The 55,139-nt window shown below is 69.3% G+C and carries 58 protein-coding genes and 2 tRNA genes; 38 read left to right on the top strand and 22 right to left on the bottom strand.

Annotated elements, in window-relative coordinates; all coding sequences use genetic code 11:
- Positions 1–235 precede the first annotated feature (235 nt).
- Complete coding sequence (locus tag E1J50_RS27135) at positions 236–394, bottom strand: hypothetical protein (RefSeq protein ID WP_165937782.1); 159 nt, start codon at positions 392–394, stop codon at positions 236–238.
- A 97-nt stretch (positions 395–491) separates the two neighbouring features.
- Between E1J50_RS27135 and E1J50_RS05180 the strand changes: the two genes are divergently transcribed.
- The 16 genes from E1J50_RS05180 to E1J50_RS05105 all read left to right on the top strand — a co-directional run bounded on the left by E1J50_RS05180 (position 492) and on the right by E1J50_RS05105 (position 15,696).
- On the top strand, positions 492–1,622 hold the full coding sequence (locus E1J50_RS05180; protein ID WP_165937781.1) for an HNH endonuclease: 1,131 nt from the start codon (positions 492–494) through the stop codon (positions 1,620–1,622).
- Between the two features lies 1 nt (position 1,623).
- Complete coding sequence (locus E1J50_RS05175; protein ID WP_132251099.1) at positions 1,624–2,112, top strand: hypothetical protein; 489 nt, start codon at positions 1,624–1,626, stop codon at positions 2,110–2,112.
- The gene (locus tag E1J50_RS05170; protein ID WP_132251097.1) at positions 2,109–2,540 is read left to right on the top strand and encodes a hypothetical protein; all 432 of its coding nucleotides are present in this window, start codon (positions 2,109–2,111) and stop codon (positions 2,538–2,540) included. Before E1J50_RS05175 ends, E1J50_RS05170 begins: the two co-directional genes overlap by 4 nt.
- Positions 2,540–2,755, top strand: a complete 216-nt coding sequence (locus tag E1J50_RS05165) for a hypothetical protein (protein WP_132251095.1) — start codon at positions 2,540–2,542, stop codon at positions 2,753–2,755. Before E1J50_RS05170 ends, E1J50_RS05165 begins: the two co-directional genes overlap by 1 nt.
- Before the next feature lie 538 nt (positions 2,756–3,293).
- Positions 3,294–4,406, top strand: coding sequence for an NAD-dependent epimerase/dehydratase family protein (locus tag E1J50_RS05160; RefSeq protein WP_132251093.1), 1,113 nt, complete (start codon positions 3,294–3,296; stop codon positions 4,404–4,406).
- Positions 4,403–5,503, top strand: a complete 1,101-nt coding sequence (locus E1J50_RS05155; RefSeq protein WP_132251091.1) for an SDR family NAD(P)-dependent oxidoreductase — start codon at positions 4,403–4,405, stop codon at positions 5,501–5,503. Before E1J50_RS05160 ends, E1J50_RS05155 begins: the two co-directional genes overlap by 4 nt.
- Positions 5,500–6,792, top strand: coding sequence for a TIGR04295 family B12-binding domain-containing radical SAM protein (locus E1J50_RS05150; protein ID WP_132251089.1), 1,293 nt, complete (start codon positions 5,500–5,502; stop codon positions 6,790–6,792). The genes E1J50_RS05155 and E1J50_RS05150 overlap by 4 nt, the downstream gene beginning before the upstream one ends.
- Positions 6,783–7,898 carry a glycosyltransferase family 4 protein gene (locus E1J50_RS05145; RefSeq protein ID WP_132251087.1) on the top strand — a complete coding sequence of 372 codons (1,116 nt, stop codon included), beginning with the start codon at positions 6,783–6,785 and terminating at the stop codon, positions 7,896–7,898. The genes E1J50_RS05150 and E1J50_RS05145 overlap by 10 nt, the downstream gene beginning before the upstream one ends.
- A complete protein-coding gene (locus E1J50_RS05140) occupies positions 7,895–9,007 on the top strand; it encodes a CgeB family protein (RefSeq protein ID WP_132251084.1) in 1,113 nt (370 codons plus the stop codon). The genes E1J50_RS05145 and E1J50_RS05140 overlap by 4 nt, the downstream gene beginning before the upstream one ends.
- The gene (locus E1J50_RS05135; RefSeq protein ID WP_132251082.1) at positions 9,004–10,110 is read left to right on the top strand and encodes a CgeB family protein; all 1,107 of its coding nucleotides are present in this window, start codon (positions 9,004–9,006) and stop codon (positions 10,108–10,110) included. Before E1J50_RS05140 ends, E1J50_RS05135 begins: the two co-directional genes overlap by 4 nt.
- The gene (locus E1J50_RS05130; RefSeq protein ID WP_425374909.1) at positions 10,110–11,222 is read left to right on the top strand and encodes a CgeB family protein; all 1,113 of its coding nucleotides are present in this window, start codon (positions 10,110–10,112) and stop codon (positions 11,220–11,222) included. Before E1J50_RS05135 ends, E1J50_RS05130 begins: the two co-directional genes overlap by 1 nt.
- 11 nt (positions 11,223–11,233) lie before the next feature.
- Positions 11,234–12,286 (top strand): UDP-glucuronic acid decarboxylase family protein, encoded by a 1,053-nt coding sequence (locus tag E1J50_RS05125; protein ID WP_132251079.1) that lies wholly within the window; start codon positions 11,234–11,236, stop codon positions 12,284–12,286.
- A gap of 2 nt (positions 12,287–12,288) precedes the next feature.
- Positions 12,289–13,392 carry an inositol-3-phosphate synthase gene (locus tag E1J50_RS05120; protein ID WP_132251077.1) on the top strand — a complete coding sequence of 368 codons (1,104 nt, stop codon included), beginning with the start codon at positions 12,289–12,291 and terminating at the stop codon, positions 13,390–13,392.
- Positions 13,389–13,982, top strand: a complete 594-nt coding sequence (locus E1J50_RS05115; protein ID WP_132251075.1) for a histidine phosphatase family protein — start codon at positions 13,389–13,391, stop codon at positions 13,980–13,982. The genes E1J50_RS05120 and E1J50_RS05115 overlap by 4 nt, the downstream gene beginning before the upstream one ends.
- Positions 13,979–14,755: a TIGR04290 family methyltransferase gene (locus E1J50_RS05110; RefSeq protein WP_132251073.1), complete on the top strand. Its 777-nt coding sequence runs from the start codon at positions 13,979–13,981 to the stop codon at positions 14,753–14,755. The genes E1J50_RS05115 and E1J50_RS05110 overlap by 4 nt, the downstream gene beginning before the upstream one ends.
- A complete protein-coding gene (locus E1J50_RS05105; RefSeq protein WP_132251071.1) occupies positions 14,752–15,696 on the top strand; it encodes a glycoside hydrolase 5 family protein in 945 nt (314 codons plus the stop codon). The genes E1J50_RS05110 and E1J50_RS05105 overlap by 4 nt, the downstream gene beginning before the upstream one ends.
- A 65-nt stretch (positions 15,697–15,761) precedes the next feature.
- On the opposite strand, the gene E1J50_RS05100 is transcribed toward E1J50_RS05105, so the two are convergent.
- Positions 15,762–16,271, bottom strand: a complete 510-nt coding sequence (locus tag E1J50_RS05100) for a ferritin-like domain-containing protein (protein ID WP_132251069.1) — start codon at positions 16,269–16,271, stop codon at positions 15,762–15,764.
- A gap of 387 nt (positions 16,272–16,658) precedes the next feature.
- Here E1J50_RS05100 and E1J50_RS05095 point away from each other — a divergent pair, with 387 nt between their 5' ends.
- From E1J50_RS05095 to E1J50_RS05080, 4 genes are all read left to right on the top strand, one after another.
- Entirely contained in the window at positions 16,659–17,516 is an 858-nt protein-coding gene (locus tag E1J50_RS05095; protein ID WP_132251067.1) for a manganese catalase family protein, read from the top strand.
- A gap of 95 nt (positions 17,517–17,611) precedes the next feature.
- Positions 17,612–18,616 carry an SDR family oxidoreductase gene (locus E1J50_RS05090; RefSeq protein ID WP_132251065.1) on the top strand — a complete coding sequence of 335 codons (1,005 nt, stop codon included), beginning with the start codon at positions 17,612–17,614 and terminating at the stop codon, positions 18,614–18,616.
- Positions 18,617–18,689: 73 nt separating this feature from the next.
- Positions 18,690–19,259: a PepSY domain-containing protein gene (locus E1J50_RS05085; RefSeq protein ID WP_132251063.1), complete on the top strand. Its 570-nt coding sequence runs from the start codon at positions 18,690–18,692 to the stop codon at positions 19,257–19,259.
- A gap of 177 nt (positions 19,260–19,436) precedes the next feature.
- Positions 19,437–20,177, top strand: a complete 741-nt coding sequence (locus E1J50_RS05080) for a Crp/Fnr family transcriptional regulator (protein WP_165937780.1) — start codon at positions 19,437–19,439, stop codon at positions 20,175–20,177.
- A 39-nt stretch (positions 20,178–20,216) separates the two neighbouring features.
- Here the strand turns inward: E1J50_RS05080 and E1J50_RS05075 are convergent, their stop codons facing one another.
- The gene (locus E1J50_RS05075) at positions 20,217–21,551 is read right to left on the bottom strand and encodes an MFS transporter (protein ID WP_132251059.1); all 1,335 of its coding nucleotides are present in this window, start codon (positions 21,549–21,551) and stop codon (positions 20,217–20,219) included.
- A gap of 305 nt (positions 21,552–21,856) precedes the next feature.
- Between E1J50_RS05075 and cyoA the strand changes: the two genes are divergently transcribed.
- From cyoA to E1J50_RS05050, 5 genes are read left to right on the top strand one after another with little or no spacing between them, the layout of a single operon-like run.
- On the top strand, positions 21,857–23,017 hold the full coding sequence (gene cyoA / locus E1J50_RS05070; protein ID WP_132251057.1) for a ubiquinol oxidase subunit II: 1,161 nt from the start codon (positions 21,857–21,859) through the stop codon (positions 23,015–23,017).
- A gap of 46 nt (positions 23,018–23,063) precedes the next feature.
- The gene (gene cyoB, locus E1J50_RS05065) at positions 23,064–25,067 is read left to right on the top strand and encodes a cytochrome o ubiquinol oxidase subunit I (protein WP_132251055.1); all 2,004 of its coding nucleotides are present in this window, start codon (positions 23,064–23,066) and stop codon (positions 25,065–25,067) included.
- 3 nt (positions 25,068–25,070) lie between these two features.
- Positions 25,071–25,700 (top strand): cytochrome o ubiquinol oxidase subunit III, encoded by a 630-nt coding sequence (cyoC, locus tag E1J50_RS05060; RefSeq protein ID WP_132251053.1) that lies wholly within the window; start codon positions 25,071–25,073, stop codon positions 25,698–25,700.
- Complete coding sequence (gene cyoD / locus E1J50_RS05055) at positions 25,697–26,125, top strand: cytochrome o ubiquinol oxidase subunit IV (protein WP_132251051.1); 429 nt, start codon at positions 25,697–25,699, stop codon at positions 26,123–26,125. The genes cyoC and cyoD overlap by 4 nt, the downstream gene beginning before the upstream one ends.
- A 31-nt stretch (positions 26,126–26,156) precedes the next feature.
- Complete coding sequence (locus E1J50_RS05050; protein ID WP_132251049.1) at positions 26,157–26,906, top strand: SURF1 family protein; 750 nt, start codon at positions 26,157–26,159, stop codon at positions 26,904–26,906.
- 15 nt (positions 26,907–26,921) lie between these two features.
- Here the strand turns inward: E1J50_RS05050 and E1J50_RS05045 are convergent, their stop codons facing one another.
- Positions 26,922–27,431, bottom strand: coding sequence for a hypothetical protein (locus E1J50_RS05045; protein WP_132251047.1), 510 nt, complete (start codon positions 27,429–27,431; stop codon positions 26,922–26,924).
- A gap of 208 nt (positions 27,432–27,639) precedes the next feature.
- A tRNA-Arg gene (locus E1J50_RS05040) sits at positions 27,640–27,716 on the bottom strand.
- A gap of 434 nt (positions 27,717–28,150) precedes the next feature.
- Here E1J50_RS05040 and E1J50_RS05035 point away from each other — a divergent pair.
- The 6 genes from E1J50_RS05035 (at position 28,151) to E1J50_RS05010 (ending at position 31,044) form a co-directional block, all read left to right on the top strand.
- The gene (locus tag E1J50_RS05035; RefSeq protein WP_132251045.1) at positions 28,151–28,618 is read left to right on the top strand and encodes a MarR family winged helix-turn-helix transcriptional regulator; all 468 of its coding nucleotides are present in this window, start codon (positions 28,151–28,153) and stop codon (positions 28,616–28,618) included.
- 310 nt (positions 28,619–28,928) lie between these two features.
- Positions 28,929–29,387, top strand: coding sequence for an NUDIX hydrolase (locus tag E1J50_RS05030; protein WP_132251043.1), 459 nt, complete (start codon positions 28,929–28,931; stop codon positions 29,385–29,387).
- A gap of 129 nt (positions 29,388–29,516) precedes the next feature.
- A tRNA-Thr gene (locus tag E1J50_RS05025) sits at positions 29,517–29,591 on the top strand.
- 231 nt (positions 29,592–29,822) lie between these two features.
- Positions 29,823–30,125, top strand: coding sequence for a hypothetical protein (locus E1J50_RS05020; protein WP_132251041.1), 303 nt, complete (start codon positions 29,823–29,825; stop codon positions 30,123–30,125).
- A gap of 135 nt (positions 30,126–30,260) precedes the next feature.
- Complete coding sequence (locus tag E1J50_RS05015) at positions 30,261–30,491, top strand: hypothetical protein (protein ID WP_132251039.1); 231 nt, start codon at positions 30,261–30,263, stop codon at positions 30,489–30,491.
- Positions 30,492–30,549: 58 nt separating this feature from the next.
- On the top strand, positions 30,550–31,044 hold the full coding sequence (locus tag E1J50_RS05010) for an HD domain-containing protein (protein WP_132251037.1): 495 nt from the start codon (positions 30,550–30,552) through the stop codon (positions 31,042–31,044).
- A gap of 14 nt (positions 31,045–31,058) precedes the next feature.
- Here the strand turns inward: E1J50_RS05010 and panB are convergent, their stop codons facing one another.
- The 6 genes from panB to E1J50_RS04980 all read right to left on the bottom strand — a co-directional run bounded on the left by panB (position 31,059) and on the right by E1J50_RS04980 (position 35,895).
- Positions 31,059–31,883 carry a 3-methyl-2-oxobutanoate hydroxymethyltransferase gene (gene panB / locus E1J50_RS05005; RefSeq protein ID WP_132251035.1) on the bottom strand — a complete coding sequence of 275 codons (825 nt, stop codon included), beginning with the start codon at positions 31,881–31,883 and terminating at the stop codon, positions 31,059–31,061.
- Positions 31,884–32,299: 416 nt separating this feature from the next.
- The gene (locus E1J50_RS05000; protein WP_132251033.1) at positions 32,300–33,019 is read right to left on the bottom strand and encodes a cytochrome c biogenesis CcdA family protein; all 720 of its coding nucleotides are present in this window, start codon (positions 33,017–33,019) and stop codon (positions 32,300–32,302) included.
- Between the two features lie 32 nt (positions 33,020–33,051).
- A complete protein-coding gene (locus E1J50_RS04995) occupies positions 33,052–33,450 on the bottom strand; it encodes a thioredoxin family protein (protein ID WP_132251031.1) in 399 nt (132 codons plus the stop codon).
- 35 nt (positions 33,451–33,485) lie between these two features.
- A complete protein-coding gene (locus tag E1J50_RS04990; RefSeq protein WP_132251029.1) occupies positions 33,486–34,085 on the bottom strand; it encodes a rhodanese-like domain-containing protein in 600 nt (199 codons plus the stop codon).
- 8 nt (positions 34,086–34,093) lie between these two features.
- Complete coding sequence (locus E1J50_RS04985) at positions 34,094–34,924, bottom strand: quinoprotein dehydrogenase-associated SoxYZ-like carrier (protein WP_132251027.1); 831 nt, start codon at positions 34,922–34,924, stop codon at positions 34,094–34,096.
- Between the two features lie 35 nt (positions 34,925–34,959).
- On the bottom strand, positions 34,960–35,895 hold the full coding sequence (locus E1J50_RS04980) for a quinoprotein relay system zinc metallohydrolase 2 (protein WP_132251025.1): 936 nt from the start codon (positions 35,893–35,895) through the stop codon (positions 34,960–34,962).
- Between the two features lie 174 nt (positions 35,896–36,069).
- On the opposite strand from E1J50_RS04980, the gene E1J50_RS04975 reads away from it, so the two are divergent.
- Positions 36,070–36,630, top strand: a complete 561-nt coding sequence (locus tag E1J50_RS04975; protein WP_132251023.1) for a TetR/AcrR family transcriptional regulator — start codon at positions 36,070–36,072, stop codon at positions 36,628–36,630.
- A gap of 3 nt (positions 36,631–36,633) precedes the next feature.
- Here E1J50_RS04975 and queC read toward each other — a convergent pair whose 3' ends face one another.
- The 3 genes from queC to queE are packed head-to-tail and all read right to left on the bottom strand — an operon-like array spanning position 36,634 to position 38,388.
- Positions 36,634–37,353, bottom strand: a complete 720-nt coding sequence (gene queC / locus E1J50_RS04970; RefSeq protein ID WP_132251021.1) for a 7-cyano-7-deazaguanine synthase QueC — start codon at positions 37,351–37,353, stop codon at positions 36,634–36,636.
- Positions 37,354–37,357: 4 nt separating this feature from the next.
- The gene (gene queD, locus E1J50_RS04965; RefSeq protein WP_132251019.1) at positions 37,358–37,714 is read right to left on the bottom strand and encodes a 6-carboxytetrahydropterin synthase QueD; all 357 of its coding nucleotides are present in this window, start codon (positions 37,712–37,714) and stop codon (positions 37,358–37,360) included.
- A 41-nt stretch (positions 37,715–37,755) separates the two neighbouring features.
- Positions 37,756–38,388 (bottom strand): 7-carboxy-7-deazaguanine synthase, encoded by a 633-nt coding sequence (gene queE, locus E1J50_RS04960; protein WP_132251017.1) that lies wholly within the window; start codon positions 38,386–38,388, stop codon positions 37,756–37,758.
- A gap of 322 nt (positions 38,389–38,710) precedes the next feature.
- On the opposite strand from queE, the gene E1J50_RS04955 reads away from it, so the two are divergent.
- The 3 genes from E1J50_RS04955 to E1J50_RS04945 all read left to right on the top strand — a co-directional run bounded on the left by E1J50_RS04955 (position 38,711) and on the right by E1J50_RS04945 (position 42,382).
- Positions 38,711–40,222, top strand: coding sequence for a D-alanyl-D-alanine carboxypeptidase family protein (locus tag E1J50_RS04955; RefSeq protein WP_132251015.1), 1,512 nt, complete (start codon positions 38,711–38,713; stop codon positions 40,220–40,222).
- Between the two features lie 109 nt (positions 40,223–40,331).
- Positions 40,332–41,411 carry a CobW family GTP-binding protein gene (locus E1J50_RS04950; RefSeq protein ID WP_132251013.1) on the top strand — a complete coding sequence of 360 codons (1,080 nt, stop codon included), beginning with the start codon at positions 40,332–40,334 and terminating at the stop codon, positions 41,409–41,411.
- Positions 41,412–41,524: 113 nt separating this feature from the next.
- Positions 41,525–42,382, top strand: coding sequence for a GNAT family N-acetyltransferase (locus E1J50_RS04945; protein WP_132251011.1), 858 nt, complete (start codon positions 41,525–41,527; stop codon positions 42,380–42,382).
- Positions 42,383–42,384: 2 nt separating this feature from the next.
- Here the strand turns inward: E1J50_RS04945 and E1J50_RS04940 are convergent, their stop codons facing one another.
- From E1J50_RS04940 to E1J50_RS04920, 5 genes are all read right to left on the bottom strand, one after another.
- On the bottom strand, positions 42,385–42,708 hold the full coding sequence (locus E1J50_RS04940; RefSeq protein WP_132251009.1) for an HPr family phosphocarrier protein: 324 nt from the start codon (positions 42,706–42,708) through the stop codon (positions 42,385–42,387).
- 122 nt (positions 42,709–42,830) lie between these two features.
- Complete coding sequence (locus E1J50_RS04935; protein WP_109887322.1) at positions 42,831–43,232, bottom strand: PTS sugar transporter subunit IIA; 402 nt, start codon at positions 43,230–43,232, stop codon at positions 42,831–42,833.
- A 125-nt stretch (positions 43,233–43,357) separates the two neighbouring features.
- Positions 43,358–43,873: an HPr kinase/phosphorylase gene (locus E1J50_RS04930; protein ID WP_132251007.1), complete on the bottom strand. Its 516-nt coding sequence runs from the start codon at positions 43,871–43,873 to the stop codon at positions 43,358–43,360.
- Positions 43,870–45,672: a stimulus-sensing domain-containing protein gene (locus E1J50_RS04925; RefSeq protein ID WP_132251005.1), complete on the bottom strand. Its 1,803-nt coding sequence runs from the start codon at positions 45,670–45,672 to the stop codon at positions 43,870–43,872. Before E1J50_RS04925 ends, E1J50_RS04930 begins: the two co-directional genes overlap by 4 nt.
- Before the next feature lie 37 nt (positions 45,673–45,709).
- Positions 45,710–46,420, bottom strand: a complete 711-nt coding sequence (locus tag E1J50_RS04920) for a response regulator transcription factor (RefSeq protein ID WP_109887320.1) — start codon at positions 46,418–46,420, stop codon at positions 45,710–45,712.
- A 281-nt stretch (positions 46,421–46,701) separates the two neighbouring features.
- Between E1J50_RS04920 and E1J50_RS04915 the strand changes: the two genes are divergently transcribed.
- From E1J50_RS04915 to E1J50_RS04905, 3 genes are all read left to right on the top strand, one after another.
- Entirely contained in the window at positions 46,702–47,484 is a 783-nt protein-coding gene (locus tag E1J50_RS04915) for a HugZ family pyridoxamine 5'-phosphate oxidase (RefSeq protein WP_132251003.1), read from the top strand.
- Between the two features lie 144 nt (positions 47,485–47,628).
- On the top strand, positions 47,629–49,434 hold the full coding sequence (gene lepA, locus E1J50_RS04910) for a translation elongation factor 4 (protein WP_132251001.1): 1,806 nt from the start codon (positions 47,629–47,631) through the stop codon (positions 49,432–49,434).
- A 189-nt stretch (positions 49,435–49,623) separates the two neighbouring features.
- A complete protein-coding gene (locus E1J50_RS04905) occupies positions 49,624–49,860 on the top strand; it encodes a hypothetical protein (RefSeq protein WP_165937779.1) in 237 nt (78 codons plus the stop codon).
- 111 nt (positions 49,861–49,971) lie between these two features.
- Here the strand turns inward: E1J50_RS04905 and E1J50_RS04900 are convergent, their stop codons facing one another.
- The 3 genes from E1J50_RS04900 to E1J50_RS04890 all read right to left on the bottom strand — a co-directional run.
- Positions 49,972–51,960, bottom strand: a complete 1,989-nt coding sequence (locus E1J50_RS04900; protein WP_132250999.1) for a preprotein translocase subunit SecA — start codon at positions 51,958–51,960, stop codon at positions 49,972–49,974.
- Between the two features lie 28 nt (positions 51,961–51,988).
- Positions 51,989–54,136: a PqqD family peptide modification chaperone gene (locus E1J50_RS04895; RefSeq protein ID WP_132250997.1), complete on the bottom strand. Its 2,148-nt coding sequence runs from the start codon at positions 54,134–54,136 to the stop codon at positions 51,989–51,991.
- A gap of 9 nt (positions 54,137–54,145) precedes the next feature.
- A partial coding sequence (locus E1J50_RS04890; protein ID WP_132250995.1) for an efflux RND transporter periplasmic adaptor subunit occupies positions 54,146–55,139 on the bottom strand: 994 nt, incomplete at its 5' end.

The raw sequence follows: 55,139 nt of genomic DNA, 5'->3' as shown, positions 1-55,139 counted from the left end.
TGCATTACGCGCTATCGATTTCCCTCCGAAGTATCCCGGTACCTAACGCCCCGCGCATCTCTGCGCCCCAGCCTCTGAACCCTTCGCTGCGTTGAGCCTAGGCCGTTTGCCCCCGGGTCGGCTGAGATGCCTGCGGGCTAGGTTCGTCACCTCTCCTCAAAATTAGCGAGGCACCATGCCCACCAACAGAACGCGCTCGCGCGCGAACAATCCCGCATGCCTAACCGTCGCTGCCTTAGGCCTGCGCGCCAAGCTTGTGACCGAGGAACAGGACGCCGAACTCCGAGCCCTGATCGAGCGCTACGAGCAACTCCTCTGCAACTGGGAGGACCTCTCTCACCGAGCTCTCAAAGCCCTCGCCGACCGCTCCCCTCGCACCGACAAGCGCAGCCATGCCCCTCGTTACCCCTGAGGATATCGGCACCACCCTGCGCAGATGCCTCTCTCCGCGTCGTCGGCTCCAAGCTTGGGAGCGCACGAACGGGAAATGCGTGATCTGTGGTGACCGCATCGACGGCGTCCGCGAGCGTTGGATCGTCGAACACATCCGCGCCCTTGAACTCGGCGGCGCCGACGAGCTCGGCAACATGGGGCCGGCCCATGAGGCGTGCGGCCGTGAGAAGACCCGAGACGATCACGCTCGCGCGGCCCACGCCAAGCGCCAGAAGCTCCGCCACATAGGCGCGACGGCGTCTGAGCGCCCCCTGCCTGGTTCAAAGGCGAGTTCACTCAAGCGCAAAATCAACGGGACTGTAGTGCCGAGAGAAACTGTGCTGTTCGGTAAAACGGTCAGATCAATGGATGAGCGTGACACATCTACCACTTCGCGGTGGACGGCGAGCACCGGCATCAAAAACACTCTGGACGAAAGAACCAATATTTCTTCTGGCTGTATCAGCTCGAGAGAGCCCACATCCGAAGAGGTAGCCTTGATCCCGCAAAATACCGTCTCGCCGATGCCGTCGGCCTTTCCCGGGAAGGTGCCGACGCACGTGTCCCAGGAGCTGCTTCCGGCGCTCCCGGCCCATCTCGCATTCCTGTTCGAGGAGCGCCCGCTGCTGCCTGGCGAGAGCTCGGACCAGTACGACGCGATCCTCACGAGCATCGCCCAGGAGATCAAACCCCGCGACGCCATCGAGGGCATTTGGACGAAAAACGTTGTCGACCTGATCTGGGAAGCCAAACGGCTGCGTGGGTGGCGCCAGCGGATCCTGATGCAGGCGCGTCTGCAGGCGGCCGAGACGCTGATCAAGCCGGTCCTGGAGGCACGCGATACGAGCGTCTTCCGTCTCGACGGCGATATCGAGCGCAAAGCCCGCACGATGGCGCTCGGCTGGCTGAACGGCTGCGCGTCGGAGACGGCGACCTTCGAGGACCTGCTGCACGGAAGGGGGCTGACCACAGCCGACGTGATCGCAAAGGGTTTCGAACTCAAACTGCAAGAACTGGAACGGGTCGACCGGATGGTGATGAATGCGGAGGACCGACGCGACTCGCTCCTGCGGGAGATCGAGCGCAAGCGCGCGAGCTTCGGCAAAGGCCTTCGGGCGGCGACCGAGGACATCATCGACGTGGAGCCGAACACCTCCTCCTCCGCGAGCCTCGCGCAGCAGAGCGCTTGAAATGACGTCCGACCGCGCCACCAGCGCGAACCGGCGCAACGCGCAAGCGAGCACCGGTCCACGAACCGCGTCTGGCAAACAGCGGGCATCTCAAAACGCGCGCAGCCACGGGCTCTCGGCTCGTCACGATGTTGCGAACGACGCTGAAGTCGTCCGCCTCGCTGAGGCGATCATCGGTGAGCACAGAAGCGATCCTGAGATCGCAGGTGCTGCACTCGCGCTTGCCGAGGCGCAGGTCATGCTCACGCGCGTCCTCTCCCTCAAGGCGAGGCTGATCCGCGAGGAGGTAGAAGTCGCACCGATCTCCTCGTGCCCGGATGGTCAGCTCGCTACCCCGCCGTCCGCCACTCTCCTCAAGCGGCTTGAGCACCTGGATCGCTACGAGCGACGCGCCTTCTCGCGACGGAAATCGGCCGGCCGCCGGTTCCTAAACTTGGCTTCCAACAGAGGGGGCTCTCTGTGCCGCGAGAGCGAGGACCGACTGCCATGAAGCAGGTCTCTCTGGGGAAGCCCTCGGCTCCTATCATGGATGCGGCATCCAGCGTCTCAACCTGTCAGCATGATCATCAGGCCAATACAGACATGACCGCTGACGACCTGTTGGAAGCCGCAGCCGTACCGCTCATGCGCAAAACGATCGAGCTGGCATTGTCTGGCGATCGCGTCTCCTTGCGCTACTGCCTTGACCGGCTCGCTCGTTCGAAGGCCGCCCGTCCAGTTCCTTTCACACTGCCGGAGGTCAATAACCCTGAGGATTATGCGGCGGCGACGCGCGCGCTGCTCGAGGCAGTCGCAATGGGTGCGTTGCATTCGGAAGATGCCGCGGCACGTGTAAAACTGCTCGAGGCGCACGTCCAAGCACTGACGCTCCAAGATCTTGTTAGTCGTCTGGAGTACATCGAAGCGAGGAAGGGTTAATGAAGGTGCTGATGCGCGATATCAAGCGACGTATCGAGGGCGTGGAAAAAGCCATGGGACTGCACAACCAGCTCTTTACGGTCGAAGGCTGCAGCGAAGCTGAATTCGATGCAAAGATTGCTGAAATTGAAGCAACTCAGTTCGTCGGCAAACATCCAGAATTTGTCTGTCTCAAGAAGTTTTTTGATAAAGATGGAAATTTTATCGAATGGTAGCTCAATAACGGAGTGATTTCCAGGTTTGTAGAAGTATGATTCATTATGTAGTATCAAGTTTTTGCTGACGGCCACCGTAGTAGAGCGGCGGTGCCTCCTCTCGTACCTGCCGCAGTAAGGCCGCACGCAGGGTGGGCTTCTTGTATCCCCGTGCAGCCAAGCCTCGCAGCTGGCTTGGATGGAGGTCGGAAAAGCAGCAATTTGGCAAAACGAACCCATTTCGCTGTGGCGTCGTTGGCGCGCAGGCAAAATCTCCGATCAGCACCTCCGGCAACCCTCGTCTGCGAACGTCGGATGACGCGCCCGACCGGTTTGCCCGTCGCATGTTGCGCGCCTGCCACGCCACGCACCGCTGCAAAACACCCGCAAAAATCTGAGGAACAAAGATCCTCGCCCGTGCTTTCCCGCTTAGGTAGTCCGCGGAAGAAATGCGGAAACGCTGAGACGATCTTCCAGAATTAACTCAGATTAATGCATCGATGATCGCGGTTTTTCCTATCCGCAGATCGCCGATCACGATCAGGGATATCGCTAAAGCGTGGCGGAACTTGCTCTCATCACCGGCGGAGCCGGCTTCATCGGGCGCCATCTCGCGACCGCCCTGCTTCGGCGGGGCTACCGGGTGCGCGTCCTCGACAGCCTCATCGAGCAGGTCCACGGCGGGCGCACGAGCCCGTCCGGTCTCGATCCCGCGGTCGAGTTCGTCGCTGGGGACGTTCGGGACGCGGAAGCAGTTGCCAGAGCGCTCAGCGGTGCAACCCATGTCGTGCACCTCGCCGCCGAAGTCGGTGTCGGGCAGAGCATGTACGCCGTCGAGCGCTACGTCTCGGTCAACGATTGCGGGACCGCCACCCTGTTCCAAGCGTTGATCGATGCGCCCGTGAAACGGGTCGTCGTCGCCTCCTCGATGAGCATCTACGGCGAGGGTCTCTACCGCAGGCAGGACGGCGCCACGGTCGAGGATGCGGTGCGTCAGAACAGACGCCCGGGTGAGCCGTGGGATCCGACGGATGCGGAAGGCCGCCCGCTTGCACCCCTGGCGACGCCGGAAGCGAAGCGGCCCGCGCTCGCCTCCGTCTACGCCCTCACGAAGTACATGCAGGAGCGGCTGACCCTGACGCTGGCGCCGGCTTACGGCATGGAGGGCGTCGCGCTCCGCCTCTGGAACGTCTACGGGCCGGGCCAAGCCCTCTCGAACCCCTATACGGGCGTGCTGGCGATCTTCGCCTCGCGCCTCCTCAACGGCCAGGCGCCGATGATCTTCGAGGACGGCGAGCAGCGGCGCGACTTCGTCCACGTGGAGGATGTGGCGCAGGCCTTCGTCCTGGCGATCGAGCACCCCGCTGCGGTCGGGCAGGTCTACAATGTCGGCAGCGGCGAGGACCGCTCGGTCCGTGAGGTCGCGCAGCTTCTCGCCCGGGCCATGGGCCGCGAGGACATCGCGCCGGAGGTGACGGGCCAGGCCCGGGCCGGGGACATCCGCCACTGCATCGCGGATATCGCCAAGATCCGGCGGGAGCTCGGCTACGCGCCGCGGCGCGACTTCGGAGAGGGGCTCGCCGAACTCGCCGCCTGGGTGGCCGAGCAGGAGGCGGTCGACCGGGTCGCGGAGGCGCGGCGCGAACTCGAAGCCCGCGGGCTCGTCGCGTGAGCGCGCCCGGGACGCTCACGGGGCAGGGCGGTCGCCCGATCCTCATCACGGGTGGCGCGGGGTTCGTCGGCGCGAACCTCGCCGACGCGCTCGCCCGCGAGGGTCACGCCGTCATTGTCTACGACGCGCTCGCCCGCGCCGGCGTGGAGGCCAACCTCGCTTGGCTCCGGCAACGCCACCCGGATCGCATCAGCGCCGTCGTCGCCGATGTGCGCGATCGCGGCGAACTCGCCCGGGCGGTGGCGGAGGCCGGCGCCGTGTTCCACTTCGCCGCGCAGGTCGCCGTCACCACGAGCCTCGTCGCCCCGCGGGACGACATGGAGGTCAATCTCGGCGGGACCCTCAACCTCCTGGAGGCGATTCGGGCGCGCAGCGCCCCGGTGCCGCTCCTCTTCGCCTCGACGAACAAGGTCTACGGCAACCTGCCCGACATCGCGCTGGTCCAGGAGGGCGAGGCCTATCTCCCCGGCGACGCATCCTTGCGCGCCCGCGGCATCGGCGAGGACCGGGCCCTCGATTTCCACACCCCCTACGGCTGCTCCAAGGGCGCCGCGGACCAGTACGTCCTCGATTACGCCCGCAGCTACGGCATCCCGACCGTGGTCATGCGCATGAGCTGCATCTACGGCCCCCGCCAGATGGGCAACGAGGACCAGGGCTGGGTCGCCCATTTCCTGATCCGCGCCCTGCAGGGCCTGCCGATCACGCTCTACGGTGACGGGCGGCAGGTGCGCGACATCCTGCACGTGCAGGATGCGGTGGCGGCCTACCGCGCGGCGCTGGCGCGGATCGACCGGGTTGCCGGGCGCGCCTTCAATCTCGGCGGCGGGCCGGAGAATGCGGTCAGTCTGCGCGAGCTCCTCGCCCATCTCGGCACGCTGATCGGACGCACCATCGAGACCGAGTACGCCGATTGGCGCCCGGGCGACCAACGCTACTACGTCTCCGACACGCGCGCGGTCCGCGAGGCGCTGGCGCTCGCGCCCGCCACACCGTGGCGCGAGGGCGTCGCGATGCTGGCGGCGTGGCTGCGGGAATGGCTCGCGACGGAGCGCGGCCAAACCCCCCGCACGCGCATGGCGGAGGCGGCGCTGTGAGGGTCGCGCTCGTCAACCCGCCCTGGGATTACCGCAACAGCATCTATTTCGGGTGCCCCGAGCCGCACCTGCCGCTCGAGCTCGGCTATGCCGCGGCGCTGCTGCGCGCAGCCGGCCACGAGACCCTGATCGTCGACGCGCATCTCGAGGGCCTCGATGCCGAGGCCGCCGCCGGCAGGGTGGCCGCGTTCGGGCCCGGCATGACGGTGGTGACGACCGCGCCGAGCTACCTGTTCTGGCGCTGCGCCCCGCCGGAACTGCGCGTGCCGCGCCTGTTCCTCGACGCGCTCGGGGCTCGCGGCGGGCGAACCGTCGCGGTCGGCCCGCACGGCTCGGCGACGCCGGGCCCCACGCTGGCGAAGCTCGGCTGCGACCTCGTCGTGCGCGGCGAGTGCGAGGAGGTGGTCGCGCGGCTCGCCGATGCCGAGAGCGTGAAGGACGTGCCCGGCATCGCCCTCCGCGCAGGCGCCGAGACGCTCGTGACCGGCCCGCCCCAATCCGCGCGGTTCACGGACCTGCCCGCCCTGCGCTGGCCCGACGCCTGGATCGCGCGCCACCGCCACCACCATCACCGCTTCGAGGCGGCCCCGGACGGGCCGGGCGCCGAGGTCGAGGCGTCGCGGGGCTGCCCCTACACCTGCAGCTTCTGCGCGAAGATCGACTTCCGCGATGCGTATCGCCGCCGCGACCTCGGCATCCTCCTCGACGAGATCGACGGGCTGATCGCGCAGGGCGCCACCTACCTCTACTTCATCGACGAGATCTTCCTGCCGCAGAAACCCCTCCTCGAAGCCCTCGTCGCCCGCGACGTCCGCTTCGGCATCCAGACCCGGATCGATCTCTGGAAGCCGGACATGCTGGACCTTCTCGGCGCGGCGGGATGCGTCTCCATCGAGGCCGGGATCGAGAGCCTGACGGAGGAAGGCCGCGCCCGCCTCGACAAGAAGTGCCGCGCCACGACCGACGACCTCGCCGAGCGGCTGATTCACGCCCGTCGCTCGGTCCCCTTCGTCCAGGCGAACCTGATCGCGGTGGCGGGCGACGATGCCGACCTCGTCGCCGCCTGGCGCGACCGGCTGCGGGGGGAGGGGGTCTGGGCGAACGATCCCGTGCCGCTCTACCCCTATCCGAGCTCGCCCGATTATCGGCGGCTCTGGGGCGAGCCCGACGACGCGGCCTGGGAGCGAGCGCACGCCCATTACCTCGGCCAGTTCGAGCGCTTCAGCGACATCCAGGAGGAGCGTCCCCTGCCGCTCCCCGAGCTCGAGGCGGCCTGCACATGCCGGTGAGCGCAGGCCACGTCCTGATGAGCGCGGACGCCGTCGGAGGGGTCTGGCAATACGGGCTCGATCTCGCGGGCGGATTGCGCCGCCGGGGCTACGCCGTCACGCTGGCGCTGATGGGCCCGTCGCCCGCTCCCGAGATCGTGGCGGCGGCCGAGGGCGCCACGGGCGCGCGCATCGTTCCGACCGGGCTGCCGCTCGACTGGACCGCGGGCACGCCCGGGGCGATCCGCGATGCGGCCGCCGCGCTCGCCCGTCTCGCCCACGAAGTGGGGGCCGATCTCGTCCACCTGCACAGCCCGGCCTTCGCGCTCGTGGAGTTCGGCCGGCCCGTCGTGGCGGTCTGCCATTCCTGCGTCGCGACGTGGTGGGATGCCTGCGGCGAAGGCCCTCTCCCGAGTGACCTCGCTTGGCGCCGCGATCTCGTGGCCGAAGGCTGCCGGCGGGCCGACCGGCTGCTCGCCCCGACCCGGGCCTTCGCGGCGGCGACGCAGAGCGCCTACCGGCTGCCCGCGCCGCCCGTTGTCGTCCGAAACGGCCGCGCGGCCGCGCGCGCCATCTCCGCGGACCTCGCGCCCCACGCTTTCACGGCGGGCCGCCTCTGGGACCGGGCCAAGAACGCCGAGGCGCTCGACCGCATCGCCGCCCGGCTCGGCCGGCCCCTGCGCGCCGCCGGGCCGGTGGAGGGCCCGAACGGGGAGGCGGCCCGCTTGTCCCATCTGCACCTCCTCGGCCGCCTCGACGATGGGGAAATCGCGCGCGAACTCGCGGGCCGACCCGTCTTCGTGTCGCTTGCGCGCTACGAGCCGTTCGGCCTCGCGGCCCTCGAGGCGGCCGCTGCCGGCTGCGCCCTGGTCCTGTCCGACATCCCGACCTTCCGCGAACTCTGGCAGGGCGCGGCCCTCTTCGTCCCGCCGGACGACGACGCGGCCGCGGCGCGAACGATCGAAAAACTCGTCGCCGACCCGGCGCGGCGCGCCGACCTCGGGCGGGCGGCGCGCGCCCGCGCGGGCGAATTCGGCGTCGAGGCGATGGCCGAGGGCGTGCTCGGCGTGGTCCGGCCGCTCCTCGGCGCCGCGCAGGCGCGGATTCCGGGCGAGGCGGCCGCATGAGGATCGCCTACTTCACGCATTCCCTCGCCTCGTGCTGGAACCACGGCAACGCCCATTTCCTGCGCGGCGTGCTGCGGGAATTGATCGCCCTCGGCCACCGGGTCGAGGCCCTCGAGCCGGCTGGCAGCTGGAGCCTCGCCAACCTGCTCGCCGACCACGGCGAGGCGGGACTCGCGGCTTATCGGAGCGCCTATCCGGACCTGACCTCGCGCACCTTCGCCGAGACGGCCGAGGCAGTGGAGCGGGCGTCCGGCGCCGACCTCGTCCTCGTGCACGAGTGGAACGATCCGGCCCTGATCGCGGCCCTCGGCCGGGCCCGCAAGCGCGGCGCGTTCGGCACGCTCCTGTTCCACGACACCCATCACCGCGCGGTCAGCGTCCCGGAGGAGATGGCCGCCTTCGATCTCTCGGGCTACGACGGCATCCTCGCCTTCGGCGCGGCGCTCGCGGAAGTCTATCGCGGCCGGGGCTGGGGCAGCCGGGCCTTCGTCTGGCACGAGGCCGCCGATGCGGGCCTGTTCCGTCCGCCCTTCGAGCCCGTCCCGCGCCAGGGCCTCGTCTGGATCGGCAATTGGGGCGACGGCGAGAGGACGCAGGAACTGGAGAGCTTCCTGTTCCGCCCCGCTTCCAGCGCCGGATTGCCGCTCGATATCTACGGCGTCCGCTACCCGGAGGCGGCGCTCACCACGCTGGCGCGATACGGGATCCGGTATCACGGCTGGGCGCCGAACGCCGCCGCGCCGGGCCTCTTCGCCCGACACCTCGCCACGATCCACGTGCCGCGCCGCTTCTACGTCGAGGCGCTGCCCGGCATCCCGACGATCCGGGTCTTCGAGGCGCTGGCCTGCGGCATCCCGCTCGCGTCCGCCCCCTGGGACGATGCCGAGGCGCTCTTCACGCCGGGCGCCGACTACCTCGTCGCCCGGGACGGCGCCGAGATGGAACGGCACCTGCGCGCTCTGACCGAGGATTCCGCGCTCCGCGCGGCGCTGGCCGCGCACGGTCTCGCGACGATCCGCGCCCGGCATACCTGCCGCCACCGTGCGGAGGAACTCCTCGGCATCGCCGCCGGCCTCGGCGCCACCGACCTGATGGAGGCCGCGCAATGAAGATCGCCTTCTACGGCTCCTCCCTACTCTCGTCCTACTGGAACGGCGCGGCGACCTATTACCGGGGTCTGCTCCGCGATCTCGCCCGGCGCGGCCACCGCATCACCTTCTACGAGCCCGACGCCTTCGAGCGGCAGCAGCATCGCGACATCGACCCGCCCGACTGGGCGGAGGTCTGCGTCTATGCCGCCTCGCCGGGGGCGCTGCGCGCCGTCCTGGCCGAGGCGGCGGGTGCGGACGTCGTCGTCAAGGCGAGCGGCGTCGGGATCTTCGACGACGAGCTTCTGGAGGGGATCGTCGCGGCCTCGAGGCCCGAGGCCATCCGCATCTTCTGGGACGTCGATGCGCCCGCCACGCTGGCCGAGATGCGCGCCAACCCCGGACACGCGCTCCACCGCGCGATGCCCGCGCTCGACCTCGTTCTCACCTATGGGGGCGGCCCGCCGGTGGTGGCGGCCTACGAGGGGTTCGGCGCCCGGGCCTGCATCCCGGTCTACAACGCCCTCGACCCGGAGACGCACCACCCGGTCCCTCCGGACCCGCGCTTCTCCGCCGACCTCGCCTTCCTGGGCAACCGCCTGCCGGACCGGGAGGCGCGCGTGGAAAAGTTCTTCCTCGTCGCGGCCGCGCGGCTCCCCGAAAAGTCGTTTCTCATCGGCGGCAACGGCTGGGAGAGCCGGGGACTGCCCGCCAACGTGCGCCATCTCGGCCACGTCTACACGCGGGAGCACAACGCCTTCAACGCGACCCCGCGCGCCGTGCTCAATATCGCCCGCGACAGCATGGCCGCTGTCGGATTCTCGCCCGCGACCCGCGTCTTCGAGGCGACGGGCGCCGGTGCCTGCCTGATCACCGATGCGTGGGAGGGGATCGAGCTGTTTCTCAAGCCCGGCGAGGAGGTTCTCGTCGCCCGCGACGGGCGCGACGTCGCCGAGCACCTCGCCGCCCTCACGCCCGAGCGCGCCCGCACCATCGGGGAGGCGGCCCGCGCCCGCGTCATCGCCGAGCACACCTATGCGCGCCGCGGCGCCGAGGTCGACGCGATCCTGAAGCAGGAGGCCGCCCGCAAGGCGGAGGACGCGCCCCGGCGGAGCATCGCCTGATGGCCGCTCCCCTCAAGCTCGTCGTCCTGGGCCTCAGCCTGTCCTCCTCCTGGGGCAACGGCCACGCCACCACCTACAGGGCTCTGCTGAAGGCCTTCGCGGCGCGCGGCCACGAGGTGCTGTTCCTGGAGCGGGACGTGCCCTGGTACGCCGCGCACCGCGACCTGCCCGAGCCCGATTTCTGCCGGCTCGTCCTCTACCCGGACCTCCCGAGCCTCGAGCTCCACCGCCAGGCGATCGCGGGCGCCGACGCGGTGATCGTGGGCTCCTACGTGCCGGAGGGGATCGCGGTCGGCGAGCGCGTCCTGGCCGTCGCCAATGGCGTGCGCGCCTTCTACGACATCGACACGCCGGTCACTCTCGCTGCCCTGGAGGCGGGCACCTGCCCCTACCTCGCGCGTGCTCAGATCGCGCAATACGATATCTACCTCTCCTTCACCGGCGGCCCGACCCTGCGGCGCCTGGAAGAGCGCGACGGCTCGCCCGCCGCGCGCGCCCTCTACTGCTCGGTCGACCCGGACGCTCACCCGCCGCTCGACCACGCTCCGGCCTACGACCTCAGCTATCTCGGGACCTACAGCCCGGATCGGCAGCCCACCCTCGAACGCCTCCTGATCGAGCCCGCGCGCCGGGCTCCCGAACTCCGCTTCGCCGTAGCCGGCCCGCAATATCCGGACGGGATCGACTGGCCCGCCAATGTCGACCGGGTCGAGCATCTGCCTCCGGAGCGCCATGCGGGCTTCTACGCGGCGAGCCGCTACGCCCTGAACGTGACCCGCGCCGACATGATCCGGGCAGGCTGGAGCCCGAGCGTCCGCCTGTTCGAGGCGGGCAGCATCGGCACGCCGCTGATCAGCGATCGCTGGGACGGGCTCGACGACGTGCTCGTGCCGGGCCGCGAGATCCTGTGCGCCGACACGACGGAGGACGTCCTCGCCATCCTGCGCGACCGCTCCGAGCCGGAGCGCCGCCGGATCGCCGCGGCCGCCCGCACCGCGATCCTCGCCCGCCACAGCGCCGCGCACCGCGCCGCCGAGCTCGAACGCTTCCTGCGCGAGGCCGCGTCCCGGCGCGCGCCTTCCGTGCCTGTCCTTGAAACGCTGAGTGAGTGAAGGGTCGAGCGATGCAGAACGACGGACAGACACGGGTGCTCGTCGCAGGAGGCGCCGGCTTCATCGGGTCGCACCTGATCGACGCGCTGATCGCGGAGGGCGCGCGCGTCACCTGCCTCGATTCCTTCCTCACGGGGCGCAAGGCCAACATCGCCCATCTCGCCCGGGAGCCGCACTTCGACCTCGTCGAGGCCGACATCATCGATCCGCTGCCCGAACTGCCCCGCTTCGACCGGATCTTCAATCTCGCCTGCGCCGCCTCTCCGCCGCACTACCAGGCGGACCCGCAGCACACGATGATGACCTGCGTCGTCGGCTCGCACCAGCTCCTCGAACTCGCGCGGGCGAGCGGTGCCCGCTTCCTCCAGGCCTCGACCAGCGAGGTCTACGGCGACCCCGAGGTGCACCCCCAGGAGGAGAGCTACTGGGGCCATGTCAATCCGACGGGGCCGCGCGCCTGTTACGACGAGGGCAAGCGCTCGGCCGAGACCCTGGCCTTCGACTACGAGCGCCGCTACGACCTCGACATCCGCGTCGCGCGCATCTTCAACACCTACGGGCCGCGCATGCGGGCGGATGACGGGCGCGTCGTCTCGAACGTGATCTGCCAAGCGCTCACGGACCAGCCGATCACCGTCTACGGCGACGGCGAGCAGACCCGTTCCTTCTGCTACGTCAGCGACCTCGTCGACGGGCTGATGCGCCTGATGCGGCTCGACGCGTCGCCCGGCGGACCGGTCAATCTCGGCAATCCGCGCGAGATGACGGTGGCCGAGCTGGTTTCCGTGGTCACACGCATGACGGGCACGCGCTCCCCGATCGTGCGGCGGCCCCTTCCCGTCGACGATCCGCAGCGCCGCCGGCCGGACATCACCCGCGCCGGCTGCCTGCTCGACTGGTCGCCCCGCATCGTCCTGGAAGCCGGGCTCGAAGCGACGATCGGCTGGTTCGCCGACGAGGTCGCGCGCCGGGAGCCAGCCCCCGCCTTCGCCGGGCTGGCGGGGCCCGTCGCCCGCGCGCACAGGCCGGCCGAGCCGGCCCTGCGCAGCCTCGCGCGGGGCTGACGATGTCCCGCGAGCCCGTCCGCGTCGGCATCGTCGGTGTCGGCAATTGCGCATCGTCCTTCGTGCAGGGCCTGCACTATTACCGGGATGCCGGCCCCGAGGAGCCGGTGCCCGGCCTGACGATGCCCGATCTCGGCGGCTACCGTGTTCGCGACGTGACCGTGGTCTCGGCCTTCGACGTCTCGGCCGCCAAGGTCGGCCAGGATCTGGCCGCCGCGATCCTCGCCGAGCCCAACAACACGCATCGTTTCGCCGAGGTGCCGGGGACGGGCGTGACGGTGCGGCGCGGGCCGACGCTCGACGGGATCGGCCGGTATCTCGGCGACGTGATCCCGGAATCGCCCGAGCCCGTCGCAGACGTCGTGCAGGAACTGGAGCGCACGGGGACGCAGGTGCTCGTCTCCTACCTGCCGGTCGGTTCGCAGCGGGCGAGCGAGTTCTACGCGCGCTGCGCCCTCGATGCGGGCTGCGCCTACGTCAACTGCATCCCCGTCTTCCTCGCCTCGGACGAGGCGTGGCGGAAACGCTTCGAGGAGCGCGGCCTCCCGCTCGTCGGCGACGACATCAAGAGCCAGGTCGGCGCCACCATCGTCCACCGGGTGCTGGCCAACCTCCTGCGCGAGCGCGGCGTGAAGCTGGAACGCACCTACCAGCTCAATTTCGGCGGCAATTCCGACTTCCTGAACATGCTCGAACGCGAGCGGCTCGAATCGAAGAAGCTCTCGAAGACCCGGGCCGTCACGAGCCAGCTCGCGGCGCCGCTCGCACCCGGCGACATCCATGTCGGACCCAGCGACCACGTGCCCTGGCTCGCCGACCGGAAATGGGCGCATATCCGGCTGGAGGCGACGGGCTTCGGCGGCGTGCCCCTCAACATGGAGCTGAAGCTCGAGGTCTGGGATTCGCCGAACTCGGCCGGCATCGTCATCGACGCCGTGCGCTGCGCCCGCCTCGCCCTCGACCGCGGCATCGGCGGCGCCCTCGTCGGCCCGTCGAGCTGGTTCATGAAGTCGCCGCCCGTGCAGTTCACGGATTCCGAGGCGCACGACCGGATGCTGGCCTTCGTCGCCGGCGAGGCGGATGCCCGCCGCCGGACCGGCGCATGAGGCGCCTGATCCTCGTCCGCCACGCGAGCCACGACCGGCTCGGCCGGATCCTGTGCGGCCGGATGCCCGGCGTGTCCCTGAGCGGGCAGGGCCGCGCCGAGGCGGGCGCGGTCGCGCGGCGGCTCGGCGGGACCGGGGCGACCCGCATCCTGTCGAGCCCGCGGGAGCGCGCGCAGGAGACCGCCGTGCCGATCGCCGAGGCGCTTGGCCTCCAGGTCGAGACGGCGGACGGGCTCGACGAGATCGATTTCGGCGCCTGGACCGGCCGGTCCTTCTCGGAGCTGGCGGGCGAGCCCGCCTGGGTCGCCTGGAACGAGGCCCGCTCCACCGCCCGCCCGCCGGGAGGGGAGAGCATGGCTGAGGCGCAGCGGCGAATCTGGGACCTCGTCGAAGGCTTCGCCGAGGCGGACGAGGTGATCGCGATCCTCGTGAGCCACGGCGACGTCATCCGCGCCGCGATCTTGCGGCTTCTCGGCCTCTCCCTCGACGCCTATGACGGGCTCGTCGTCGACCCCGCCTCCTGCAGCGAGGTGGCGCTCTGGCCGGGAGGCGGCCGCCTGGTCTCCCTCAACGAGAGGGTCGCCCCATGATCGCGATCAACGCCGGGACGTTGCGTGCGAGATCGGAAGCACTCGGCCCGTGGTTCCACAACATCGATCTGGGGGAGGGGGTCTGGACGGCCCCGGACCACTTCCTCGGCGATTATCCGGCGGTGAAATGGCGCCGCTTCAGCCACGCCCTGCCCGCCGACCTGACCGGCCGCAGCGTCCTCGACATCGGCTGCAACGGCGGCTTCTACGCGATCGAGATGAAGCGGCGGGGGGCTGCACGCGTCCTCGCCCTCGATTCCGACGAGCGCTACCTCGCGCAGGGCCGCTTCGCCGCAGAGCGGCTCGGCCACGAGATCGAGTTCCGCAACCTCTCGGTCTACGATGTCGGCGCGCTGGGCGAGCGCTTCGACGTCGTGCTCTTCATGGGCGTGCTCTACCACCTGCGCCACCCCCTCCTCGCCCTCGACCTGATCCGCGAGCACGTCGCGGGAGACCTCCTCGTCTTCCAGTCGATGCTGCGGGGCTCGCCTGCGGTCGAGAGGGTGCCCGAGGATTGCGATTTCTGGGACATGGACCAGTTCGAGCGCCCGGGCTACCCGCGCCTGCACTTCATCGAGGGCGCCTACGCCCACGACCTCACGAACTGGTGGATCCCGAACCGGGCCGGGATGGAGGCGATGCTGCGCGCGAGCGGCTTCTCGATCGAGAGTCGGCCCGAGCCCGAGGTCTATCTCTGCCGGTGCTCCGAACGCCCCTACGGGGCGGAGGCGGCCTATCCGGCCCGCAATCCGACGCAGGAAGGAGCCCGATGATCGAAGCGGTGATGCTCTGGAACGAGCCCAACAACAAGTCCCACTGGGACCCGGACCTCGATCCCGACTGGCTCCTGTTCGCCGAGATGGTGAAGGCGGCGAGCAGCGCGATCCGGGCCGAGAACGCGCGGCTGCCGCAGGTTCTCGGCGGCATCTCGCCGATCGACCCGGGCTTCATCGGGCGGATGGCCGCCCAGGGCGTGCTCGACGCCGTCGACGCCGTGGCGGTCCACGGCTTCCCCCTCGATTGGAACCTCTGGCAGATCCACGAATGGCCGGCCAAGATCGACGAGATCCGGGCCGTGACCGGTCTGCCGGTCTGGGTCTCCGAGGTCGGCGTGTCGAGCTTCGGCGCCGAGGAGGTGCAGGGCTGGGGCTGCGCCCGCACCGCGGAGCTGCTGAAGGGCCGGGCACCGCGGATCCACTGGTACAGCCTCTACGATCTGCCGCGCGGGTGGGAGGCCACGACGCGGCACCGGGAGGCGGAGGGATCCTCCTACTACCGCCACTTCCACATGGGTCTTCTGCGGCAGGATGGGACGCCGAAGGTGGCGCTCGACGCGTTCGCGAAGCACACGCCCGAGCTCGGCCTGTGCCAATGGTTCCACTTCGAGGATCACCGCCTCGACGATGCGGTCGCCTGGATGAAACGGCTGGGTGTGACCTACCTGCGCACCGGCCTGTCCTGGGCCGACAGCTTCCGCCCCAACGCCCTCGACTGGTTCGACCGCCAGATGGAGGCGCTCGCCGATTTCGACGTGACCGTGACCTTCTGCTTCACGCCCGAGCACCGGGGCATCGCCCCGCACCACACGAGCCCGCCCCTGGTGCGCGAGGAATTCGCCGCGTTCTGCGCCGAGATGGTCCGGCGCTACGCCCCCGGGGCGGCGCTCGCCGCCGAGCCGGGCGACACGCGACGTGTGCTGCTGCCGAGCCTCTGACCACCTCTCGGCAGGCACGGCCCTGCCTCGCACGCCCCGGCGCGCAGAGGCAGGGCCCAGGTCCCTTATCGATCCGCCTTCTCGCCCGAGATCGTGAGTTCGAGGTAACGGCGGGTGGTCGGGCCGACGAGTTCGCGGACGCGGCGGGCCATCGCCTCTTCCTCCTTCAGCGATTGCTGGAAGCCGGTGATGCTCCCCCGTTGGCCGGCCGCCTCGGTGATCGTCAGGAGGGATTCGTAGGCCGCGATCTCGAAATTCTCGAAGGCATGGTTCGCGTAGGTGTTCTTCAGGATCTCGTCCTGGGCGGGGGTGTGGCCGATCGCCATCATGTTCCCGACGATGCCGAGGAAGCCCTCCTTGAGCGCCGACGGGCTGTCGCCCACCGCCTGGAGCGCTTCCTCGAGCCGGGTGCGCTGGCCGTGGGTCTCCTCGATGTGGCGGCGCAGCGCGTCCTCCATCTCGGGATAGCGCTGCAGGCGCTCGACCTGACGCTCCATGATCTGAAGCGCCTGCATCTCCAGGGCATGCGTGTTCTTCAGGGCCGTCACATAGATGTCGCGCGTGTCGAGAGTCATCGAAAATGTCCTCTTTGCGATGCTGGAACGGATTGCAAATCGCAAAGCCTCGGACCTGATGAAAGTTCCTGCGACCGAATTCTTCGGAATGGCCGAGCTTTTCGCGAAATGCGGGAAATTAATTTGGATTAATAAGTGTAATCTTTGCTTGGCGGCTCGGAACAACCGATCTCAGGCGTGATTTCCCCAACGAAACCCGCCCCTTGCCACGTCGCCGGTCGGTCCCTCTTCGCATCGTCGCCGGACAGGATCGTCGCTCACGCACGGAAGATCGTGTCCGCGGCACCCCCGCGGCCGGTCCAGGCGAAGCCATGGGGCTCGGACGTCACGCAGGCTCGCGGCGGGTGTTCCCGGACAACCATCACAGCGCACAGCAGGAGCCGACCCATGTACTATTTCGACAAGCGCACCCAGTACCCCGTCCGCGTCGACAGCCCGGATCCGGTCTACGCCCGCATGCTGCAGCAGGCCATCGGCGGCATCGAGGGTGAGATCCGCGTCTGTATGCAGTACTTCTTCCAAGCCTGGGGCGCCCGCGGTCCGACGACGAAGTACCGCGACATGCTGCTGAACACCGCGACCGAGGAGATCGGCCATATCGAGATGCTCGCCACCGCCGTCGCCCTGAACCTGGAGACGGCCCCCACCAAGGTGCAGGAGGCCGGCGCAGCGGACGCGATCGTCGGGGCGGTGCTGGGCGGCGAGAACCCGCGCCACGTCGCCGAGGGCATGCTGCACAAGACGCTGCTCTCGACCGGCATGTCCGCCTTCCCCGGCAACGCGGACGGCGTGCCATTCGACATGAGCCACATCTACGCCAGCGGGAACCTCGCCGCAGACATGTACTGCAACGTGGCGGCAGAGGCGACCGGCCGCACCCTGGCGGTGCGCCTGTACAATGCCACGAACGACCCGGGCATGCGCGACATGTGGAGCTTCCTGATCGCCCGCGACACCATGCATCAGCAGCAATGGCTCGCCGTGGTCGAGGACCTCGGGGGCAAGGAGGCCAACCTGCCGATTCCGAACAGCTTCCCGCAGGAGGCCGAGAAGCAGGAATTCAGCTACCAGTTCTTCGCAACCTCGCACGACGGTTCGCCGCCCCCCGAAGGCCGCTGGACGAGCGGCCCGTCGCTCGACGGCAAGGGCACGTTCGGCGTGTTCCAGAACAAGCCGATGGGCGAGGAGCCGGTCCTCGGCCCGGCAAGGCCGGACAGCGCCGCACAGACCCAGCAGATGGGCTGAGCGATGGGCGGGCGGAGCCGGAGGCTCCGCCCGCGATCCATCCCATCCGGATTTTTGCAGGAAGGCGGCGCTTCGAGCGCCGGAGGAGTTTCGGCATGAGCGCACACAGGCCCCTGAACCAGCAGGTGATCGTCGTCACCGGCGCGTCGAGCGGGATCGGCCTCGCCACTGCGCGCGCCGCCGCGTCGCGCGGGGCTCGGGTCGTCCTCGCGGCGCGGAACGTCGAGGCGCTCGCCGAGCTACAATCCGAGATCGCGCGGGAGGGCGGGCGAGCCGAGATCGTGCGCGCGGATGTGAGCGACCGGGCGCAGGTCGAGGCCGTGGCGGAGCGGGCGGTCTCGTGCTTCGGGCGCATCGACACCTGGGTCAACAACGCCGGCCTGTCGATCTTCGGGCGCCTCGAGGAAGTCAACGACGACGATAGCCGCAGGCTGTTCGAGACGAACTTCTGGGGCGTCGTACACGGCTCTCTGGTCGCTCTGCCTCACCTCAAGCGGAGCGGGGGTGTCCTGATCAACCTCGGCAGCGTCGCCTCGGACCTCGCCTTCCCCCTGCAGGGCATGTACTGCGCGACGAAGCACGCGATCAAAGGCTTCACCGACGCCCTTCGGATCGAGCTGGAGGAGGAGGGCGCACCGGTCGCGGTGACGCTCATCAAGCCGGCGGCGATCGACACGCCCTTCCCGGAGAACGCGAAGAACTACACGGATCGGCAGCCGAAGCTGCCCCCGCCCGTCTACCGGACCGAGGAAGTGGCGGAGGCGATCGTCCACGCCGCCGTTCACCCGCAGCGCGACATCTACGTCGGGGGCGGCGGGCGCGTGATGAGCGCGGCTCAGAGCCTCGCGCCCCGCACCTTCGATCGAGTCGCCCGAACCATGGTCGCCCAGCAGCTTCGCGACGAGCCGGCCCACGACCGGGACGGGACGCTCTACAGGCCGGGTCAGGGTGGCCGCACGAGCGGCGATCATCCCGGCTACGTCATGCGCCGCAGCCTCTACACCCGCAGTGTGCTCCATCCCGTCACCGCGGCCGCCGTCGCGGCGGCCATCGGGCTCGCCGCGACGAGCCTGATCGGAAGCGGCCGGCGGCGGAGCTGAGGAGTTCGGCAACTCGGCGGGCGGCCAGTGCGTTGCAGGGATCCTGAAACGCATCCCGAACGGGAGACCCGCCATGCTCAACCGTCTTGCCGGCGCCGCCGGCCTTCTCGCCCTCTCCGCCGGCCTCGCTCTCGCGCAGGCGCCGGCCGCGACCGGCACCGCACCGCAGGCCAACCAGGCCAGCGGCGACCTGAAGGAGTTCCAGGTCGCCAAGCTCGCGAAGGTCGGCCTCGCGCAAGCCCTCGCCACCGCCGAGAGCCAGGGCGACAAGGGCCGGGCGATCGACGCCGATTTCGAGAAGGCCGACGGTAAGAACCCGGCGCATTACAGCATCAAGGTCGTCTACCCAGACGGCAAGCTGATCGAGTACGGCATCGATGCGGATAGCGGCGCCGTCTACAAGAGCGAGAATCAGCCGATCGAGCGCTACTTCACCCGCCTGAAGACCGCCGACTTCCAGAACGCCAAGACCTCGCTCAAGGACGCGCTCGCCATCGCCGAGCAGAAGGCCGGCGGCGGCAAGGCCTACGAGGCGGAGGTCGAGCGCGACGGACAATCCGTGCAGTACGAGATCTCCGTCGCACTCGCGGACCGGTCCCAGGAGGTCAAGGTCGGGCCGGACGGCAAGGTGATCGGGAACTGAGTTGGGGTCCGAGCCGGAGTAACGACACAGATCGGGGAGGGCCGGTTCGCCGCGGGACGGACCGGCCCACTCGCTTCGGGGCCCTGCCGGGAGCGCATACCACTCATGGTAGTGCGGTCCTGTTGCCGCACCCGAAGCCAAGCTATGCTGTTCGCTAAGGCAGATTACGGTCGCGCGTTGAGCAATCCCTTCATCCGCAAGCTGGAGCATGCAGGCTTGCTGTCGGCGGAGGAACGGCAGGCCCTCGCGTCGCTCTCCCAGAACGCCCGCGCGCTCGCCGCGCGTCAGGAGTTCCCGTCCGACGGCGAATTCGAGCGCATCTACATCGTGATGAGCGGTCTCGCCTGCCGCTACAAGACGCTTCTCGACGGCACGCGGCGCATCGTCTCCTTCGTCCTGCCGGGTGACCTCTGCCGCGTTCCGCCACGCAGCAGCCGAGCCACGGAATGGCGGGTGTCCGCGCTCACGCGCACATCCGTCGTCGACGTGTCACGGACTGCACTGCAGGACGCGATGGCACGGCATCCCGGGATCAACCGCGCCCTCTGGTGGCTCGCCCTGGTCGAACTCAACCGCTCCCGCGAGTGGCTCGTCAACGACAGCCGCCCGGCCGTGCAGCGTCTCGCGCACCTGCTCTGCGAGTTGCTCACCTGCCTCAGGGCCGTCGGGCTCGTCGACGGGTCGGGCTGCGAGTTCAACCTCTCGCAAGTCGACCTCGCGGACGCCCTCGGCGTGTCGCACGTCCACATCAACCGGGTCCTGCAGACGCTGCGCAAGGAGGAGTTGATCGTGTGGCAGCGCCACCGGCTACTCGTGCCGGACATGGAGCGGCTGCGGGACTTTGCGGGGTTCGATCCGGCCTATCTCGACCTCGAGGGCCTGTCGGCGTCCTCGGACCCGGTGCCGGCCGGGGACTAGGTCGCCCGCCGGCTCACTCGATATGCGTGCCCCGTCGCCTCAGGCGGTCCGGGCCTCGAGCTTGTTCACGCCGAGCGCGAGCAGCGTCGCGATGGCACCCGACAGCAGATACAGCCCGACGCAGGCCAGCCCGTAGCGGCTGGACAGGCTGAGCACCACGAGCGGCGCGAAGCCGGCACCGACCACCCAGGCGAGATCCGAGCTCAGCGCCGAACCGGTGTAGCGGTAGCGCGTCCCGAAATTCGAGGAGACGGCGCCCGCCGTCTGCCCGTAGGACAGGCCGAGCAGCCCGAAGCCCACCACCACGTAGACCGTCTGTCCCGCCATGCTGTCGCCGAACAGGAGGGGCGCCAGGATGCTGCCGAGTGCGAAGAGCGCGATCAGGCCAGCGCAGATCGCAAGCATGGTCCTGCGCCCGATCTGGTCCGCCATCAGGCCGGATGCCAGGATCGCGCCCGCGGCCATGGTCGCACCGGCGAACTGAACCATCAGGAACTCGCCCGCCGAGCGCTGGGTGAACAGCGTGATCCAGCTGATCGGGAAGATCGTGACGAGGTGGAAGAGCGCGAAGCTCGCCAGCGGCACGAAGGCGGCGATGAGGACGTGCCGCCAATGCACCCGCAGCAATTCCAGGACGGGCACCGGCTCCAGCTCCTGCGTCTGGAGAAGGTTGACGAACTCGTCCGTGGCGACGAGGCGCAGCCGCGCGAACAGGGCGACCACGTTCACCGCGAAGGCGACGTAGAACGGGTAGCGCCAACCCCAATCGAGGAAGTCCTCGGGCGTCAGGTTGGCCAGGAAGAACGAGAACAGCGCGCTCGCCAGCATGAAGCCGAGGGGGGCCCCGAGCTGCGGCATGGCCGCGTACCAGCCGCGGCGGTTCTCCGGCGCGTTCAGCGCCAGCAGCGACGCGAGGCCGTCCCAGGCGCCGCCGAGCGCGAGCCCCTGGCCGATCCGGAAGGCGGCGAGCAGAACGATCGCCGTCTTCCCGAGATGGTCGTAGCTCGGCAGGAAGCTGATCGCGGCGGTCGACGAGCCCAGCAGGAAGAGCGCGATCGTCAGCTTCACGCCGCGCCCGTAGCGCTGATCCACCTCCATGAAGGCGATGGACCCAATCGGGCGCGCCACGAAGGCGAGGGCGAAGATGCCGAAGGCGTAGAGGGTGCCGGTGAGCGGCTCGGCGAAGGGGAAGAACACCTTCGGGAAGATGAGCACCGAGGCGATGCCGAACACGAAGAAGTCGAAGAACTCCGACGTGCGGCCGATGATGACGCCCATCGCGATCTCGCTCGGGTCGACCTTGTGGTCGGTCGAGACGAGGCGGGCATCGCGCTCGAGCGGGTCGGATGCGGGCAGGGCGTAGTCTGAGTTCATCGTCGGCAGGTCGCTCTCTGAAGCGACGGAAACGGGCCGCCGTTTCCGGAAACGGGAATTATGGCGCGTGCGCACCGCAGGATCACGGCGGCGCGGCGACGCGCCCTCATGCATCCGTTCGGCCGGAGGAACATATCCGGTCCGGTCAACCCTGCCATGCCTGCGGCGCCCACAGGTGAGACATCGGTGCACTTGCCATACCGACATGGTGCAGCGCAGTAAAGCCGCGTGATTCCCGGGGTGCGTTCCGACGCGCCGCGTCCGGGTCCAGAAGTGCCGTCCCGGCCCACCATCGATACGATCTGATGCGTCTCAGACAGCTTCGCGCCCTCGCGCTGGTCCCCCTGCTCGGCCTGCTGGCGGGCTGCAACATGGTCGTGATGCAGCCGTCCGGCGACATCGCCGTCCGGCAGCGCGACCTCGTCATCGCCTCGACGGGGCTGATGCTGCTTATCATCCTGCCGGTGATCGCGCTGACGCTCTTCTTCGCGTGGCGGTACCGCGCGTCGAACACACAGGCCACCTACGATCCCGACTGGCACCACTCCACCCAGCTCGAGGTCGTGATCTGGGCCGCGCCGCTGGTGATCATCATCGCGCTCGGCGCGCTCACCTGGATCAGCACCCACACGCTCGATCCCTACCGGCCCCTGTCCCGGCTCGACGCGTCGCGGCCGCTGCCGGCGGACGTGAAGCCCGTCACGGTCGAGGTCGTCGCCCTCGATTGGAAGTGGCTGTTCTTCTATCCCGACCAGGGCATCGCGACCGTGAACGAGCTCGCGGCCCCCGTCGACGTGCCGATCAACTTCAAGATCACCTCGGCCTCGATCATGAACTCGTTCTACATTCCGGCTCTGGCGGGCCAGATCTACGCCATGGCCGGCATGGAGACGAAGCTGCACGCGGTGATCAACAAGGCCGGCACCTACGAGGGCTTCTCGGCCAATTACAGCGGCTCCGGCTTCTCCCGGATGAACTTCAAGTTCCACGGGCTCGATAAGGACGGCTTCGACCAGTGGGTCGCCAAGGTGAAGGCCGACGGCAAGACCCTGACCCGCGAGGCCTACCTGAAGCTCGAGAAGCCGAGCGAGCAGGAGCCGGTTCAGTACTTCGCGTCCTCCGACCAGGGTCTCTACAGCGCGATCCTCAACATGTGCGCGGTGCCCGGCAAGATGTGCATGAGCGAGATGATGCACATCGACGCGATGGGGGGCGCCGGGAAGGAGAGCCACCACAACCGGGAGCGGCTGGAATACGACAACCGCCATGCCGTCTCGGGCGAGGAGGGCGATGCCGCCACCGTCCCCGCCTCCGGGCGCCCCGCCAAGGGCGATGTGCAGCCGCAGGGCATGAAGCCCGACGCGCAGGACCCCGCCGTCAAGGGCCGCGGCGAGGCTCCCGATGCAGGCCACGACCATTCCGGGCACCAGCACGGCACCCCGGCGCCCGCGCAACTGAACCACTGAGCCGGCGCCTCGACGGCCGCCGCACCCCGCCAACGAGCGAAAACCCATGTTCTCGAATCTGGATCTCCAGAAACTGATCTTCGGGCGCCTGACACTCGAAGCGATTCCCTATCACGAGCCGATCCTGATCATCACCTTCATCGGCGTCGTCCTCGGCGGCGTCGCGGTGCTCGGCGCGATCACCTATTTCCGCTTCTGGGGCACCCTCTGGCGCGACTGGATCACGAGCGTCGATCACAAGAAGATCGGCATCATGTACGTGATCCTGGCGCTCGTCATGCTGCTGCGCGGCTTCGCGGACGCGCTCATGATGCGGGCCCAGCAGGCGATGGCCTTCGGCGCCAACGAGGGCTACCTGCCGCCGCACCACTACGATCAGATCTTCACCGCCCACGGCGTGATCATGATCTTCTTCTTCGCCATGCCGCTCGTGACGGGGCTGATGAACTTCGTCGTGCCGCTGCAGATCGGCGCCCGCGACGTCGCCTTCCCGTTCCTAAACAATTTCAGCTTCTGGATGACGGTCAGCGGCGCGGTAACCGTGATGGCCTCGCTCTTCGTCGGCGAGTTCGCCCGCACCGGCTGGCTCGCCTATCCGCCGCTCTCCGGCCCGGCGGCGAGCCCCGGCGTCGGCGTCGACTACTACATCTGGGCGCTGCAGATCGCCGGCATCGGCACCCTGCTCTCCGGCATCAACCTCATCGCCACCATCGTGAAGATGCGGGCGCCCGGCATGACCATGATGAAGATGCCGGTCTTCACCTGGACCGCGCTGTGCACCAACGTGCTCATCGTCGCCGCCTTCCCGATCCTGACCGCCGTCCTCGCGCTGCTGTCGCTCGACCGCTACGTCGGCACGCACTTCTTCTCGAACGACCTCGGCGGCAACCCGATGATGTACGTCAACCTCATCTGGATCTGGGGTCATCCGGAGGTCTACATCCTCATCCTGCCCGCCTTCGGCATCTTCTCGGAGGTCGTCTCGACCTATTCGGGCAAGCGCCTGTTCGGCTATGCCTCGATGGTCTACGCCACGGTCGTCATCACGATCCTGTCCTACCTCGTCTGGCTGCACCACTTCTTCACGATGGGGTCGGGCGCGTCGGTGAACTCGTTCTTCGGGATCACGACGATGATCATCTCGATCCCGACGGGCGCCAAGATCTTCAACTGGCTGTTCACGATGTACCGCGGGCGGATCCGCTTCGAGGTGCCGATGCTCTGGACGGTCGGCTTCATGGTGACCTTCGTCGTCGGCGGCATGACCGGCGTGCTCCTCGCCGTGCCCCCGGCCGACTTCGTGCTCCACAATTCGCTGTTCCTGATCGCCCACTTCCACAACGTGATCATCGGCGGCGTGGTGTTCGGCCTGCTCGCGGGCATCACCTACTGGTTCCCGAAGGCATTCGGCTTCAAGCTCGACCCGGTCTGGGGGAAGATGTCCTTCTGGTTCTGGCTCACCGGCTTCTGGGTCGCCTTCATGCCCCTCTACATCCTGGGCCTGATGGGGGTGACGCGGCGCCTGCAGCACTTCGATGACCCGTCCCTGCAGATCTGGTTCGTGATCGCGGCCTTCGGCGCCTTCCTGATCCTGCTCGGCATCCTCTCCTTCGGGATCCAGCTCGTCGTGAGCGTCCTCCGGCGCGAGGAACTGCGCGACCTGACGGGCGACCCGTGGAACGGCCGCACGCTCGAATGGTCCACCTCCTCGCCGCCGCCGGACTACAACTTCGCCTTCACGCCCGTGATCCACGATCACGACGCGTGGTGGGACATGAAGAAGCGCGGCTACGACCGGCCGCTGCAGGGATTCCGTGCGATCCACATGCCGAGGAACACCGGCACCGGCTTCATCCTCGGCGTGCTCAGCATCGCCTTCTCGTTCGCGATGATCTGGTACGTCTGGTGGCTCGCGGCGCTGGCCTTCCTGGCGATGTTCGTCGTGACGGTCGGCCACACCTTCAACTACGACCGCGACTTCCACATTCCGGCCGACGACGTCGTCCGGGCCGAGGGCGCGCGCACCGCGCTGATCTCCGGACGGGCCTGAGCCATGGCGACCCTCGCATCCAAGACCCAGGGCCTCGCCGAGACGCCGAGCTTCCACCTGGAGGAGGACCACCATCCAGAAGGCAGCACCATGCTGGGCTTCTGGATCTACCTGATGAGCGACTGCCTCATCTTCGCGGTCCTGTTCGCCACCTACGCCGTGCTCGGCCGCAATTACGCGGCCGGGCCTTCGCCGAAGGACCTGTTCGAGCTGCCGCTCGTGGCTCTCAACACGTCCATGCTGCTCCTCTCCTCCATCACCTACGGCTTTGCCATGCTGGAGATGCAGCGGGACCGGCAGGCCGCCACGCTCGGCTGGCTCGCGGTCACGGGCCTGTTCGGCCTCGGCTTCGTCGGCATCGAGCTCTACGAATTCGCCCACCTGATCCATGAGGGCGCGACGCCCCAGCGCAGCGGCTTCCTCTCCGCCTTCTTCACCCTGGTCGGCACGCACGGCCTGCACGTGAGCCTCGGCATCATCTGGCTCGTCGTGCTGATGATCCAGGTGCGCCAGCGCGGGCTCATCGCCGAGAATCAGCGCCGGCTGATGTGCCTGTCGATGTTCTGGCACTTCCTCGACGTGATCTGGATCGGCGTCTTCACCTTCGTGTACCTGATGGGAGTGCTGCAATGAGCGCCAGCGCCAACTCGCACACCTCCGGCGCGCACGGGGCCGGCCACGGTCACGACCACGGCCATGCCGGCGGCGGCAGCCACGCCACCTTCCGCGGCTACATGACCGGGTTCGTCCTGTCCGTCATTCTCACCGCGATCCCGTTCTGGCTGGTGATGGCGGACGTGCTCGGCGACAACCGCACCACGAGCCTCGTGATCATGGCCTTTGCCGTGGTTCAGATCATCGTGCACATGATCTACTTCCTGCACATGGACACGAAGTCGGAAGGCGGCTGGACCTTCCTGGCGCTGATCTTCACGCTGACACTCGTCGTGATCACGCTGATCGCCTCGCTGTGGGTGATGTATCACCTCAACGCCAACATGATGCCGATGTCGGGCCACGACATGCAGCATCACATGCCGGCCGCGCCCTCCCGCTGACGGGCAGGGCCGTTTCGCGGAGCGCCCATTCGTGAGCGCGCCGAAAGCGGCGCCTCCCCGCCCGACCGGCCGTTTCCTCGGCCTGGTCGGGATCGCGGCGCTCGCCGCCTTCGCAATCCTCGTCGGGCTCGGCACCTGGCAGGTGCAGCGACGGACCTGGAAGCTCGACCTGATCGCCCGGGTCGATGCACGGATCCACGCGGCACCGGCCGCGCCGCCGGCCCGGGAGGCCTGGGCCGCGATCGGAACGGACGACGCCTATCGGCGCCTGCGCGTGCGCGGTCGCTTCCAGCACGACCGGGAGACGCTGGTTCAGGCCGTGACCGAGCTCGGCGGCGGCTTCTGGGTGCTCACCCCCCTCGAGACGCCCGACGGCGACCGGTTCCTGATCAATCGCGGGTTCGTGCCGCCCGAGCGCAGGGACGCCGCCACGCGGGCGCAGAGCCAGATCCCCAGCGAGACGACCGTGACGGGGCTGCTGCGCCTCAGCGAGCCCGGTGGCGCCTTCCTGCGCAGCAACGATCCGGCGGGCGGGCGCTGGTTCTCACGCGACGTCGCAGCGATCGCGCAGGCGCGCGGATTGGGGGACGTCGCGCCGTTCTTCATCGATGCGGATGCGAGCGCCAATCCCGGCGGCCTACCGGTCGGAGGCCTGACGACCATCGCCTTCCGGAACGATCACCTCGTCTACGCGCTCACGTGGTACGCCCTGGCCCTGATGGTCGCCGCGGGCACGGCCTACCTGTTCCGCGACGCCCTGCGCCGTCCGCGGCGCGCCTGACGCACCTGCGCGGCCTCAGCTGGGCAGGGCAGGGCCGGAGCGGGCGCGCCGTGCGCCGCTCTGGAGCGGGCGGCGCTCGCGTTCGCCTGCGAGGAGACCGAGCCGGTGCACGAAGGGGGGGATGTCCGGCCGCGGGTCCGTCCATCCGTGCCTCAGCGGGTGCCCCGATGAAGGGCGGCCACGTTGCGCGGCCGGCGCCCGATCCTGCGCGACCGCTGCGACGGGCTCAAGGGGCAGGGCGGCGGCATCCGAACGGGACAGGCAGGAGAGCACCGAGGGCGACAGGATCGTGCCGCCATCGGTCGTGATCCAGGGCATGCCCGTGTCGTCCTCCAGAACGGCGAAGGCCTCCTCCAGGGCTTGGCGGAGCGTCTCGATCTCCCGCGGCTCGACAGCCTTCGTCTCGACCCCATGCGGCCACAGCGTCAGCAGCGCGGGCCGCTCCAGTTCCTCGTCGCTTATCGTGAGCCCCGTCACCAGCGCCTCCGGGAGCGTCCAGCCTGCGTCGCGGAGGTGCTGCAGCATGCATCGTGCCAGTTCGATCCCCGGCCGGCCGTTCCTCGCGCGATCGCGCCTGCTTCGCCCGAGCGGAAAAGGCGATGAAAGGTCGTCGGAGCGGAGCGCGCCGGGACCGCGGCTGCGCAGTCCGGTGCGTGATTGACTCGCTCGATGTCGATGAAGGCCGCACGTTTCGCGAGGTGACAGACACCTCGAGACCTATCCGTGCGGAGAATGGCGCGCCCGAAAGGATTCGAACCTCTGACCCCCAGATTCGTAGTCTGGTGCTCTATCCAGCTGAGCTACGGGCGCGCTGTCGACGCGGCGGCGTTGTTGGCCGGGCCGGTCGAGGGCGGTGTTTAGTGGGTCGTTCCGGGCTTGGCAAGCCCTTCCGACGGCCGAGTTTCCGTGGCCCCGCCGTGCATCCCCTGGCGCCTGCCAAGTTCGGCTCGGCCGCCGCAATCCAGTCCGGTTCGGTGGCGGCTTCGGCGGCGAGACCCCGCTCTCGGGGCGGGAATTCGACGTTTGCGGACGCACGCCGCCGCGCATGAACAAAATCTGGGCTTCAGATGACCGCGGGGGCACTGGAAATTTGGGCTCGGACCCGCATTATCTCACAAGCTCTGTGGAAGAATGCTGCAGGTACCTAGGCGGTTCGGCCTCGGTATCATGCTATGCAGGGCCCCGGCTGGAATGCGCCGCCACGCACCCCCGCCGGTGAGGCTTGGGTGGACAGCATGGTGGGTATGGTGAACGCTCCGAATGACAGTGCGGGCGCCCTCTGGGATCCGCTCCTGCTCGACAACCAGCTCTGCTACGCTCTCTACGCGGCCGCGCACCGCATGACGAAATCCTATCGTCCACTCTTGGAGCGGCTCGGCCTCACCTACCCGCAATACCTCGTGCTGCTCGTGCTGTGGGAAACGGAGGGGGTCACCGTCTCCGAGATCGGCCGTCGCCTGCGCCTGGATTCCGGCACCCTGACCCCGGTCCTGAAGCGGCTCGAGAGCGCGGGCCTCCTCGTGCGCAACCGGCGCCAGAGCGACGAGCGGGAGGTCGAGATCGGGCTCACCCCGCAGGGGCGCTCGCTGCGGGCCGAGGCGGTGCACGTCCGCCAATCCGTGATGTGCCAGCTCAATCTGAGCGAGCCGGAGATCCAGGCGATGCGCGCCGATCTCAACCATCTGATCGAGAACCTCTCCGCGCACGGCTGATGCCTGTGCCCGTGGCGCGCGTAGCCGGGCCGCGGCCTGAGGGCCCGTCCCAGCCCGCCGCACTCCGAAAATTTTGTTTGCCGGTTAACTTGGTGCTTGAGACACGCCGAGCTTCGCGCATATGGCGGGAGTGGCGAAGGCGTCAGGTCGCGTGCGGTCGTCGCGCTCGCTCCCGCATCGACGCCCACTCACGCACCCGTTTTCCCTGGAGGTCTCGGATCATCAAACCGTCAGGATCCCCGCTCCCGTCACGTGACGCGCCCCCTGCCGCGTGCGGGATTGTCGGCGCGTGCTCGCGCGCGGGCAGGTCATGACGACGATCCCCCACGACGCCGAGCGTCCGACCCAGCGCCAGGTCGGCGCGCTGCCGTTCCGCAAGGCGGCCGATGGCAGCTACGCGGTGATGCTCGTCACCTCGCGCGAGAGCCGGCGCTGGGTCATCCCGAAGGGCTGGCCGATGAAGGGGCGCAAGCCCTTCGAGGCGGCGGCCCGCGAGGCCTACGAGGAGGCCGGCATCATCGGGAACGTCGGCAAGCGGCCGCTTGGATTCTACATCTACGAGAAGCGGCTGAAGAACCGGGACTCCGTGCTCTGCCAAGTGAAGGTGTTCCCGCTCGAGGTGCGCAAGCAGCTCAAGCGCTGGCCGGAGCAGAGCGAGCGCGAGCAGCGCTGGTTCGCGCCCTCGGAAGCGGCGGATGCGGTGGCGGAGCCCGGCCTCGCCGCCATCATCCGGGCCGCCCTGAAGCGCGAGGACGCATCGCGGGGCTGAGGATTGCGGAGCGCGCCACCGCGAAGATCGGCGCCCGCCGCGATTCCGCCGATTGCCAAGCCGGCCGCGATCCGCTAATGCCGCTCGCGGTCGGACGGGAACGCGCCAGCGTGACCCGCCACACCGCTCGCTGCGGTAGCTCAGTGGTAGAGCACCTCATTGGTAATGAGGAGGTCGAGAGTTCAATCCTCTCTCGCAGCACCAGCCCAACCCCTCCGCTTAACCTGACGCTTCGACGGTCGAAGGAGTGGCGCGCGCAAGGCGCGGCGATTTCTCTGCCGCACGGCCGATTTCAAGCGGAACCTTTCGCGACATTCGCATGGAGCGGCTCGCGTCGTTCCGGGCGCGAATACCCAAGATTGCATAGGCGAGAATGAACAACTCGCCCCATCGGGCGTTCGAATCCTTGGAAACAACCAAGGGAAGAGACATCCAATGACCACCAAGACGATCGCGCTCGCCGCCGCCATGGCCCTCTCGCTGACGGGTGCCGCCTGGGCGCAGACCGCTGCCGGCGGCGGAAGCGCCGAGGGCAACATGAACAGCCCGGGCAGCGTGAAGAGCAACAGCGAGAAGAGCATGGAGCGCGCGACCGGCTCCGCGACCGGCGGCACCGGGGGCGGGGCCGGGGCCGGGGCCACCACGGGCAGCACGGTCGGGGCGGGCAGCCCGCAGAGCGGCGGCACGGCCAAGAGCTCCGGCGGCGCCGAGGGTGGCACCTCGGTCGGCCGGCGCTGAGCGGCCGCGGAACGCGTGTAAGATTCGACGACGAGGGCCGGCATCGCCGGCCCTTTTTCGTGGTGCCGCGCCACGGGGCCCGGGAGGAACACCTCCTTCGCGGCCTCGGTTGGCCCCTGGAGAAGGAGTGTCGCGATGCTGAGACCGCTGCCGACTGCCCTGCTGCTGCTGTTCATCAGCGCCCGCGAGGCCCTCGCCCAGGCGACCTCGCCGGCGCCGCCGATCCCCGAGAGCAAGCCGGCCACGGCGAGCCCGCAGCCGCAGGACGTCGATCTCAACTGGCTCTGGCTCGTCCTGCTGCTGGTGGGGCTGTCGGCCGCGCTCTATCTCTACATGCGCCGGCGCCGGCCGCCGGTCGGCCGATAGCCGGGCATCGGCCCGGTCGCGCCGGGACACGGCTGTCCGCGACGGGAGGGGGAGGCCGATGCCGTCGATCTTCGAGGCCCACAGCTTCGCCATCACGGCGCATGCCGGGCAGATCGACAAGGGCGGCCAGCCCTATATCCGGCATCTCGAGCGCGTCGCCAACGCCGCCGTGAAGCGGGCCGGGCACGCCCGTGCGGTCGACCGCCTCGCCATCGACCCGATGGAGGTGATGCAGGCCGCGATCCTCCACGACGTTCTGGAGGACACGCCCAGGACCGAGGCCGACCTCTCGGCGGCGGGCTTCTCGGCGCCCGTCATCGCCACCGTGAAGATCCTGACGAAGCCGGTGCAGCGCACGCCCTATCCGGAGCGCACGGCCGCGGTGATCGCGAGCGGCAGCCTCGCCGCGATCCTGATCAAGATGTCCGACAACGAGGACAACCTCTCCCCCGACCGCACGCTGCCCGAGGGCGGCTTCCTGCGCGAGCGCTACGAGACCTCCTTCGCCGCGCTGCGGGCGGCGGCCGCCTCGCTCGGCTACACCGGCGGCTGAGGCGCGGGGCGGCCTCAGCGCGGCGGGTAGGTGTGCTCGTCGGCCGGGAAGCGGCCGCTGCGGACCTCCTCCGCATAGGCCTCGACGGCCGCCTCGATCTGCGTGCGCAGCGAGCCGAACGCCTTCACGAATTTCGGTGCGCGGTCGCTCAGGCCGAGCATGTCCTCGAGCACGAGGATCTGCCCGTCGCAGGCGGCGGTGGCCCCGATGCCGATCGTCGCCGCCGTGACGGTGTCGGCCGCCGCGATCACCCGGGCAACCGGCTCGACGATGCCCTCCAGCACGATCGCGAAGGCGCCGGCCTCGCTGATGGCGCGGGCATCCTCTAGGAGACGCGCCTCGTCGCCGGGGCCGCGCCCCTGCACGCGGAAGCCGCCCATCGTGTTCACCGATTGGGGGGTGAGGCCGATATGCCCCATCACGGGGATGCCGCGCTTCGTCAGGAAGGCCACGGTGTCGGCGAAATGCGCGCCCCCCTCCATCTTGATCGCGCCGGCACCGGTCTCCTTGAGCACGCGGGCCGCGTTGAGGAAGGCCTGCTCCGGGCTCGCCTCGTAGGAGCCGAAGGGCATGTCGACCACGACCAGCGCCTTCGCGGTGCCTCGCATCACCGCCTGCGCCTGCAGGATCATCATCTCGAGGGTGACGGGCAGAGTCGATTCGAGCCCGTGCATCACCATGCCGAGGGAATCGCCCACGAGGATCACGTCGCAATGCCGGTCGAGGATGCTGGCCGTATGGGCGTGGTAGGCGGTCAGCGCGATGATCTTGCGGCCCGCGGCCTTGAACTTCGCAAGGTCGACGGCGCGGACGCGGCGGGACTGCACCATCTGGGACATCGACTCAGGACCCTCGTTCACGCAGGCCGGGGCGGCGCAGCCGGCCGGACCTGTCCGGAAGATGGCCGCCCGCATCCCGTCGCGCGCTTATACAGCGCGCGGCGCCGGAAATCCTGCCGGAATGGGGCTGCACGGTGCGGACGGTGACAGACGTCGCGCGGGATCAAGCAGGGGAGGGGGAGGCGAGGCGAAGGCAGCCCGGGAGTGCCTGCGGCGATGTTTGCGGGGACGGCGTTTCGCCTGTCGTCCCGCTGCCCTTTGCGGGCGTTTCCTCCCAAGACGTCGGGCCGCTCCCGGGCGCTGCCTTTTTTCTGCCACAACCGAGGCAGTGTCAATCGGATCGAGCGCGGGCGGCCGGTCCAATGGCCTGATTTTTTGCGCGAAAGCGCCCGAGCCCGGCCTCTGGGCCGGCGCGTTCAGTACCGCGTGGTCAAGGCGTTGAGCCAGGCCGGGGAGGCCTCGACGAGGGTGGCCTCGGCGCGCTTGTCGAGCCCGGCGAGGATCGCGGCGCCCGCCAGGATCAGGAGAAGGCCGAGCGCGATCTTGAGGCCGTGCCCGGCCTGCAGGAGCCGGGAGCGCCACCCGGCCAGCACCTCGCGCGAGAGGAGGCCGAGCAGGAGGAGGGGGAGGGCGGCGCCGATCCCGAACAGCGTCATCGTGGCGGCCACCTGGGGCAGGTCGCGGCCCTGCGCCGCCAGGAGCGAGGCGGCGCCCAGCGTCGGGCCCACGCAGGGGCTCCAGACCGCGCCGAGCAGCAGGCCGAGACCGAACTGCCCACCGAGCCCTGCCGTTGAGAAGCCGCCGAAGCGCGCATCCGTCCAGTTGCTGAGCGGGCCGCCCGCGGCCGCGATCCGCGTCTGCAGCGTGGGAAGCAGGAGAACGAGGCCGAGCGCCAGCATCAGGCTCGCGGCAACCTTGCGGAACAGCTCCCCGTCGAGGCCGGCCGCGAAACCGATCGTGGCCACGAAGAGGCCGATCGCGACGAAGGAGAGCGTGAGACCGGCGGCGAGCGCCGCAGGCCCGAGGCGATGCTCGGAGGACGCCGCGCCGAGGACGAGTGGCAGCAGCGGCAGCACGCAGGGCGAGAGCACGGTCAGGCATCCCGCGAGGAAGGCGAGGGCGAGGCTTCCGGGCATGGCCGGAGATGTCCCGTGATCGGCGCGAGGACCTAGAGCATCTTCTCCAAGAGGGACTCGATCCATTCCGGCTGGGTCTCGCCGACGGAGCGCCCGACCTCGGTCGCGCCCTTGAAGGCGATGAGCGTGCTCTGCTGGCGCGCATCGAAGCGCCGCATCAGGTCCTTCTGCGTGTCGAAATCGATCTCGAAGATTTCGAGCCCCTTACAGCGCGGATCCTCGGCGAGCTTGGCGAGGATCGGCTTCTGTGTGCGGCAGATCGGGCACCAGGGCGCGGCGACGGCGATGAGGATCGGGCGCCCCCCTTCCTGCGCGGCGGCGAAGGCCTCAGCCGAGAAGGGCCGCCCCGGCGCGGCGCGACCCTCGTTCGGGGCCAGCGCGAGCACGGCCACGGCTCCGAGGGCGAGAAGGGCACGTCGCGTCGTCGTCATCGGGATCTCTGCGGTGCGGGTTCGAGATCGTCGGCTCAGCGTTGCGGGGCGGTGGAGCGGGCCGCCCAGGCCGGGTCCTGGCGGACCACGCTCGTGTCGTGCCTCTCCTGCCAGCCTTCGACGCCCTCGGGCAGCCAGTATATCCGGGTGTAGCCCTTCGCGACGAGGCGCTTGGCCGCGTTCCAGCTGCCCCAGCATTCGGGATGGCAGAAGGTGACGACGGGCTTGCCCCTGTCGCCGCCGGTCAGGTCCTCGACGCGGCGGTAGAACAGGGTCTCCTCGTCCGGCGGCAGGGGCGCCGCGCCGGCATTCGGCAGCCAGGTCGCGCCCGGGATCGAGCGGTGGGCGGGGAGCCAGGGCCGCCCGGCCGGGAAGCCGTCGGGCTTTCGGTCCATGATCGCGACGTCGAGGAGCACGGGCTTCTCGGGCAGCAGCGCATCCAGCGCGCCGACATCGATCACCGTCGCCCCCTTCAGCGTCGCCGGCGTGTAGCCGTGCTGCGGCCCGGTCCAGAGCTCGGCGGGCTCCGGCACGTCGACGGGCGAATCCGCCGGCGCCGCGGCGAGGAGCGCGGCGAGGGCGAACAGGGCGGCCCCGAGGCGCGGGGCGAGGGCGGGTCGCGGCGGGTTCGGCACGCGCGGCCTCAATTGCTCGGCGAGGGCGCGGTGAAGCTGTGCTGCCACTGGCCGCCCTGGTTGTCGGTCGCGGCCACCTTGATCGGCCCGTTGCCCTTCGGCACGAAGGCGAAGTTGATCACCGGGTTCGACGAGATCGAGATGTCGCCGTCCATGGTGAAGACGTTCGCGTCGCCGTAGCTGACGGTCACCTTGTTGATGTAGCGGGCCGGGGTGTAGTCGCGCGTCACTTGGTTCATCTGCATGCCCGAGAAGTTCGGGTGGCGGATCATCAGGGTCGCCTCGACGGGCTTGCCGCTCTGCGCGTCGCCCGAGAACTTCATCTTCATGTCGCCCATGCCGCGCATGGCCTCCTCGTCGCTCATGCCCATCGGGGCCGAGCAGCCGCCGGACGCCTTCACGAATTTCTGCGCCTCGAAGAGCTTGCCCTCCGTGGTCTCGGCGACCGCGTGGACGTTCGTGTAGTTGTTGATGCGCACGCGCAGCTTCAGCTCGCCCGGATCGGCGGCGGGGCCGAAGGTGAAGTGGGCGGCGTAGGGCGACGGATTGTCGTCGATGATGAAATGGACGCCCTTGATCTTGTCCTTCTCGGGCATGGTTAGCGTGATCGGCACGAGCGCCGCGTCCATCGCCCGGGCCGGAGCGTCGACCTTGATCAGCGTGTCGGTCGGCTCGATCTTGCGGTCGCCGAAGATCGAGGTTGCGATCTCGGTCCAGCGGGCCTGACGCTCGGTATCGGAATCCGAGGCGCCGGCCGCGAGGCCCGGCACGGGGGCGAGCGCCGCCGCGAGGGCGGTGGACAGGGCGAGCCCGAGGGCGAGCGGGTGACGAGTCTTCATGGCGTTTCTCCTCACCGGAGGATGTGGCTCCGGGCCTATTCCCACTCAAGTTCCTTGTAGGCCTGCGTCACGTTGCGGCCGTTGTAGCTGTCGAACAAGAGCCAGTGATCGCGCTCGGATTGCGCGACGCTCTGCACCGCCTTCTCGATCGGGACGTCCGAGGCGATGGCCCGGCGCGTCTCGTCGCGCAGGGTGCCGAGATAGCGGGTGAGATCGGCGAGCGCCGGCGCGAGCTCGACGCTCGCCGGGCCGTGGCCGGGCACGGCCCGGGCCGCTCCCATCCCCTTCAACCGCTCGGCCTCCTTCAGCCAGCCGACGAGGCTGCCGTCGAGGGAGGGGATCCGGTTGACGAAGAGCAGGTCGGCCGGGAAGAGCAGCCCGCTGCCCGTATCGAGCATGGACAGGTCGCAATTCGTGTGCGCCGTGCCGTGCGCGGTGAGGCGCAGGGTCCGGTCGCCGAGGTCGATCTCCGCCCCGTCCGTCACCGCCTGCGTCGGGTAGACCACGCTGCCCGTCCGATCGGCTCCCAGAATCTCCGCGAGGCGCTGCCGGTAATACGCGCCGCGCGCCTCGAGGGCGCCGCGCAGGGCGGGGTGGCCGATGATGATCGGCTTGTCCTCCGCGAAGGCCGCCGCGCCGAAGCAGTGATCCGGGTGGACGTGCGTGAGCACGACGTGACGGATCAGCTTATCCGTGCGCTTCCGGATCTCGGCCCGCAGCCATTGCCCGTCCGCGAGGCTCCCGCCCGTCTCGGTGACGAGCACGCCGTCGCGCCCGACGATGAAGCCGATATTCGCGATGGCGTCGGCGTTCTCGGCCGTCGCCTCCTCGTGCAATCCGCACCGGACGAAGACGCCCGGCCCGACCTCGCGCATCTCGAAGGCTTCGGCCGCGGCGCGCCCGAGACTCGGCAGGCAGCAGAGGCAGAGCCCGCCGAACACGGCCTGCCGGCGCGAGAGGGAGCGCGTCACCGCCCGTGCCCCGATGAACCCGAGGTCCCGTGCCGTCCGGCGCGCGATTCCGCCGTCCTCGGCGTCATGCGGTTTCCTCCCGGTTCTTCTCCCAACCATTTAGTAGGTAGATTTCCGGGGGCGTCAATGGGATAACCGGCTCGTGATCACGGCTGCGGCCTCGGGACGTCGGGCATGAGAGACACGCGTGCAGAGCTTCTGGCCGAGGCCGAGACCCTCGTCCGGGGACGCGGCTATTCGGGTTTCAGCTATGCCGACCTCAGCGCGGCGGTGGGCATCCGCAAGGCGAGCATCCACCACCATTTCCGCACGAAGGAGGATCTCGGCTTCGCCCTGATGCAGGCTTACGAGGCGCGCTACGAGACGGCCCTCGACGCGATCCTGGCCGAGAACCCGGACGCAGTCGCCCGGATTGAAGCCTACGGGCGGCTCTATCTCGGCGGCGTCGAGCAGGGGCTCGGCTGCCTCTGCGCCGCCCTCGCCACCGAGGGCGAGGCGCTGCCCGCACGCCTGCGCGAGGCCGTGGTCACGTTCTTCGACCGGCACATCGCGTGGCTGGAGAGGGTGCTCCGCCAGGGCCAGGCCGAGGGCAGCGTGCGCGCCGGCCTCGACACCGCCGCCCAGGCCCGTTTCGTCATCTCGACCCTGGAGGGTGCGCTTCTGATGGAGCGGCTGCTCGGCGGCCCGCCCGCCTTCTCGGCGACGCTCCGGGCCCTCTGCGCCAGCCTGCGCTGAGGCTCAGCCCGTCAATTCCGCGACGAAGCGCGCGTAGCCCCTGGCCCGCAGGTCGCAGGCCGGGCAGGTGCCGCAGCCATAGCCCCATTCGTGCCGCTCGCCGCGCTCGCCGAGATAGCAGGTGTGGCTCTCCTCGGCGATGAGGTCGACGAGCGCCCGGCCGCCGAGTTCGTCGGCGAGCTTCCAGGTCTGCGCCTTGTCGATCCACATCAGGGGCGTGTCGAGGACGAAGCGGCGCTCCATGCCGAGGTTGAGCGCCACCTGCATCGCCTTGATCGTGTCGTCCCGGCAATCGGGATAGCCCGAATAATCGGTCTCGCACATGCCGCCGACGATGTGGCGCAGGCCTCGCCGGTAGGCCAGCGCCGCCGCGAAGGTGAGGAAGACGAGGTTGCGGCCGGGAACGAAGGTGTTCGGCAGGCCGCCCGCTTCGAAGCCGATCTCGGTGTCGCGGGTCAGCGCCGTCTCGGAGACGGCGCCCAGGGCATCGAGGGCGAGCGTGTGGTCGGCACCGAGGCGGCGCGCCCAGGCCGGCTCGACTTGAGCGAGGCCGTCGCGCAGGCGCGCCCGGCAGGCGAGCTCGACGCGGTGGCGCTGGCCGTAATCGAAGCCCAGCGTCTCCACCCGGGGAAAGCGGTCCAGCGCCCAGGCCAGGCAGGTGGTCGAATCCTGCCCCCCCGAGAACAGAACCAGCGCCCCGTCGTCGGCCCTCGCATCCGCCATCGTGTCAGTCGCCCTCGTACTCCGCCCAGGACATCGGGGTCTCGCAGACCTTCACCCGCGACAATCCGGGCAGGCCGCCCTTGGTGCGATGCCAGATCCAGGCCGCGATATGCTCTGCCGTCGGGTTCTCCAGCCCCTCGATCTCGTTGAGGGTGTGGTGATCGAGGCGGGCAAGGATCGGCGCGAAGACGCGTTCCATGTCGTAGAAGTCGACGATCCAGCCCGTCCGCGGATCGACCTCGCCGCTCACCGTCAGCTCGACCCGGTAGGAATGCCCGTGCATCCGGTGGCAGCGGTGGGTCTCGGGCACGTTGGGCAGGCGGTGGGCCGCCTCGAAGGTGAAGGCCTGGGTGATCTTCATCGAACCATCTTCTGCGTGGTCCCGCGCGCCGTCCGGCGCGGTCAGGGTATGCCGATCATCTTGTGGGTCTGCACGGAGAGGCGCCAGCGCGCGTCCCCCCGGCAATAGGCCACCGCGTCCCGCGTATTCCCCGCGGCCTGCGGCCCGTCCATAGGCTGCAGCCAGCGATGGCGGAAGTCGAGGCCGACGAGGGCGGCCGGGTCGAGGCCGGCCTGGGGATAGACGAGCTTCAGCTCGTGGCCGCTCGTCTGCACGAGAGGATTGCCCGCCTTGGGGCTCACGCAGATCCAGTCGAGGCCGGCCGGTGCGGCCAGCGTGCCGTTCGTCTCGACGGCGATCTCGAAGCCGCGGGCATGGACCGCCGCGATCAGCGCCTCGTCGAGCTGGAGCAGCGGCTCGCCGCCGGTGAAGACCACGAAGCGCCCGTGCTCGCCCCCTTCCCAGGTGATCGCGATCAACGTCGCGAGCGTCGAGGGGTGATCGTATCGACCCCCGTTCGGACCATCCATCCCGACGAAATCCGTGTCGCAGAACGTGCAGGCGGCCCCCGCGCGATCCGCCTCGCGGCCCGACCACAAGTTGCATCCTGCGAAGCGGCAGAACACGGCGGCCCGGCCCGCCTGCGCGCCCTCGCCCTGCAGGGTGTGGAACACTTCCTTGACCGCGTACGCCATGGTCTCGTGAGGGGCCGCCCGGCGCCGTCGCCGGTGAGAAAACATCAATCGCGCCCCGCACATAGGCCGATGGCGGCCGGGACGCCAGCGGGCAGCCATGCGCGCGGCTCGCGCCAAACCTGTGGAGGGCGGCGCCCGCCATCCTCTCGCCACGGATCGCGCGTTGAAGTCGGTGCCAGGACGTCGCACGCTCAGGGTGCGTGTGGAGCGGCTGCGCCCTCTCAGCGTTGCTCCCGACTCGCCGAAGCTTGGCCGCGTCCTAGCTACCGTGCCGACCCGGCGCCGGGCCTGTGCCCGCCCGGCCCCTCTCGAGACAGGCCTGATGCCGAACCGAATGCTGAGCCGTTTCGCCCGAGGATTGTTCGTCGCGGTGGGACTCGTCGGGGCGGGCGCCGCCCACGCCGTCACGGCTCCGATGCTCGTGGTCGACGCCGATTCGGGCAAGGTGCTCTACGCGCAGGGCGCGACCGACCCCTGGTATCCGGCCTCGATCACGAAGCTGATGACCACCTACGTCGCCCTCGATCTGGTGCGCCAGGGCAAGGTCACGCTCGACACCCTGCTCACGATCTCGCCCGCCGCGGCCGCGGAGCCTCCGTCCAAGATGGGGTTCAAGCCCGGCACCCAGATCACCCTCGACAACGCCCTGAAGATCATCATGGTCAAGTCGGCCAACGACGTGGCCTGGGCGATCGGCGAGAATCTCGGCGGCTCGGTCGAGGGCTTCGCCGACATGATGAACGAGACGGCGCGCCGCATCGGCATGCGCGAGAGCCGCTGGTCCAATCCGAACGGGCTTCCCGATCCGCGCCAGTGGACCTCGGCCCGCGACATGGCGATCCTCGGGCGCGCATTGATGCGCGACTTCCCCGATTCACGTCCCCTGTTCTCGATCAGCGCCATCCAGTTCGGGCGTGCCGTGATGGCCAATCACAACGGCCTGCTCGGCCGCTACGCCGGCGCCGACGGCATGAAGACGGGCTTCATCTGCTCGGGCGGCTTCAACGTGGTCGCGAGCGCGACCCGCAACGGCCGCCGCATCATCACCGTCGTGATGGGCCAGCCCTCGGCCCGGGAGCGGGACCTCAAGGCCGCCGACCTGTTCGATTACGGGTTCGGCCAGTCGCCCGGCTGGACGGCCCAGAGCGTCGATGCCCTGCCGAGCTCGTCCCTGTCGGAGCCGCCCGACATGCGCCCCTACATCTGCGACAAGCGCAAGCCGATGCCGGTTGACGAAGGCCAGAGCGCCATCACCGCGAGCGCCGCCGCGGCCGGCGCCAGCGCCGACAACGCCAACGCGCAACTCATGGGTGCCGCCGCGCCGGCCTCCTCCGCGCTCGCCTTCGCCACCATGAACAGCGCGGCGCTCCGGGCGCGCTCCCTCCCGCCGCGCGCGCCGCTGCAGCCCGTGCTCGTCTGGGTCGGCCGCGATCCGGCGGAGAGCCAGATCATGCTCAACGAGCAGGAGGAGGCCGAGAAGGCGCAGAAGCTCGCCGCCCGGACGGCGAAGCTCGAAGCCGCTAAGGCCAAGCGGGAGGCGGCCCTCGCCGCGAAGGCCGCCCGCGCAGAGGCGAAGAAGGCGGACGCGAAGCCCGAGGTCAAGCAGGCGGCGCGCAAGCCCGAAGCCCCGAAGGCGGCGGCGCGGGCCGGCGGCGTTCCGAAGGCGGCGACGGCCTACACCTCCGTCGAGACGAAGCCCGCGATTCCGCAGGCGAAGGGCGGCAGCAAGCCTCACGCGGCCAAGCCCGGTGCGGCCAAGCCCGGCGCGACGAAGACCGCTCAGACCGCTCACAAGCCCGCCGCGAAGCCGGCGAAGGCGAAGCCCAAGGAGTGATCTCGACCGGGGCCTGATCGCGCCCCATCCAGCGCGTCCGAACAGGGCGAATCCTGGGCCTCGCAGCATCCCGCTTGCGGGCACCCGCTTCGGCCGGTAGGCCGATGCGATGACCGACGATCCGAGGCGCCCGGCACCGATCCCGCTCACCGTCCTCACCGGCTTCCTGGGCGCCGGCAAGACCACGCTCCTCAACCGTCTGTTGCGCGACCCGGACTTCGCCGACACCCTCGTCATCGTCAACGAGTTCGGCGAGATCGGACTCGACCATCTGCTGATCGAGACGATCGACGACGACATGGTCTTGCTCGGCGCCGGCTGCCTCTGCTGCACCGTGCGGGGCGACCTGATCGCAGCCCTCGAGGACCTGCTGCGACGCCGCGACAACGGGCGGATCCGCGCCTTTCGCCGCGTCGTCATCGAGACGACGGGCCTGGCCGATCCGGGGCCGATCCTCCACGCGCTGATCTACCATCCGTACTTGGCCCTGAGGTATCGGCTGCAGGGCGTCGTCGCTGTGGTCGATGCCGTGAACGGCGCCGCCACGCTCGACACGCATCCGGAGGCGATCCGTCAGGTCGCCGTCGCCGACTGGATCATCCTGGCGAAGTCCGACCTCGATGCCGAGGGTGCAGACCGCTTGCGTGTCCGCCTGACGGCCCTAAACCCCGTCGCTGCGATCGCGGGGCCGGATGTTCCGGCCGCGGATCTCCTCGATGGCCCGTTCGGCGTGGACGAGCGGATCTCGGGTCTCCGCGCCTGGCTCGGCGAGGCGGTGCCGGACGCCTACGCTCCGCGGGACGGGGATGTGAACCGGCACGACGCGTCGATCCGTGCCTTCTCCCTGACGAGCGACGTGCCGGTGTCCCGGGCGGCGCTCGAGATGTTCCTCGATCTGCTGCGCTCAAGCCAGGGCGCGAACCTCCTGCGCCTGAAGGGGCTCGTCGCGCTTGCCGAGGATCCTGAGCGTCCGCTCGTCCTGCACGGCGTCCAGCACGTCCTGCATGCGCCGGTCAGCTTGGCTTCCTGGCCGGACGAGGACCGGACGTCCCGCCTCGTCCTCATCGTCCGCGATCTCGAGCCGGCCTTCGTGGCCAAGCTCTGGGACGCCTTCCTCGGGCGGCCGCGCGTCGATGCGCCGGACGCGGCCGCGCTCACCGCGAACCCCCTCGCCATTCCCCACGGCTGATCCGGAATCGGGGCACCGGCCGCGGCACCATCCTTGTTCCCTGAGCTCCCGCGGCGGCGGTGGGGCGCCGCTTCGTCCCATAGCGGGACGGCGGGCGGGAACGGAACGTAACGATGGTGCAACGTTTCACGGTGATCGCGGGCGGCTTGGCGGGCTCCTCCCAGGACCTTCCGGCGGGTGAGCGGCGTTGGCGGGTCGATCTGCGCTCGGTCGGCACCGTCGGCGAGCCGGAGATCGCGGCTTGGCGCGCGCTCCTCGTCCGGACCGGCTCCGCGCAGACGCCCTTCGCGGACCCCGACTATCTGTTACCAGCGGCCCGACATCAGAGCGCCGGGAGAGCCGTCGTCCTCGGGTTCGTCTGGTGTCGACGCGACGAGGGAGCCGAAGCACTCAGAGGCGTGCTCCCACTCGTCCTCGGAGGCTCACTCTGGCGCCGCAGCCATGCCGGCTTGTGGTCGCCGCCGGGCCTGCCGCACGGTACCGGACTGAGCATCGAAGCAAGTTGCGCGCAGGAGGTGGCATCGGCCCTCCGTGACGCGCTTGCCCGCGCGGGATGGCGCCTCGCCATGGCGCTCCCGGACCTGAACGCGGGAATGGCGCCGGAATGCCGATTCACGCTGTTGCCTGCGAGCGAGGCCCGATCCGGCCGTCGCGCGGTGCCGACGTCCCACATGGTCGGTGTCCGACCCGCGGATTTCCTCTCCGAAGAGTTCGAGAGCGTCTCCGAGCCAGGCCGCGTCCGCGACGCCGTCGAAGACTTCCTCGCCCTCGACGCGCGGACGGCCCGCCGCCCGATCGTTGCCGATCCGTCGGAAGCGGCGATGGTGCGGGTCGTGACGCGCCTGTTCGCCCGGCGCCGAGCCGTGAGCATCGACCTCGCGAGCCGGTCCGGCCTGATCGTCGCGGGGAGCCTCCGCCTCGGAACGCGGCAAACCCTGTGGCGCAGCGCCGCTGCGGCGGCCCAGACCTGACCCTACTCGTCCTCGCCGAACCTGTCGGCGAGCAGCGCCTCGATCGCGTCGAGGCACGCCTCGGCGTCGATGCCGACCGCGGTGACGGCGATGGAGGTGCCCTGGGCCGCGCCCAGCGTCAGCAGACCCATGATCGAGCGCCCGCCCACGGTCTCGCCCGAGCGCGTGACCGTCACGGTCGAATCGAAGCGCTCGACCATCTGGACGAACTTCGCGGAGGCGCGGGCGTGCAGACCGCGCCGGTTGATGATCGGCAGGATACGAAGGAATCCGCCATCCGGAACCGGTGGCTGTTCTTCGTCGTCGGCGGCGAAGGTCTCGCTCATCGGCTCGGTGCGCTTCCTCTCGGGTCGACTTGGTCACCGGCCGACGCCGGCCCAATGGGCTTCAGCGCGACCGACGGATTCGTTGAACCCGTGCCTAATCAATCGAAAGGGCGAGTGGAAGGCTACTTTCCGGCCAAAACGCGGGAGGCCACGTTGATGTACTTGCGACCCGCTTCCTGCGCGTGAAGGACCGCGTCGCCGAGCGATTCCTCGTCCCGTACGCTCGCGAGCTTGATCAGCATGGGCAGGTTGATGCCGGCCACGACCTCGACGGCGCCGCCGTTCATGCAGGACAGGGCGAGGTTCGACGGTGTGCCGCCGAACATGTCGGTGAGAACCACGACCCCGTTTCCCGAGTTGACCCGACCGACGGCCGACATGATATCCCGCCGACGCAACTCCATATCGTCCTCGGGTCCGATCGTGATTGTCTCGATCTGCTTCTGCGGGCCGACCACGTGCTCCAGCGCGGCCTTGAACTCGGTCGCCAGCAACCCGTGGGTGACGAGCACCATTCCAATCATCGACGCGTTTTCCGACGCCTAGCCAGCGAAGCCGCCATTTTGTGCACCGCACGACGATGCGCAAGGCGGTCGCGACGTTTTGCTCGAAACGACATCACGATCATGCCACGGCGGAGACGAGGGCGCTACGGGGCCTCGGCAGGACCCGGCCCGAGAGCGCCGCACTGCGACCGCGAAGCCACGGCCAGCGCGCCCATCACGTGAGCCGGTGCCTGTCCGGTTTCCCGCACGGCGCGGTCGAGAACCAGGCGCGGCAGTGCGATGCCGAGAACGACCGCGGCTTCGGCCGGTTCCGGCAGCCGTTCCGCCCGTTCTACGCAATCAACCACGAGGCGGAGGATGGCAGCATCGAGCGCCGGAACGGTACGCAGCCCCAGGCCGCGGACCTCGATGAGGCCGACGATCGCCGGGTGCGGCCGCGCGACCAGCCGGCCGTGATGCCGCTCGATGCGGATGCGGTCGTCTCCGACGAGCTGAGCGTGAAGCCCTTCGCGCTCGGCACGATCGAGGAGGCCCAGCGCGAGGGACGACTTGCCGGCACCGGCCGCTCCGCGAATCAGAATGCCGCCCTCGCCGACGACCACGCAGGTCGCGTGAACGGTCGTCGCATCCGGCCCCTCGGCGGGGTCGGTCCGACTCAAGCCGCAGCCGCCTGCCGCGGCGCCAAGGGAAGGCGCACGATAAACCGAGCACCGCGCACGGTGGGCTGCCCCTCCTCGTCCGCCGGTCCGGGCCTGTTCTCGGCGCGGATCGTACCGCGATGCGCCTGCACGATCTGACGTGAGATCGAGAGTCCGAGACCCGAATTCTGCCCGAAGCCCTGTTCCGGACGATCGGTATAGAAGCGCTCGAAAATCCGCTCGATCGCGTGCTCGGGAATGCCGGGCCCCTCGTCCTCGCAGATCATTTCGACCTCGTTGCGTACGCGGCGCAAGGCGACACGCACCTTCGCCTCGGACGGCGAGAAGGAGCGGGCATTGTCGAGCAGGTTGTTCACCACCTGACCGAGGCGGCTGTCGTGGCCGATGATCGTGAAGGTGTTCTCTTGGTCGGATGCCGCATCGACGTCGAGCTGGATGAGGGCATCCTTCGGGCGGCGACGCTCGTTCGCCACCGAGACGACGGTGTTGAGGAGCTTGCGCAGATCGACCCGCTTCGCCTCGGCCCTAGCGAGTTCCGCGTCGAGGCGGGAGGCATCGGCGATGTCGCTGATCAGGCGGTCGAGGCGCTTCACGTCGTGCTGGATGATCTCCATCAGGCGCCCGCGGGACTCGTCGCTCTTGGCGAGCGGCAGCGTCTCGACGGCACTCCGAAGGGAGGTCAGCGGGTTCTTCAACTCGTGGCTGACGTCGGCCGCGAAGCTCTCGATCGCGTCGATGCGCCGGTAGAGCGCCTGGGTCATGTCGCGCAGGGCGCCGGAGAGATGGCCGATTTCGTCGGTGCGGTAGGTGAAGTCCGGGATCTCCTGTCGGGACTTGATCCCCATCCGCACCTTCTCGGCGGCGTCGGCGAGGCGGCGCACCGGCCCGGCGATGGCGCCCGCGAGCAGGATCGACAGCACCACCATCACCAGGGCCGCCACGAGAAACACCTGCAGGAGGCCGAACCGCTCGGATGCGATCACGCGGTCGATCGCGTCTCCCTGCGTCGAGAGCATCAGGGCGCCCCGGACCGCGCCGCCCCGCTGGATCGGAACGGCGACCGACACGATGGTCTCGCCGAGTTCGTTGCGGCGGACGATGTTTCCCCGCCCCCCGCCGAGCGCCGCCTGGACCTCGCGCAGAGAGCGGCCGTTCTGAGGGCCGACCTCCTCCTGCACTTTGGAACGGTCTCCGACGAGGCCGAAGATCGTGCCCTGGACGTAGTCGAAGACCTGCTCGACGAGGCTGCGCTTGTGCGGGCGGATCGGCGCGGGCTCCGGACGATTGATATCGCCGCGGGCGTAGAGGGAGCGGGTGTCGAAGAGCAACCCGCCCTCCTCGTCGTAGACCCGGGCGCGATTGCCGGTGGGCGTCACGAGGCGGCGGAGCAGGGGCGCGACGCGCTCCGGGTTCAGCGAGAAGGCGAGGGGAGAGGGACGGTCGTCGGATGCCCCGCTCTCGCCGGCCTGCTGCTGCAGCAGCTTGTCCGGATCGATCCGGATCGTGTCCGTGTCGACCGAGGCCGAGGCGGCGATGGCCCCCGCGATGATCTCGCTCTGGATCAGCAGGCTCTGGACGCGCGCCTGAATCAGGCCCTGCCGGAACTGGTTGAGGTAGAGGAAGCCGAGCAGGAGGACGATGAGCCCAACGAGGTTGAGCACCACGATGCGCCGCGTCAGGCTCGACGAGGCGCGCTGGCCGACGGCGTGCCACAAGGCGCTCGGCCACGTCAGGGGGCCGCGGCGACCGCCTTCATCATCCTGGCCTGGCACGGATTTCCCGAAAAGGGGTGAGAGCATCGCGAGCGGGGGAGCGGAGACTGCGAATCAGGCGATCTCAGCTTTCCTTGAAGCGATAGCCGACGCCGTACAAGGTCTCGATCATATCGAAGTTGGTATCGACGACCTTGAACTTCTTGCGCAACCGCTTGATGTGGCTGTCGATCGTGCGGTCGTCCACGTAGACCTGATCGTCGTAGGCCGCATCCATCAGGGCGTTGCGGCTCTTCACGACGCCGGGCCGCTGCGCGAGCGCCTGCAGGATCAGGAACTCGGTCACGGTCAGCGTCACCGGCTCGCCCTTCCAGGTGCAGGTGTGGCGCTCCGGATCCATCATGAGGAGGCCCCGCTCCAGGGAGCGGGCGGCGGCATCCGCCTCGCGGGCGGGGGCGCCAGGGCCGTCCTTGGGCGCGAATCGCCGAAGCACCGCCTTCACCCGCTCGACCAGCAGACGCTGGGAGAACGGTTTGTGGATGAAATCGTCGGCACCCATCTTCAGGCCGAACAACTCGTCGATCTCCTCGTCCTTCGAGGTGAGAAAGATCACGGGAAGGTCGGATTTCTGCCGCAGGCGTCGGAGAAGCTCCATCCCGTCCATGCGCGGCATCTTGATGTCGAAGATCGCGAGGTCGGGCGGGGAGTGGCGCAGACCGTCGAGCGCAGAAGCGCCGTCGGTATAGGTCTGGATGCGATACCCTTCTGTCTCCAGAGCGATCGACACGGAGGTCAGGATGTTTCGGTCGTCGTCGACGAGGGCGATGGTCGGCATGCGCGTTCCCTACTGATCGGAGGCGGCGCGGGATTGTGCCCACCCGCTTGCCGGCTCCGGCCCCCGACGGGGCAGGCAAAGACACGAACGCAACCACGCGCAGGGCGCGGGGTCCGTTTCGCGCGGAAAGGATGGAGCTTTAACGGCATCGCTGGAAAAAAGCGAGCGTCGTGCGTAGCTTGGCCGTATCCGGTTAACAGGTCGCGGGGTCCGGGGGCTCGTGCCCGTCGCGTCCCGCGCTATGATCCGGGTGGTTGATGCGCAGGGCGGAGTCGGGTCCGATGAGTGAGGAAAGCGGCGCGGGACGATCGGAGCGGCGCGGGCCGGCGCAACCGCTTCCGGCTGCGGAGGCGCCCTTCGACGCGATCGGCCTGGCCCGTACTCTCCTGCGCAATGTCCGTTCAGGGGCGCTCGCCACGATCGACGCCGTCGACGGCACGCCCTTCGCCTCCCTCGTGACCATCGCGACCGACGTCGACGGCACGCCGCTGATGCTGCTGTCGCGGCTCTCCGCGCATACCCGCAACCTGATCGCCGATCCCCGTTGCTCGCTCCTCTTCTCCCAGGGAGGAAAGGGCGATCCGCTCGCCCACCCGCGCCTCACCGTGACGGGCCGCGCCGCGCAGACGGGAGAGACCCGCGCGCGCGAGCGCTTCCTCGCCCGCCACCCGAAGGCCAAGCTCTATGCCGACTTCCCCGATTTCGGCTTCTTCGCCCTCGCGCCCCAGGCCGGGCACCTCAACGGAGGCTTCGCCAAGGCGGCGACCCTCACCGCCGCCGAACTTCTCCTCGACCTGTCCGGCGCCGAAGCGGTGGCCGCGGGCGAGCGCGGCGCGGTGGAGCATATGAATGCGGACCACGCCGACGCCCTGGCACTCTACGCCGCCGCGGTCGGCGAGGGCGAGGGAACCTGGCGGCTGAGCGGCCTCGACCCGGAGGGGATGGACCTGATGGCGGGGGAGCGCACCGCGCGGATCACCTATCCGGAGCCGGTGCGCGACATGGCGAGCCTGCGCAAATCCCTCGTCGCGATGGCCGCCGCGGCGCGCGAGAAGGCCGGCTGAGCCACCTGTGGAGCGGAAGCGCAGCCCGTCCCCGCGCTTGGCGCGCCGGGGCCGCACTGCTATCTGCGGCTCACACGTGCTTCCGAACATGAGACGGCGCCCCGTCGGTCTCCCGACCGCGGGGGTGCCGCAGATGGTTTCTTGATGACCGCGTCCCCGATAGCCAACATCCGCAACTTCTCGATCGTGGCGCATATCGACCACGGCAAGTCGACGCTCGCCGACCGCCTCATCGAGACGACGGGCACCGTGAGCCAGCGCGAGATGGGCGAGCAGATGCTCGACTCGATGGACATCGAGCGCGAGCGCGGCATTACCATCAAGGCGCAGACCGTGCGGCTCGAGTACCGCGCCCAGGACGGGAAGGACTACGTCCTCAACCTGATGGACACGCCCGGCCACGTCGACTTCGCCTACGAGGTCTCTCGCTCTCTCGCGGCCTGCGAGGGCTCGCTCCTCGTGGTGGATGCCTCGCAGGGCGTCGAGGCTCAAACCCTCGCCAACGTCTACCAGGCGCTCGATGCCAACCACGAGATCGTCCCGGTCCTCAACAAGATCGACCTGCCGGCGGCCGAGCCGGACCGCGTGAAGCAGCAGATCGAGGAGGTGATCGGCCTCGATGCGTCCGACGCAGTGCCGATCTCGGCCAAGACCGGCATCAACATTGAGGCGGTTCTCGAGGCGATCGTCACCCGCCTGCCGCCGCCGAAGGGCGACCGGGGCGCGCCGCTCAAGGCGCTCCTCGTCGATTCCTGGTACGACGTCTATCTCGGCGGGGTGGTGCTGGTGCGCATCGTCGACGGCGTGCTCAAGAAGGGCATGACGATCCGCATGATGGGCGCCGATGCCGTGTACGGCGTCGATCGCATCGGCGTGTTCCGGCCCAAGATGGCCGATATCGGCGAGCTCGGCCCCGGCGAAGTCGGCTTCCTCACGGCCTCGATCAAGGAGGTGGCCGACACTCGGGTCGGCGACACCATCACGGAGGACAAGCGTCAGACGACCGAGATGCTGGCCGGCTTCAAGGAAGTGCAGGCGGTCGTCTTCTGCGGCCTCTTCCCGGTGGATGCCGCCGAGTTCGAGAACCTGCGCTCGGCGATGGGTAAACTCCGGCTCAATGACGCGAGCTTCTCCTACGAGATGGAGACGAGCGCGGCCCTCGGCTTCGGCTTCCGCTGCGGCTTCCTAGGTCTCCTGCATCTCGAGATCATCCAGGAGCGGTTGGAGCGAGAATTCAACCTCGACCTGATCTCGACGGCGCCGAGCGTGGTCTACCACCTGCACATGAGCGACGGCACGCTGAAGGAGCTGCACAACCCGGCCGACATGCCCGACATCATGAAGATCGAGTCGATCGAGGAGCCCTGGATCCGCGCAACGATCCTGACCCCCGATGAATATCTCGGCGGCGTCCTCAAGCTCTGCCAGGACCGGCGCGGCATCCAGGTCGACCTCAATTACGTCGGCAAGCGGGCGATGGTCGTCTACGATCTGCCGCTGAACGAGGTGGTCTTCGACTTCTACGACCGGCTGAAATCGATCTCGAAGGGCTACGCGTCCTTCGACTACCACGTCTCGGATTACCGGGAGGGCGACCTCGTGAAGATGTCGATCCTCGTCAACGCCGAGCCCGTGGACGCGCTCTCGATGCTGGTCCACCGCGCCCGTGCCGAGTCCCGGGGACGTGCCATGTGCGAGAAGCTGAAGGATCTGATCCCCCGGCATCTCTTCCAGATCCCGGTCCAGGCGGCGATCGGCGGCAAGATCATCGCCCGCGAGACGATCCGGGCTCTCTCGAAGGACGTGACGGCCAAGTGCTACGGCGGCGACATCTCCCGTAAGCGCAAGCTCCTCGACAAGCAGAAGGAGGGCAAGAAGCGCATGCGCCAGTTCGGCCGGGTGGAGATCCCGCAGGAAGCCTTCATCGCCGCCCTGAAGATGGACACGTGAGGGCCAAGGGTAAGGCCTCGCGGAGCCTGTGGCATCGACGGCACAGGAGCCACGCTTCTCACACCGAATGGTTGCGCTCCTTCGAGCGGCTCCAACCCTGCCGGGTTGCCGCGGCGGAGTCCGAATGGCTAAGCTCACCCTCCAGGTGAGCCGGCGGTTCCGTGCCCCTGCAGCACAGAGGGGTAGCTCGTGACTCCACGCTCTCTCGTTGCCTGCACCGCATTCCTGTTGATCGCGACCGGCGCTTCGGCGCAGGGAACGCAGGATCAGCAATCGGCCTGCACACCGGACGTCCTGCGTCTGTGCAGCGCCTACAGTCCCGATGCGGGCCGCATCACCGCCTGCCTGCGCAGCCAGCCGCAGAAGCTCAACACGGCCTGCCGGGCCGCCGTGGCCGGCACCCGCAGCACGCGCGACCGCAGCTGAGCGGAGCGGATTACCCGGTCAGTCGGCGGTGGCTCCCGAGAGGGGAGCGACGGCGACGAGGCTAGCCGTAGGTGGCGGGAAGCGTACGGTCGACCTATTCCCGCGACGCGATCATTCGGAATGGCCTGCAAAGGCCAGGATGCGGTCCTGCATCTGGTCGGATCGGAGCAGGTCGGCACGCATGCGCGCGTGCAGGCTCTCGGTTCGTCCCTGTGCACGGCGCAACAGGAAGGCGCCGAGCCTCTCGGCGCGGCTTGCGCCCGCGAGCGCCGTCGCGATGGCCAGGATCCTGCGGACGAGCCCGCGGGATAGCGTGGCCCCGTCGAGGAGCGGGTCATCGAGCGAGAGGATCGCCTGGAAGCAGCCCGGCTCGCCCTGGCGTCCGCTGCGTCCGGCGAGTTGATCGTCGATGCGGCGGGCATCCTGCCGTTCGACCATGATCACGTGCAGGCCGCCGGCCTCGGCAACCCCGGGCCCGAGCTTGATGTCGGTCCCACGCCCGGCCATGTTCGTCGCGACCGTAATTCGGCCGGGCTGGCCGGCTTCTGAGATGATGTCGGCCTCCGTCCCGTCCTGGGCGGCGCTCAGCACCGTGTGCGGCAGTCCCGCCGCCGTGAGATGCGCACTGGCCTTGGCCGAGGCGGCCACGGAACGGGTGCCGACGAGGACGGGGCAGCCGAGGGCGTGGAGCTCCGCGATCCGTGCCGTCACCTGCCGCCATTGGATCGCCGCCTCCGGCAGCACGGCGTCCGGCAGATGCCGCCGCTGTACCGGCCGATGCGTCGGAATGCGGGCGACGGGCAGGCGATAGACGGTCCAGAACTCGGACACCACGCCCGTCGTGGTGCCGGTCATACCCGAGAGCCTCCGGTAGCGCCGGAAGAAGCGCTGGTAGGTCATGCGCGCGATCGTGGTACGCCCCTGCGAGAGGTCGCAGCCCTCCTTGTGCTCGATCATCTGGTGAAGACCGTCGCTCCAAGACCGGTCCGGCATCACGCGGCCGGTATTGGCGTCGACGATGACGACCTTGCCGTCGCGCAGGATGTAATGCTCGTCGCGCAGGAACAGGTGATGCGCCGAGAGCGCCTGCCTGATCAGTTCCTCGCGGGTCACGCGGCCGCGCCAAGCCGCGCCGTCCCCGGCGACGAGATCGGCGACCCGCTCGCGCCCCGTGTCAGTCAGGATGACGCGGCGCTCACTCTGGTCGATGAGATAATCCCGCGGGCTCGCGAGCAGGGACGCGAGGGCCATCGCGCGGGACAGGATTTCCGGACCGAACTGCGTGCCCGCCTGCGCCGAGATGATCAGGGGCGTGCGCGCCTCGTCGATCAGCACGCTGTCGGCCTCGTCGACGATGGCGAAGTGGAGGCCGCGCAACCGCAATTTCCCGAGCCGCGCGCCCGGTGCGTGCAGGCTCTCGAGCTTCATCCGCACGTCGCTGGCGCGCTGACCAAGCGCGATGCGATCCCTCAGGTAATCGAAGGCGAGGTCCTTGTTGGTGCAGTAGGTGACGTCGCAGGCATAGGCCGCGGCGCGCTCGGGCAGTTCCTGCTTCTCCTTCACGATTCCGACGCTGAGTCCGAGGGACGCGTAGAGCGGGCGCATCAGCTCGGCGTCGCGTTCGGCGAGGTAATCGTTGACTGTGACGACGTGGACGGGAAGTCCTGCCAGCGCCGCGGCGCCAGCGGCCAGGGTCGCCGTCAGCGTCTTGCCCTCGCCGGTGGCCATCTGGGCGATCCGACCGTCGAGGAGCGCGGCCGCCCCCATCATCTGCACGCCGTAATGGCGCTGGCCGCTGACCCGGCCCGACATCTCCCGGATCAGCGCGAAAGCCCGGGCGATGTCGCCATCGCGAAAGCGCTCGCGGCCCCGCAGGCGCCCGGCGACGGCGCGGATCTCGGCATCCAGCGCCTCGCGTGGGAGTGCGGCAACGGCCTCGGCCTGCGCCAGCGCATCCCGCGCAATGCGCGCGTAGCGCCGGGTGGCGAGCCCCGAGAACCGGGCCCGCAGCAGGCCGACGACCCGTGCCGCGGCCTGATCCAGGGCGCTCGCCTTCGGGTTCACCCGCTCGGCATAGGCTCGTGCACTCGGGAGGCGCATCGGAGGCTGCTGAGGGAGGGGGAGTGCGTCAGACACGGAACTGGCTCAGGAAGACCTGCCGCAAGCCGCGCAACAAGCGCCACGCGATGGCCTCGCGGCCGTGGTCGAATCGGACGTAGACGCGCTCGCCGAGGACGTCGAGCGGGAGACCTCCGGCGAGCTGCACGTCGAAGATGAAGATGCTCTGGAGCGCCACCGGCTTCTGCGGGTTGCTCGCATCCACGGCGATCGTGCCGCCGCCCTGGGTCGTGAGTGCGAGGCTCGGGATGTCCTGCTGGGCCGCGGGCACCTCGCGGGCGATAGCGCCTCGGCGCACGGTCTCTGGGGCCTCCGCGAGGCGCGCCGCCACCGCGCGCGTGCGGCTGCGGATCAGGTCGACATCGGCCTGCGGCACCACCACCCGCACCACGGGATCGTCGGCGGCGAGCACGTAGCCGATGCGCTCCCCCCGGCGCAGATACCGGCCCGGCAGGTCGGTCGATCCAGGCACGATCAGGCGGCCGGTATGCTCGGCACGCACCGTGAGGTCGGCGCGCCGCTCGCGGAAGACGCGCAGGCTCTCCTGCGTGCTCGCGATCTGCTCCTGGAGGATCTGGGCTTGCACGCGGTCGCCGAGGCGGGCGGCGTCGTAGCGCAGGCGCAATTCCGAGAGTTGCGCCTCCAGGACGGCAACGCGGCTGTCGAGGCTCGGATCGTCCAACGTCGCTACCGCCGCGCCGGCCTCCGCCTCCTGGCCGGGCGTTACGAGGAGCTCGGTCAGGATCCCATCGGTCCGGGCGCGCAATTGCGTGTCGTCCGGCGCCCACACCACCCCCTGCGCCATGGTCGCGTAGGGGAGGGGCACCACGAAAAAGGCCGCAAGCATCGCAAGACAGGCGCCGCCCGTCACGAGGATCGCCCGCCGTCGCCGCCCGTTCAGTTTGGGATCGGCGAAGATGAACTTCAGGCCCTTCACGGCCGGCCCGACGACGATGCCGGTCACCGCCAGGATCGCGAGGAGGACACCGAAGATGAAGTACTGCGTCGCGACGAAGGTCGCGATCGCGAGCGAGACGGTGGTGCGGTAGAGGAAGGCCGCGACCGCGTAGAAGACCATCCAGGACCGCTCGCCCCGGGCCGTGACCGGGCTCTCGGTGCCCTCGATCTTCAGGACGTAGCGCTCGATCAGGTAGAAGACGTAGCGGTTCGCGCGGGAGCCGAGATTCGGGATCTCAAGCAGGTCCGCGAGAATGTAGTAGCCGTCGAAGCGCAGCAGCGGGTTGCCGTTGAAGACGAGGGTCGAGACGCTGCCGATCACCATCACGTTGAAGGCCGCGGCGCGCACGAGGCCGGGCTCCGCAAGCGTCCAGACGATGGCGGCGACCGCTGCCAGGAACAGCTCCACGAAGATCCCGGCCGAGGCCACCATCATCCGCTGCCACTTGCTGGCGAAGGCGGCCGAGGACGAGGCATCGACATAGGGGGCCGGGATCAGCACGAGGAGCATGATGCCGACCTCGTGCACCTCCCCGCCCCAGGCCTTGGCCGCGCAGGCATGCCCCGCCTCGTGCAGGGCCTTGATGACGGGATAGAGGCACATCATCAGCGCGACGTTCTGCGCCGAGAGCATCTGGTTGGCCACGTCGCCCGTCAGCTCGTTCCAGTTCAGGGCCGCGAGGACCGCGCCGCTGATCAGCACCGCGAGCCAGAAGCCGAAACCCCAGGCGGTGAAGAAGGGGCGGTAGAGGGGGCCGAGGCGGTCGAGCGCGGCGTCGGGATCGAACAGGGGGAAGCGGAGCGCGAGCGGATTGCGCACCCGCGCGATCAGGGTGCGCCGAGCGGTCGATTCCGAGCGCTCGGCGAGTTCCGCGAGATCGGGCGGCAGATCACCCTGAAGGAGGTCCGAGCCGTGCAGTTGCGAGATCAGCCGGATCACGTCGTCCTGGGTCGGCGGATCCTCCTCGTTGCGCCTGGCAACCAGTTCCCAGATCTCCTGCAGGGAACGCCGGCCGTCCATCATGCAGACGATCAAGTTCGCCACCGCCGAGAGGCGGTGGAAACGCCCCGTCTGGTGGTCCTGCAGGATATACCAGACCTCGCCGCGGAAGCGCTGACGATGGATCTCGGCATGGCGGCGCAGCCGCGGCTTCAATCCCGCGACCCGGTACCAGGAATGGCTGAAGAGGGACTGGGCCATCGTTTTGGTTCAGGGGATCCAGTGCCAGAGGGTGAGGCGGGCCCAGTCGACGAGGGGGCGGGCCCAGATCCAGACCAGCAGGCGCCGCTCCACATCGACCTTGGCAATCCCCTCCATGCCCGGCCGCAGCCGCGTCGAACCCTGCGTGATCCGACCCTCCACCCGGAACAGGTTGCGCCCGTTGCGCGCCTCCGCCACCGGCGTGATCGTCTGCACCGTCAGCGCCTGCGGCTCCTCCGGCAGCGAGGAGGCCAGCATCTGGCCCCGCTGCCCCGCCCGAAGATCCGCAATCAGCCGCTCGTCCACGCTCAGAACCACCCGGTAGGCGTCCAGGGGCGCGATCTCGAACAGAACCTGACCCCGGCCGATCGCCCCGCCAATCGCCTGCGACAGGTCCCCCGACACGATCAGCCCGTCGAACGGCGCCACGAACCGCGCCCGCGCCAGCTGCTCGTCCAGAAGCCGGATCTGCGCCTCCGCCTGCTCGATCTGGCTCTTGACCACGTTGATCGTCGCCGGCTGGCGCGTCGCCAGCGCCTTGTCGTACTCGTAGGTCCGCTGCTGCCGCTCCGTCACCCAGCGCAGACGCTCCAGCGCCAGGTCCCGGTCCTCCAGGCTCGCCAGGAGATCCCCCTGCCGCACCGTGTCGCCCGCCCGCACCTGCGCCGCCTTCAGGTAGCCGTCGTAGGACGCCACCACCGAGCGCCGCACCAAGCCCTCCACCCGCGCATCCGCCGTCACCCGGTACTCCGCCTCCACCAGCGACAGCGCCAGGGCCAGCACCCCCAGCCCCGCCAGCGCCAGCTTCAGCCCCGTCCGGTTCGGGCCCACGATCCGCCGCGCCAGCCCCGCCGCCGCGTCGCCCGCCTTGACCACCAGCCAGCGGTCGTTCTGCCGCTTCGCCTCGAGCACCGGCCCCACCGCCGCGCAGGTCGCCGCGATCAGCCCGATCGTCTCGGGCAGGAACGGCCGCTCGCCCGGGCGCTCCAGCGTCACCGCCCCC

It is taken from the genome of Methylobacterium segetis (assembly GCF_004348265.1).
Classification (GTDB): Bacteria; Pseudomonadota; Alphaproteobacteria; order Rhizobiales; family Beijerinckiaceae; genus Methylobacterium; species Methylobacterium segetis.
This window is presented reverse-complemented; position numbering and strand designations above follow the sequence as displayed.

Bases quoted from the DNA above. Each gene is read 5' to 3' on its own strand.
- E1J50_RS27135 (WP_165937782.1), bottom strand. From the start codon at position 394: ATGGCTGCGCTTGTCGGTGCGAGGGGAGCGGTCGGCGAGGGCTTTGAG.
- E1J50_RS05175 (WP_132251099.1), top strand. From the start codon at position 1,624: ATGACGTCCGACCGCGCCACCAGCGCGAACCGGCGCAACGCGCAAGCG.
- E1J50_RS05170 (WP_132251097.1), top strand. From the start codon at position 2,109: ATGAAGCAGGTCTCTCTGGGGAAGCCCTCGGCTCCTATCATGGATGCG.
- E1J50_RS05165 (WP_132251095.1), top strand. From the start codon at position 2,540: ATGAAGGTGCTGATGCGCGATATCAAGCGACGTATCGAGGGCGTGGAA.
- E1J50_RS05145 (WP_132251087.1), top strand. From the start codon at position 6,783: ATGCCGGTGAGCGCAGGCCACGTCCTGATGAGCGCGGACGCCGTCGGA.
- E1J50_RS05140 (WP_132251084.1), top strand. From the start codon at position 7,895: ATGAGGATCGCCTACTTCACGCATTCCCTCGCCTCGTGCTGGAACCAC.
- E1J50_RS05135 (WP_132251082.1), top strand. From the start codon at position 9,004: ATGAAGATCGCCTTCTACGGCTCCTCCCTACTCTCGTCCTACTGGAAC.
- E1J50_RS05130 (WP_425374909.1), top strand. From the start codon at position 10,110: ATGGCCGCTCCCCTCAAGCTCGTCGTCCTGGGCCTCAGCCTGTCCTCC.
- E1J50_RS05125 (WP_132251079.1), top strand. From the start codon at position 11,234: ATGCAGAACGACGGACAGACACGGGTGCTCGTCGCAGGAGGCGCCGGC.
- E1J50_RS05120 (WP_132251077.1), top strand. From the start codon at position 12,289: ATGTCCCGCGAGCCCGTCCGCGTCGGCATCGTCGGTGTCGGCAATTGC.
- E1J50_RS05115 (WP_132251075.1), top strand. From the start codon at position 13,389: ATGAGGCGCCTGATCCTCGTCCGCCACGCGAGCCACGACCGGCTCGGC.
- E1J50_RS05110 (WP_132251073.1), top strand. From the start codon at position 13,979: ATGATCGCGATCAACGCCGGGACGTTGCGTGCGAGATCGGAAGCACTC.
- E1J50_RS05105 (WP_132251071.1), top strand. From the start codon at position 14,752: ATGATCGAAGCGGTGATGCTCTGGAACGAGCCCAACAACAAGTCCCAC.
- E1J50_RS05100 (WP_132251069.1), bottom strand. From the start codon at position 16,271: ATGACTCTCGACACGCGCGACATCTATGTGACGGCCCTGAAGAACACG.
- E1J50_RS05095 (WP_132251067.1), top strand. From the start codon at position 16,659: ATGTACTATTTCGACAAGCGCACCCAGTACCCCGTCCGCGTCGACAGC.
- E1J50_RS05090 (WP_132251065.1), top strand. From the start codon at position 17,612: ATGAGCGCACACAGGCCCCTGAACCAGCAGGTGATCGTCGTCACCGGC.
- E1J50_RS05085 (WP_132251063.1), top strand. From the start codon at position 18,690: ATGCTCAACCGTCTTGCCGGCGCCGCCGGCCTTCTCGCCCTCTCCGCC.
- E1J50_RS05075 (WP_132251059.1), bottom strand. From the start codon at position 21,551: ATGAACTCAGACTACGCCCTGCCCGCATCCGACCCGCTCGAGCGCGAT.
- cyoA (WP_132251057.1), top strand. From the start codon at position 21,857: ATGCGTCTCAGACAGCTTCGCGCCCTCGCGCTGGTCCCCCTGCTCGGC.
- cyoB (WP_132251055.1), top strand. From the start codon at position 23,064: ATGTTCTCGAATCTGGATCTCCAGAAACTGATCTTCGGGCGCCTGACA.
- cyoC (WP_132251053.1), top strand. From the start codon at position 25,071: ATGGCGACCCTCGCATCCAAGACCCAGGGCCTCGCCGAGACGCCGAGC.
- cyoD (WP_132251051.1), top strand. From the start codon at position 25,697: ATGAGCGCCAGCGCCAACTCGCACACCTCCGGCGCGCACGGGGCCGGC.
- E1J50_RS05045 (WP_132251047.1), bottom strand. From the start codon at position 27,431: ATGCTGCAGCACCTCCGCGACGCAGGCTGGACGCTCCCGGAGGCGCTG.
- E1J50_RS05035 (WP_132251045.1), top strand. From the start codon at position 28,151: ATGGTGAACGCTCCGAATGACAGTGCGGGCGCCCTCTGGGATCCGCTC.
- E1J50_RS05030 (WP_132251043.1), top strand. From the start codon at position 28,929: ATGACGACGATCCCCCACGACGCCGAGCGTCCGACCCAGCGCCAGGTC.
- E1J50_RS05020 (WP_132251041.1), top strand. From the start codon at position 29,823: ATGACCACCAAGACGATCGCGCTCGCCGCCGCCATGGCCCTCTCGCTG.
- E1J50_RS05015 (WP_132251039.1), top strand. From the start codon at position 30,261: ATGCTGAGACCGCTGCCGACTGCCCTGCTGCTGCTGTTCATCAGCGCC.
- E1J50_RS05010 (WP_132251037.1), top strand. From the start codon at position 30,550: ATGCCGTCGATCTTCGAGGCCCACAGCTTCGCCATCACGGCGCATGCC.
- panB (WP_132251035.1), bottom strand. From the start codon at position 31,883: ATGTCCCAGATGGTGCAGTCCCGCCGCGTCCGCGCCGTCGACCTTGCG.
- E1J50_RS05000 (WP_132251033.1), bottom strand. From the start codon at position 33,019: ATGCCCGGAAGCCTCGCCCTCGCCTTCCTCGCGGGATGCCTGACCGTG.
- E1J50_RS04995 (WP_132251031.1), bottom strand. From the start codon at position 33,450: ATGACGACGACGCGACGTGCCCTTCTCGCCCTCGGAGCCGTGGCCGTG.
- E1J50_RS04985 (WP_132251027.1), bottom strand. From the start codon at position 34,924: ATGAAGACTCGTCACCCGCTCGCCCTCGGGCTCGCCCTGTCCACCGCC.
- E1J50_RS04975 (WP_132251023.1), top strand. From the start codon at position 36,070: ATGAGAGACACGCGTGCAGAGCTTCTGGCCGAGGCCGAGACCCTCGTC.
- queC (WP_132251021.1), bottom strand. From the start codon at position 37,353: ATGGCGGATGCGAGGGCCGACGACGGGGCGCTGGTTCTGTTCTCGGGG.
- queD (WP_132251019.1), bottom strand. From the start codon at position 37,714: ATGAAGATCACCCAGGCCTTCACCTTCGAGGCGGCCCACCGCCTGCCC.
- queE (WP_132251017.1), bottom strand. From the start codon at position 38,388: ATGGCGTACGCGGTCAAGGAAGTGTTCCACACCCTGCAGGGCGAGGGC.
- E1J50_RS04955 (WP_132251015.1), top strand. From the start codon at position 38,711: ATGCCGAACCGAATGCTGAGCCGTTTCGCCCGAGGATTGTTCGTCGCG.
- E1J50_RS04950 (WP_132251013.1), top strand. From the start codon at position 40,332: ATGACCGACGATCCGAGGCGCCCGGCACCGATCCCGCTCACCGTCCTC.
- E1J50_RS04945 (WP_132251011.1), top strand. From the start codon at position 41,525: ATGGTGCAACGTTTCACGGTGATCGCGGGCGGCTTGGCGGGCTCCTCC.
- E1J50_RS04940 (WP_132251009.1), bottom strand. From the start codon at position 42,708: ATGAGCGAGACCTTCGCCGCCGACGACGAAGAACAGCCACCGGTTCCG.
- E1J50_RS04935 (WP_109887322.1), bottom strand. From the start codon at position 43,232: ATGATTGGAATGGTGCTCGTCACCCACGGGTTGCTGGCGACCGAGTTC.
- E1J50_RS04925 (WP_132251005.1), bottom strand. From the start codon at position 45,672: ATGCTCTCACCCCTTTTCGGGAAATCCGTGCCAGGCCAGGATGATGAA.
- E1J50_RS04920 (WP_109887320.1), bottom strand. From the start codon at position 46,420: ATGCCGACCATCGCCCTCGTCGACGACGACCGAAACATCCTGACCTCC.
- E1J50_RS04915 (WP_132251003.1), top strand. From the start codon at position 46,702: ATGAGTGAGGAAAGCGGCGCGGGACGATCGGAGCGGCGCGGGCCGGCG.
- lepA (WP_132251001.1), top strand. From the start codon at position 47,629: ATGACCGCGTCCCCGATAGCCAACATCCGCAACTTCTCGATCGTGGCG.
- E1J50_RS04900 (WP_132250999.1), bottom strand. From the start codon at position 51,960: ATGCGCCTCCCGAGTGCACGAGCCTATGCCGAGCGGGTGAACCCGAAG.
- E1J50_RS04895 (WP_132250997.1), bottom strand. From the start codon at position 54,136: ATGGCCCAGTCCCTCTTCAGCCATTCCTGGTACCGGGTCGCGGGATTG.